Here is a 57,671-nt window from a genome sequence, read left to right on the forward strand (position 1 = left end):
GTCGGGTAGCGTCACACGCGCAAGTCGCAGTTCGGCATGAATTCACACCGCAAAGTTAAAGTGTCCTGATCCTGCAAAGTAAGAATGTCACTCTCCCAGCGTTTTGATGACGTGGGAGACTGCGGATGGGATTGATTGCGTTGAGCGAGCGCGATCTGCAGCGGATTGATCACCGGGGCTCGTCACTCCGGAAGACCAGCCTTGCGGAAGCCATCAACGAAATGTTCAAGCGTAGCAGCGTCGCGGAACGGCTCCGTCGCGGCCCAGTGGCGGATCGTGAAATGCGGGTTGCCGACGAGGAACAGTTCGACCTCTGCGCGCGCCTCGTCGAGGCGGCCCAGTTGGGCAAGGCTTGCCGCCAGGAAACGGCGCGAGCTTGTACGATAAGTCTCATCCCTGCGCAGTGTCTCGACGGCGGCCTCGTATTCGCCGGCCGCATAGTGCGCCTGGCCGAGCGCCAGATAGTACCAGCTTGGCGGAAACGGGTTCAGCCGAAACGCCTTGCGAATGTGCTCAAGGCCCTCCTCGACCCGCCCGGCCAGAACCGTGATGTCGGATAGTGCCGCCCAGGCGTCGGCCTCGTTCGGGTCGAGTTCTATCGCCTTGGTGAATTCCAAATCCGCCTCGGCGAAGCTGCGGTCATAGGCAAGCAGGTAAGCCAGAACCCAACGGCAGCCGGCATCGTTAGGATCGATCGCTACGGCCTTGCGCGCCAGTTCCAAAGCAGTGCTACGGGAAGATTCAGTTGGGCCGCCGGAATGCACCCATCCCATCCAGTGGTTTATGGCGAGCCAGCGATAGGCCTCGGCGTATTCCGGATCGAGCGAAACCGCGCGCGTGAGCATCAGATGCGCTTCCCGCGCCGTCTGCGGTGAATCATCCATCAACTTGCGCGCCCGCACGCAGAGATCGTAAGCCTCGAGGTTCTTGGGCCGATTGCGCGGCGGCGATCGTGCGCGCAGCCGGCCGAGCAATGCCTCCACGATCTTGTCGGTGACCTCGTCCTGAACGCCAAAGATGTCTTCCAGGCTGCGATCGAAGCGTTCCGCCCATAGATGCTCGCCACTCATCGCGTCGACCAACTGGGCGTTGATGCGCACGCGCCCTGCGGCGCGTCTTGCGCTCCCCTCCAGCAGGTAGCGAACGCCAAGCTCCTCAGCGATCCCGCGCACGTCCATCGCCTTTCCCTTGTAGGCGAAGGTCGAGTTGCGTGCGATGACGAACAGGCCGGAGCTCCTAGACAGGTCGGTGATCAGGTCTTCGGTCAACCCATCCGCGAAGGATTTCTGCTCGGGATCGTTGCTGAGATTCACAAAGGGCAGCACGGCGATCGATGGCTTGTCGGGCAGCGGCAAAGGTTTTCGCTTCGCACCGCCGAGCTGTTGGATGGCCCCCGTGAAGCGGTAGCCGACACGCGGAACCGTGGAGATCCATTCACCACCGTCGGCCGCCGGACCAAGCAGCTTCCGCAGCTGCGCGATCTGGACCGTGAGGTTGCCTTCCTCGACGGCCGTGCCCGGCCACGCCGCGTCCATCAACTCGGCCTTGCCGAGGATTTCGCCGGGCCGTTCGACGAGCGCCGCAAGCAGCTTTAGCCCGCGGTAGCCAACGGCAACGGGTTCATCGTTCCGAAGGAGCGTTCCCGCACCCGGATCAAGGACGAACGGACCAAAGGCAAAGCGCGATCCCTGCATAGGGCGCAGCTATAGCCCGTTTGGAAATATTTGAGAACTTTTTGGAAGGGCTTAAGTACGACGCCGTTGGTATTCCGCAGAATTCATCTTCTTTCAGGTCGAGGGTCCCCGGAGCCTCAAACCGATAGGAGGTTGCCATGAACACCACTCCCACCCTAGCGTCGGCCCCGCATCAGGCAGCGCCGCCGAGGACGCACGTCACGCCGGCCGACGTGTCGCGTCGGCACTACAGCCTGGCGACCCTGCGAAGCATTGTCGCGACCTGGCGCTGGCGGACACGCTTTCGCTGGGACCTTGAGCAACGGTTGAAGGACGACCCCCATTTGATCGACGATATCGGCCTGACGAGACCGCAGGTCGAGGCAGAGATCGCCAAGCCCTTCTGGCAAGTATCAAACCCTCTATGAGGCGAATGCTGCAATGACACCGGATCGCCAGTTGCCGCATGCCGCAGAGGTCTGCCGGCTCTTGCAGGGCACGACATCACCGCGAGAGGATCGCATCCCCTGGGCCGCGATGGCGGGCATCATCGCGACCGTCACGGTGTTCGCGCTCGCACAGGGGCTGACCTATCCGCTGCTCAGCTTCATCCTGGAGCGAAAGGGAACGACGCCCGGCCTGATCGGCTTGTCGGCAGCGATGACGCCGCTCGGTTTCATTGTATCCGCGCCGTTCATTCCGGCGCTGGCGCGGCACGTGGGCGGGGCGCGGCTTGCGATCCTGTGTTCGATGCTGGCCCCCCTCACCCTGATCGCGCTTGCCTTGACGCCGGACGTCTGGGTCTGGATGCCGCTGCGCTTGCTGCTCGGCTTCTGCGCCAATCCGCTCTACGTGATGAGCGAGACCTGGCTGATCTCGATCACCCCCGCGCCACGCCGGGGCCGCATCATGGGCCTCTATTCATCGGTCGTTTCGGGTGGCTTCGCCATCGGCCCGCTGTCGCTCGGCCTGGTTGGAACAGAGGGTTGGCCGCCCTTCCTGATCGGCATCGTGGCCTTCCTTCTCTGTGGCCTGATCGTGCTTGCGGTCGTGCCGCGCCTGCCGAAGATGCCGCATGAAGGCGAGACAACATCGGTCAGTGGCTTCTTCGTACTGGCGCCGCTGCTGTTGTTCGCGGTTTTCACTGCTGCCGGCTTCGAGCAGGTCCTGCTTTCCTTGTTCGCGGTCTATGGCGCCGCGCTCGGCAGCGCCGAGGAGCGCATCGCTTCGCTGATCACCTGTTTCATCACAGGCAATGCCGTGCTGCAGATTGTGCTCGGACGCGTGGCCGAACAGTTTGGCTCGACGCGGACCATGTTGGTCTGTGCCCTGGCTTCGCTGGTTGGCTGCCTGCTGCTGCCCTTGATCTTCAACGCGTGGCTCATCTGGCCGCTCGTTTTCGTCTGGGGCGGGGTCTCGTTCGGGATCTACACCATGTCGCTCATCCAACTCGGTGAGCGCTTCACCGGTCGAGCCTTGATCGCCGGCAACGCTGCCTTCGCGTTCGCATGGGGCGTCGGCGGCATCGTGGGCTCGCCCGCGACAGGACTGGCGATGCAACTGATCGGACATCAGGGGCTGCCATCATCCCTTGGCCTGCTGTGTTGTGCACTGGCGGTGTTTCTGATGGCGGAGAGAAGGTTCGATCCGGTTCGCCTCAGTGAGCCGTGTAGGCGCCGTCCACGAGATGATAGCTGCCGGTGATGAAACTCGCCTCATCGGACAAGAGAAAACAGACGAGCGCCGCCACCTCCTCCGGCGTCCCTCGCCGGCCCATCGGCTGCAGCGCCTCCAGCCGGCGGGTCTTCGCCAGCTCGGCATATTCCGACAGAAGCGGCGTTTCGATCCACCCGGGACCGACGGCGTTGATGCGGATGCCCATGCGCGCATATTCGATCGCTGCCGCCTTGGTAAGACCGACAACCCCATGCTTGGCTGCGGTATAGGCCGATGCGGTTGGCAAGCCGACGGAAGCGAGAATCGACGTCACGTTGACGATTGCGCCACCTCCCCGTCCCAGCATGGCTGCGATCGCGTATTTCATGCAATGGAAGGTGCCGGTCAGGTTCACGTCGATCACGCGCTCCCAGTTGTCGAGCGGATAGTCTCCGGTCGGCTTTCGGACGCCTTCGATGCCGGCGTTGTTGACGGCTAGGTCCAGGCCCCCGCATTCCCGGAGAGCGAAGTCGACCAATTGCTCGACAGCACCAGCGTCGGCGACATCGACCGTAAAATGGCGGGCCCGACCTCCCTTGCCGCGGATCTCGTCGACGATCCCCTCGGCGGCTTCTGGATTGAGATCGGCAACGACAACTTCCGCCCCCTCGCCGCTCAATTGCCGGGAGATGGCGGCGCCGATTCCCGAACCGCCGCCGGTAACGATGGCGATCTTGCCGTCGAAGCGCAGTTTCATGCTGTCGATCCTTCCTAGCTCTTCCCACTCCCAGTCGAGCAGACACGGGAGGTTGCCGCAAGGGTTTAATCTATCCCCGAAGCCGGCGGCCCGATGGCTCGATCGCGTCAGCCGTCATAACCGTTCGCGAGTCGACATCCGCGGGCCCAAGATTCGGGCGCCGAGAGGGACAACCCGACGCGAATCGGAGGGCCGATCCTCCGCGGCGACCCTTTGTAGCGTCTCGAATCGGGCCTGCACTCCCCTGATTCTGAACGTCAAATTCACCTCGTCGTGCCCGCCTGAGATGCGAGGCTTGGCACGGCGCCCGCAGCGGTGTTAAACACGCAGAACGGGGACTCACGAATTTTCTCAGCAGGTGAAGATGGACAAGAACCACGTTACGCGTCGCATGCTCGTGTTGGGTAGTCTGGCTCTCGTGGCCACCGGATGTAGTTCGATCGGGCGAACAATTGAAAGCCCCATCGCCTCCAGGACGCGTATCGATCCGCGCTACCGCAGGCAGGAAGTGGCCTATGACGGAGGCGAGGCACCGGGAACGATCGTCGTCAACACCGAAGAACGCTATCTCTACTATGTCCAAGGCGGCGGCTGGGCGGTTCGCTACGGCATCGGCGTTGGAGAGGAAGGGCGCACACTCAAGGGCAAGGCGACGATCGGCCGAAAGGCGGAGTGGCCGTCGTGGACACCCACCGAAAGCATGATGCGCCGCAAGCCTCACCTGCGCCAGTATGCGGGGGGCGTCTCAGGCGGATTACACAATCCGCTTGGTGCATCCGCTCTCTACCTCTATCGTGGCGGGAACGACACCATGTTCCGCCTGCACGGCACGAACGAACCATGGACGATCGGTCAGGCAGTATCGAGCGGTTGCATCCGCTTGACGAACGATGACATCGTTGATCTCTACAGTCGGACCCCCGTGGGGACCACGGTATTGATCATCTGATGGTATTTGCGCGCGTATTTGGTATAAATAATCAAGCCATGTGTGTTGAAGAACCCGTTGAACAGTTCCGGACCGACAAACCTGACGCCAACTGTGTCCTTCTTGCACTAGGCTAAGACGAGAATCGCCACTATTACTTGGAGTGTTGCCTTCGATAAACCATTCCGACTATTGAGGAAAGGACTTCTGAATGAGCAGAATTCTAATCGTTATGATCGCATTGCTTTCTGTCACCGGGCTGACCGCTTGTGACACGATTGGCAAGGGTAAAGGGAAGGCACCGCCGCCAGCTGCAGAGCCGGCAGTAGAGCCCGCTCCCGTTTATAAGTAGCAGCTGAATTTGCCCCGTGGGGAGGCTCGACAGATTCTCCCCACGGGGCGCCTTGAAGACCGAACACCTCAGGGCTGTCGGTCAAAGACGCCACTGATTGGCCCGAGCCGGCCCAAGTTCTGCTAAAATAGAGTATAGAGTTCGGCGACAGAGCGACGTGACGTGATGACATCTGCAGCAAGCCGTATCCTACCTGTAATCCTGCTCGCATTCGCGACGACAGCGTGCCAGACGCAAGACAAAAAACCCCAACCGGCCTATGTGTCGAGCAGCCAGAAAATTGGCGGGCCGGCCAAGCTGATATCCCAATCCCGAGAGCAAGGGTATTTCATCGAATTCCGCTCGCGCTATGCGCTGAGCTACGGCCACACCTATGCGGTTTTCGGCCGCACCAATGCGGCAGGGGCAATGATCAGCCCGGAAGTCGCGGGTCTGGCGCCGGCCACGAATGATGCCGCGCCCTATGTCCTTGGTCATTTCTTTCCCGTGCCGGCCGAGACCGGAGCGAGCGACGGCGACCTGGAAGAGGAATACAGGTCGGCCAGTTGGCGCATCATGCTGACCGAGGCAGAGTACAACGAGGTCGTCGCCTTCATACGAAAGCTGAAGGCTAAGTCGCGCGTCTGGCAGGCGTCGGTCTACAACTGCAATGCCTTCGTCGCTGAGATTGCGCGGTCCATGGGGTATAGCACTCCAGGCATCTGGCTAAGGCCGCAAGAATTCATTACAAGGCTCCGTGAGATGAATGGGGGCTAGCGCGATCGGCTCCAGCGCCGCGCGACTTTTCAGACGTGCAAAGGTGGCTGTAGCACTTTGAAACGCTGCATGTTTTTGTCCTTGAATCGGCTACGATTTAAGGAAACATGCAGTAGCCCTGCCCGCTTCGGCCAGCGGCATGATCGCGGATGAGCCGTGTTAGCTAGGATAAGCATGTCGATCGCTTCCATCGGGCAGATTATTTGGGTGCTTGGCATCGTCGCCTGGTACTTTATTCGCCGTCCCTACGAGCGCCGCGCCAAGCGCGTAGAGGTCGTCAGCAACCGCCGCACGGCTTCGGAGACGATCGGGCTGGCTGCGGCGTTGGCTGGCCTCGGAATCGTACCGGGATTTTATGTGGTAACCGGGATTCCCTCGGCAGCCGATTATCCGGCCAGCGCGTGGGCCGTGGCCATCGGAACCCTCGTCTTCGCTGCTGCGATGTGGGTGTTTCGCAGAACCCACAAGGAACTTGGCCGCAATTGGTCCATCACACTGGAGATCCGCGATCGGCATGAGCTGATCAGCGGCGGGCCTTATGCCCTCGTTCGCCACCCAATGTACACTTCGTTTCTGCTCATGGGTGTCGGGCAGGCCTTCCTGCTGTCGAACTGGGTCATGGGCTTCGCCGGACTGGTCGGTTTCGCGATCCTGTTTTTTCTGAGGGTGGACAAGGAGGAGCGCATGATGCTGGAAACATTCGGCCCGCAATACCGCGCCTACATGGAAAGAACCAAGCGGATCATTCCCTTTCTCTACTAGAGGTGTCCCGATGCGAGGCCGAGCTCTCAAGCTTTCGAGGCCGCGACGCCTCGTCGGCGATCTGATGCGGTTTTCGATTCGTGTGCCGCGGGTCACCGTGCAGCGACAGATGAATCTCGCTCCACTCCTTCAGGCCCGGATGTCCCAACAGAACAGACCGTCCTGGACTGTGCTGTTTCTCAAGGGGTACGCGCTTCTTTCTCTCGAAACCCCTGAACTCCGGCAGGCCTATGTCAAGCTGCCGAGACCTCAACTCTACGAATATCCGGGAAGCATTGCTTCCGTCGCTCACGAGCGCGAGCTTGGCGGCGAGCGGGCCGTGCTTCTGAGTTTGATCAAGACCCCCGAGCGCCGTTCTATCGCCGAACTCGCGGGCCTGATCGAGGCGGCACGGACGCGTCCCATCATGGAGGTGAAGGAGTTCCGCCGCGCCCTGAAGATCGCCCGGCTGCCGGCGCCGATCCGCTGGCTGCTCATGTGGCTGGGGCTCAATCTCGGTCGCCCGCGCGGCCGCCATTTCGGAACCTTCCAGTTGTCCGTCTATTCGGGGCTCGGCGCCGAATCGCTAAATCCGCTGACGCCCCTGACGACGATCTTCAACTATGGCCCGATCGACGGCCAGGGGACGGTAACCGTCCGAATCCATTATGATCACCGGGTCATGGATGGTGCCAATGTGGCGCGGGCGCTGGAGCGATTCGAAAGAATTCTGAATGGCGAAATCGCCGCCGAGGTGTCCGGTCAAACCGAAACCGTCGCCGTCGCGGGCGCTGTCCCCGGTGCCGCATGACGATGGACGTGCAGCTTCGGCCAGCCGTCGTCGTGGTGGGCGGCTCACGCGGAATCGGCAAGGCGATTGCCAGCGTCGCCGCCCGGGACGGCGCAAGCGTCGTGCTGGTGGCGCGCTCGCCGGACGGCCTCGCGGCCGCCGCCGCCGAAATGCCCAATGGCGGTGGCGAGGTGTTCACTTTCGCCTTGGATCTCCTGGCCGATGATGCGGCACGGCAGCTCGCATCGTTCCTGTCTGAACACGGCCTGTTCTGCGATGTCCTGGTCAACAGTGCCGGCTATGGTCTTCGAGGCAGCGCAACGGTGTTGCCTGTCGATGACCAGCTTGGCATCGTCGACCTCAACATACGGGCGCTGACCGATCTTACCCTTCGGTTCCTGCCGGGCATGGTGATGCGCGGCAGCGGCGGCGTCATCAATCTCGGTTCCGTAGCAAGCTTCACACCCGGCCCATACATGGCCCTCTATTATGCCAGCAAAGGCTTTGTCCGGTCGTTTTCAGAGGCACTCCACCAGGAACTGCACCGTACGGGCGTGACCGTGACCTGTGTCGCCCCGGGCCCGGTGTCGACCGAGTTCCTCGAGCGATCGGGCGCCAACAGGGCGGCACTTTTCAAAGTCCTGCCGAAAGTCGATTCTCAATACGTCGCCGAACGCGCCTGGAGTGGCTTCAGATCCGGCCGTCGGCTCATCATTCCCGGCATCTCGGCCAAGCTGGCAATTCTGATCACGTCCCTGATCCCTTCCGTGTTATTGCTGCCCTTGATCAGCCGCCTGCAGCGTCGGAGCAACGACCCCTGTCCTTGCGGATCCGGGAAGAAATACACGGCATGCCACGGTGCGCGCCAACGCAACGCCGAACGGGTGGTCTCCAAGCGCGACTAGATTGCGCCGAAGGCGGGCGCCCAGTCACGAGATTGTGACTGTTCGCGAGAGAGTTCAAAGATCTGGCGTAAATAACTGAAATATCAGCACCGCTCTTGATGATCGCCGCCCGCGATCACCCCATCAGCCGAAGGTGGTGCTTATCAACGCGGCCGCCGAGCATATGCTTGAATAACGAAAAGCTACTGCATGATTCCTTAAATCGGAATCGATTTAAGGACAAAATCATGCAGAATTTCATAGTGCTACAGCGACCTTAGCGCGTCCGATTGGACGCGCGGCGCTGAAATGGAGGCTCCCATGACCAGAGTGGTCTCCGTCGCTCTCTGTCTGCAGCTTGCGCTGGGCGCAGGACTAACGTTTGCAGACCCCGTTGATTCGGCCCAATCAATTATTCGAGCCCAGATCAGGGCTTTTCTCGAAGACGATGCGGAAACCGCCTATTCCTTCGCTTCCCCCGGGATTCGGGAGAAATTTCCGGACAAGCTGGTGTTCTTCGAGATGGTCAAGCAAAGCTACCAACACCTATATCGGCCGGGCAATTTCGCCTTCGGGCGATCGAAGCTGGTCGGCAAGGAAGTGATTCAGGAAGTGCTGATCGTCGGATCGGACGGCAAGGACTGGACAGCGATCTACGAGCTCGTCCCGCAGGCGGACGGGAGCTACAAGATCAATGGCGTAGTGATGGTGCAGACCGCACCCGGTCCGGCCCTCTGATCGTTTGTGCCGGCTTAAACCGGCGCAAGGTCGCCGCGCTCCCAGCCTTCCTGGGTCTCTGCCATGAAGTCTGCATAGCGCCCTTCCTCGATCGCCTTGCGGATTCCGGCCATCAGTTCCTGGTAATAGGCGAGATTGCTCCAGCTCAAAAGCATGCCGCCGAGCGATTCATTGGAACGGATCAGATGGTGCAGGTAGGCGCGCGAGTAATCCCGCGCCGCCGGGCACGAGGACTGTTCGTCGAGCGGCCGCGTATCTTCGGCATGGCGCGCATTGCGCAGATTGATCCGGCCGTAGCGCGTGAAGGCCAGTCCATGGCGACCGGAGCGGGTCGGCATGACGCAGTCGAACATGTCGATCCCGTGCGCGACCGACTTCAGGATATCGTCCGGCGTTCCGACGCCCATCAGGTAGCGCGGCTTCTCCGCGGGCAAGAGGGGGCAAGTCACGTCGAGCATGTCGAGCATCACCTCCTGCGGCTCGCCTACGGCAAGACCGCCGATCGCATAGCCCTTGAGGTCGAGCTCCTTCAGCGCCAGCGCGGAACGTTCGCGCAGCTTCGGCAGGTCGCCGCCCTGCACGATGCCGAACATTGCCTTGCCGGGCTGATCGCCGAAGGCGACCTTGCAGCGTTCCGCCCAGCGGATCGACATCTCCATTGCGCGCTCGATTTCGCCCGGCTCGGCCGGTAGCGCGACGCACTCGTCAAGCTGCATCTGTATGTCGCTGTCGAGCAGTCCCTGGATTTCGATCGAGCGTTCCGGCGACATATGATAGAGCGCGCCGTCGACATGGCTCTTGAAGGTCACGCCCTGTTCGTTGAGCTTGCGCAGGCTCGAGAGCGACATGACCTGAAAGCCGCCGCTGTCGGTCAGAATAGGTCTTTCCCAACGAATGAAGGTGTGCAGGCCGCCGAGCCGCGCAACACGTTCGGCGCCGGGACGCAGCATCAAATGGTAGGTGTTGCCGAGAATGATGTCGGCGCCGAGTTCACGTACCTGATCGAGATACATCGCCTTGACCGTGCCGACGGTTCCGACCGGCATGAAAGCCGGCGTCCGGATTGTCCCGCGCGGCATCGAAACCTCGCCGCGGCGCGCCTTGCCGTCGGTTGCAAGCAGCTTGAATTGAAACGTCTCGGTCATTGGTCTTTCCGGAAGAGCAGGCTTGCATCGCCATAGGAATAGAAGCGGTAGCCGGCGGCGATCGCATGGGCATAGGCGCCACGCATCGTTTCCAAACCGGCGAAGGCAGACACCAGCATGAACAAGGTCGATTTCGGCAGGTGAAAATTGGTCATCAACATATCGACGGCACGGAAGCGGTAGCCGGGAGTGATGAAGATCCCGGTCGGCCCCGACCAGGGATGGATCTTCCCGTCCTGCGTCGCGGCACTCTCGATCAGCCGAAGCGATGTCGTCCCAACGCAGACGATGCGTCCGCCGCGCGCCCGAACCGCGTTGAGCCTTTCGGCGGTCGCCGCGTCCACATGGCCGATTTCTTCGTGCATCACGTGATTGTCGGTGTCATCGGCCTTGACCGGCAGGAAGGTACCCGCCCCGACGTGCAGCGTGACGAAGTGGCGCTCGATACCGGCCTCGTCAAGCTCGGCAAACAGCCGATCGGTGAAGTGCAGGCCCGCCGTCGGAGCGGCGACGGCTCCTTCCTCGCGGGCGTAGACCGTCTGGTAGTCGGTCCGGTCGCGTGAATCCTCGGGGCGCTTGGAAGCGATGTAAGGTGGCAACGGAATGTGCCCCACTGACATGATCGCCTCGTCGAGCACCGGACCGGAAAGGTCGAAGCGAAGCGTGACCTCGCCTGCCTCGCCCTTATCTTCAACGGTTGCATCGAGCGAACCCAGCAGGCAGGCATTGCCGCCATGGCCGAAGCTGATCCGGTCGCCGGGCTTCAGCCGTCGCGCCGGCCGCGCAAACGCCTTCCAGCGGTCGGGGGCGACGCGCATGTGCAGCGTCAATGAGACCTGCGTGGCAACATCCTCGCCGCGTCGGCGAATGCCCTCGAGCTGGGCCGGGATGACCTTCGTATCGTTGAAGACAAGCGCGTCGCCGGGCCTGAGGAACGAAGGCAGATCGAGCACGCCGTGGTCGGAGAGAACGGGCTCCGCTTCAGGCCGCACCACGAGCATGCGGGCGCTGTCACGCGGGCTCGCGGGCCTCAGCGCAATGGAAGTCTCTGGCAGGTCGAAATCGAACAGGTCTACGCGCATAGAGGGGCCGAACAAAAGCAAACCCGCCCCGGTGGCTTAAGCGCGACCGGGGCGGGTCTGTGCATTAGCGCAAATCAGGCGTCCGCGGCAACCCGCATGGAGACGATCGAGTCGGGATCGCGCACCGGTTCGCCGCGCTTGATCTGGTCGATGACTTCCATGCCGTCGATGACCTGGCCCCAGACGGAGTACTGCTTATTGAGCCAGGGAGCGTCGGTAAAGCAGATGAAGAACTGGGAGTTCGCCGAATTCGGCATCTGGCTGCGGGCCATCGAGCAGGTACCGCGCACATGGGAAATCTCGGAGAACTCGGCCTTGAGGTCCGGCTTGGAGGAACCGCCCATGCCGGCGCGCGCCGGGTTGAAGTGCTCGCCGCCGGTCTTGCCGTACTGCACGTCGCCGGTCTGCGCCATGAAGTCCTCGATCACGCGATGGAAGACGACGCCATCATAGGCCCCCTCGCGCGACAATTCCTTGATGCGGGCGACATGGCCCGGAGCCACGTCCGGCCGAAGCTCGATCACCACCCTGCCCTTGGTGGTCTCCATGATGATCGTGTTTTCCGGATCCTTGATCTCGGCCATGGTTTTTCTCCTTCTGTCTGATCCTATTTGCCGACCTTGACGCTGATCATGCGGTCAGGGTCCGTGACGGCGCCGTTGTTGGCGTCGTCGCCAAGCTTGATCTTGTCGACATTCTCCATGCCTTCGACGACCTTGCCGACGACCGTGTATTGGCCGTTGAGGAAATCGCCCGGAGCGAACATGATAAAGAACTGCGAGTTGGCGCTGTCCGGGCTCTGCGAGCGCGCCATGCCGATGGTGCCGCGCTCGAAGGGAACATCCGAGAACTCTGCCTTGAGGTCCGGCTTCGAAGAACCACCCGTGCCGGCAGCCTCCGGCTGGAAGCCGTCTTTCATGTCGCCATACTGAACGTCGCCGGTCTGGGCCATGAAGCCTTTGATCACCCGATGGAAGGCGACGTTGTCGTATTCGCCGGCGGCGGCCAGTTCCTTGACCTGCTGCACATGCTTCGGCGCGATGTCCGGACGCAGCTCGATGACGACCGGGCCGTCCTTGAGCTCGATCGTCAGAAGGTTGTCGCTCGACTGCGCCTGGGCGCCTCCCGTGAAGGTGGCGAGCGCCAGGGCGCCTGCAAAAGCGAATTGGAGGATTTTCATGCGTTCTCCTTGCGTGGTGGAAGCTCAGGCTTGGTGCTTCGCCTGCAGCGCCTGAAAGACCGCCCTGGGAACAAAGGCGCTGACGTCGCCGCCCATGGCTGCGATCTGCCGGACCAATGTGGCCGTAATGGGCCGGGATGCTGTCCCCGCGGGCAGAAACAGTGTCTGGATATCGGGGGCCATTTGCCTGTTCATGCCGGCCATCTGCATCTCGTAGTCGAGATCCGTGCCGTCCCGCAGCCCACGCACCAGAAGGCTTGCGCCATGCTGACGGGCGGCATCGACGACCAGGTTGTCGAAGGCAACGACGGCGATGTCCCCCGCTCTTTCCGGCAGGAATTCGCCAAGCGAGCGGCGGATCAGACCTGCCCGCTCGTCGAAGGAAAACAGCGGCGTCTTGCCGGGATGAATGCCGATCGCGACGATCACCCTCGACGCTACGTTGAGCGCCTGAACGAGCACATCAAGATGACCGTTCGTCATCGGATCAAAGGAGCCGGGATAGAAAGCCGTGGTCATCGCGCCTGTTTCCGTTTGGTGAAGCCTTTTGTCACGGACCGCGGCCAACCGCAAGGGTGGCGCGATCCGCCTTGCCCTGTTCCACCGGAAACAGCAGCGACCGAAGGATGAATGCTAGATGAAGCCAATGTTCAAGATAGCTTCACACCGGAAGTTGTAGCCTGAAACAACAAGTGAATGGAACTTTTCCAAATGGCATGCCGTTGTAGCAGCTGAAAGGAGACGGACATGGGACTTGCTCTGTTTTCGATGGCGATGTTTTTCGCGATGATTTTTGCGACGATCCATGCGCTTCGCAACGAGGCCCGTGACCGCGTGACGGTCCTGTCGGCAGCAACAGATAGGCTGAGGAGAAAATGAGGGCGACAGCGACGGTAAGAATGTCGCCATCGCCTTGATATGAATGCCTCCAGGAAACTTCTGCCAGGAAGTTTCACAACAAGCGGTCTCATTTCTTCCCCTGATGAGACCGCTCATTATGAGCCGGACGGCATCCCCTGCCCGTCCGGCTATTCTTTTGCCCGGTTCGTGTATCGCTCGATTGCAAAGGCAATCACACGACAATGGGGCTGCGCATCGAATGGATGAGGCGGAAGAAGCGCCAGTTGAGCAGCAGGGCGGCCGCCGCCAGCCCCAGCACGAATCCAAACCAGACGCCGACGCCGCCGAACTCTAGCGGAAAGGCGAAGACCCAGGCGCAGACGAAGCCGATCGGCCAATAGGAAATCATCGCCAGGATCATCGGCACGGTCGTGTCCTTCAGGCCGCGCAGCATGCCGGCGGCGATCGCCTGGAGCCCATCGACCAATTGGAACGCGCCCGCAATGACAATCAGCGGACCGGCGAAGGCAAGCACTTCGGCGGCATCGGGCCGGGCGGTGTCGAGATAGAGGGTCGCGAGTTGGTAGGGAAGCAGCGCAAAGATCGTGCTGCCGATGGCCGCGAACCCGCAGCCGAGGGCGAGCACGGCGACGGCGGCGCGCCGGACGCCGACGAGATCGCCGCTGCCATAGGCGAGACCGACGCGCACCGTGCCCGCCTGGGCAAGGCCGAGCGGAATCATGAAGGCGATCGAAGCGAACTGGAGCGCAATGCCATGCGCCGCGAGCTCGATGGTGCCGATCGTCCCCATCAGCAGCGAAGCGACAGTGAAGAGGCTCACTTCCGCAAGGATCGTCAGCGAAATCGGAACGCCGAGATAGATGACCTCGCGGAAAGCCGGCCAGTCCGGGCGCCAGAAGCGCACGAACAGCTCATGCCGATCGAGTTCTGGCTGGCTGCGTATGTAGCCGATCGTCAGCGCTGCACCAAGCAGCGCCACGCCGAGAGCGGCGACCGCGGCACCGAATATGCCAAGCGCCGGAAAGCCGAAATGGCCGTAGATCAGCAGATAGCAGAGCACGGCGTTGAGAACCAGGGTCGCGAGTGTCACGTAAAGAATGATCCCGGCCCGCTCCAGGCCGCTGAGGAACGCCCGCAGCACCATGAAGATCAAGCTCGGAAAGATCGCCCATTGCGCGATATGGAGATACTCCGCTGCAAGAGCCGAGACCTCGGGCTTCTGGCCGGCGAAAAGCAGGATCGGCTCGGCCATCCAGAGGATCGGCGCGGTCATGAGGCCGTAGAGCAAGACCACCCACATGCCCATGCGCACGGAGCGGCGAACCGAAACTTGGTCGCCCCGACCCTGGGCCTGCGCGACCATGGGTACCACGGCATTTGCGAAGCCGCTGCCGAATATGAAGACGGTGAAAAAGAACTGTGTGGCAAGGATGATCGCCGCGAGCTGGACCGCCCCGAGCCTGCCGACCATCAGCACGTCGGTGGTATTGATGGCGAGCTGTGCGAGTTGCGCACCGATGAAGGGTACGCCGAGATAGACGCTGGCCCGGAAGTGGGTGCCCCACGAATTGTCGGTTTGTGCAGGCACAAGCTCTCGGTTCGCGGTCAGCATGGAATAATCCTCGCTCTGCGGCGCAATGGGCATCAAATTCTAGGAGTAAGCCGAATTACAGCACCACCGGGACGGGCGCCAGCGACAAGGCGGATCTGCTTAATTTTTCATCGGTCTATCAAGAAAATTGATCAATCCGCAGGCGCTTGCGATTGCGGCACAAACTGTTCCCGCGGACCGTTCACCGAAGTCGGCTCGGCATCCTGAAATGCACCGGCGTCGACGTGCCGCACCCGCAGCAGGAACACGGAAGGCTTGCGACGATCAGGCACGCCGCCACGGCATAAGGCGCGCCGGAGAACGAGTAACCGGCTGCAGGGCCTGTGAAGAGGGCAAAGATCTGTGTGAAGAGAAGCGGTCCGAGGATCGTCGTTATGCTCGAAATGCTGGTGAGAGCGCCTTGCAGTTCGCCTTGCGCCGAGGGCGGCACGTGGACCGACGCGATGCTGCGCAATGGCGGATCGGCGAGACTTTCGAGCGCCGTCGCGACGATTACCGCATAAACCATCCAGCCCTGCCAGGCAGCCGCGTAGCCGGCCATGCCAAGCGCCGTAAAGACGAGACCAAGCGTCGCCGTTCTTCGCTCACCCAATTGCGACACGACGCGCGGCAGGACGACCGCCATCACCAGCGCTCCGCCAACGCCAAAGATGCCGAGTGACAGTCCGATCTGCCCTTCGCTCCAGCCGTAGCGGTAGGACGAAACGAACGACCAGACCGCCGGATAGACGGCATGGGCGAGCCAATAGAGAAAGAAGACGAGACCCACCCAGCCGATGCCTGGATAGCTGCGCATCTGCTTCAGCGCGCCGAGCGGATTTGCCCGATGCCACTCGAAGCGGCGCCGATTTGCCGGATGAAGCGTCTCGGGCAGCATGAACAGGCCGATCGCGAAGTTGACGAAGGACAGCGCGGCGGCGCCGTAAAAGGGGACGCGCGGACCCAGTTCGCCGAGGAGACCGCCGATCACTGGACCGAGCGCGAATCCCGTGCCGAAGGCGATGCCGATCAACCCGAAGTTCCTGGCGCGGTTGCTATCGTCGCTGACGTCGGCGATGAAGGCGGAGGCAGTGCCAAAGCTCGCGCCGCTGATGCCGGCGAGAATGCGGCCGACAAACAGCATCCAATAGCTCGTCGCCAGCGCGCAGATCAGATTGTCGATCGCGAACGTCAAGACCGAGGCCAGCAGGATCGGCCGCCGTCCGAACCGGTCGCTCAAATTGCCGATCACCGGCGCAAAGAGAAACTGCATCCCCGAATAGACGAGCAGCAGCCAGCCGCCCTCGATAGCAGCCTCGCCGACATTCGCCCCGGTCAGTTCCTGAAGATAGCTCGGCAGCACGGGCACGATGATCGCGATGCCCATGATGTCGAGAAGCAGAATCAAGAAGACGAGGAACAGGCCGCGTCGCACGAATTTCTTGTCGAGCATGAAGCTCCCCTCCCCGCTGTCCGCCGCAGCGGAGACAGAACAAGAACGACGTCACCAAATAAGGTTTATCGCATCGTCTGGACCGAAACAATGCAAGAACATTTCAAAGGTTCTTATCGGAATAATCACAATCACGAATGAGTCTCCGTGCCGCGCCTGCGTTCATCGCGACGACTGTCGCTGCCGTGCCTTCAGGAAATCGACGAAGGCGCACAGCGGCGGCGGCATATGTCGCCGGCCCGCGTAATAGAGATAGGGTCCGGGGAAGCTGGTTACCCATTCTTCCAGAATAGGAACGAGGCGCCCGGCTTTGATTTCCGGCACCAGGAATTCTTCGAAGGTCCGGATAATTCCGAGCCCGTCAACGGCAGCGCTGATCTCGAGATCGATTGTATTGGCGAGCACTGTTGCCGGCGGCGCAACGGTGATTGCCGCCTCGCCCTCGCCGAATTCCCAGGGCAATGCGATGCCGTTCTGAAACCGATGGCGGATGGTGGCGTGATCGAGGATATCGCGCGGATGCCGCGGCACGCCGCGCCGGGCAAGATAGGTGGGTGCGGCCGCCGTTATGTAGCGCTGCACCCGCGGCCCGATCGGTATGGCGATCATGTCCTTTTCGAGTCGCTCCTCGTAACGCACACCCGCATCGAAACCGGCGGCCAGAACGTCGATGAATCCGTCGTCGGCGGTAACTTCCAGGGCGATCGCCGGATGAGCCTGGAGAAAGGGACCGACGATGGCGGGCAGGATTTCACGCGCAACGATTGTCGGCACGTTCAACCGCAAGGTTCCAGCCGGGTTGTCGCGTTCGCTGGCCGCTTGGTCGAGGGCGCCAGTGATCTCGCCGAGCGCTGGGGTCAACCGCTCGACGAGGCGCCTGCCGGCCTCCGTCACCGTGACGCTGCGCGTGGTGCGATTGAGCAGCCTGACGCCCAGCCTGGATTCGAGCCGCCGCAGCGCTTCGCTGAGTGCGGAGGCCGATACGCCCCGCTTCTTCGCGGCCGTGCGAAAACTGCGTTCGCGCGCCACAGCTGCGAAGGCGTCGAGATCGGCAAGGGGAAGGTCGTCCATTGTGCGATAATCCGTACAAGCTGTCGCGTGAATACCGGATTATCGCACAGAGCGACCAGGAGTAAACCTTGCAGCGACGAAACGGCCGCAAGGCCTCGCCAAGGAGAAGTGAGATGCAGATAGTTTCGCTAGGCACGTCCGGCCCAGAGGTCTCGGCGATTGGCCTCGGCTGCATGGGGATGTCGGGTATGTACGGTCCGGCCGATCGGGCAGAAAGCATTGCTACTATTCATGCTGCACTCGAAGCCGGCATCACGCTGCTCGATACGGGCGACTTCTACGGCATGGGGCACAACGAAATGCTGATCCGCGAGGCGCTCACGGGCGGGCGTCGCGACAAGGTGCAACTGAGCGTCAAGTTCGGTGCGCTGCGCGATGCGGCCGGCGGCTGGTCCGGTTACGATGGACGGCCGAAGGCGGTGCGGAATTTCCTCGCCTACAGCCTTCAACGCCTCGGCGTCGACCATATCGATATCTATCGCCCCTCCCGTCTCGACCCGGATGTGCCGATCGAAGAGACGATCGGAGCAATCGCGGACATGGTGAAGGCGGGTTACGTTCGCCATATCGGCCTGTCCGAGGTCGGAGCGGAGACGATCCGCCGCGCCGCCGCCGTCCATCCCATCAGCGACCTGCAGATCGAGTATTCGCTGATCTCGCGAGGAATTGAGGACCAGATCCTCCCGACGTGCCGAGAACTCGGGATAGGCATCACCGCCTATGGCGTGCTGTCGCGCGGCCTGATCAGCGGTCACTGGCAGAAAGACGCGGCCAAAAACGGCGATTTCCGAGCCATGAGCCCCCGCTTCCAGGATGGCAATCTCGAACAGAACCTCGCTTTGGTCGAAGCGTTGAGACGCATTGCGGCCGACAGGGGCGCGACGGTGGCGCAGATCGCCATTGCCTGGGTCGCCGCTCAGGGCAGAGATATCGTGCCGCTCGTCGGTGCCCGGCGGCGCGACCGTCTTTCCGAGGCGCTTGGCTCGCAGGCGGTTCGTCTGGATGCCGGGGATCTCGCCGCAATCGAGCGCGCCGTTCCGAAGGACGCTGCCGCCGGTGCGCGCTATCCCGAGGCACAGCTTGTCCATATGGATAGCGAACGGCGGGGATAACGGTGCATAACTGGCCGGGCTTGGCCCGGCCCGTCCGAAGTTTCAAACCGAACCGGAGAAGGTGTCACAGTCCGACATCCTGCCGCTGTCGAAGCCGCGCCTGAACCACTTCATCCGTTGCTCCGAGGTGCCGTGGTTGAAGCTCTCCGGCACGACATAGCCCTGCGTGCGTTTCTGCAGCGTGTCGTCACCGATCTGGGTCGCGGCATTGAGTGCCTCTTCGAGGTCGCCGCGCTCCAGCAAGCCCTTCTGTTCGGTGTATTTGCCCCAGATGCCGGCAAAGCAATCCGCCTGTAGCTCGACGCGGATCGACATCTGGTTCGCCTCGACCTCGCTCATGCGCTGACGCATCTGATTGAATTTCGGCAGGACACCGACCAGGTTCTGAACGTGGTGGCCCACCTCGTGTGCCAGGACATAGGCTTGGGCGAAATCGCCGGCCGCCTCGAACTTCTGTGCGAGCTCCTCGAAGAAGCTCATATCGAGATAGACCTTGCGGTCGCCCGGGCAATAGAAGGGGCCTGACGCCGCCTGGGCGAACCCGCAGGCCGACTGGACGGCACCGTTGAAGAGCACCAGCTTCGGCTCCTCGTATTGTTGGCCGCCGGCCTGGAAGATGCCGTTCCAGGTGTCTTCGGTTTCCGCAAGCACGGTCGCCATGAACGACTTCATTTCCTCTTCTTCGGCCGAGCCGCGCGGCGCCTCAGAACCATCACTCTGCTCGAAGCCGGGCATGTTCACCGGGCCACCCTCGAGCACCTGGAGCATGTCGATGCCCATGGCCCGGAGGATGAAATAGAGGATGACGAGGAAGATGATCGTGCCGAAGCTCAAGCCACCGCCGGCGCGACGCATGCCGCCCCCGCCGGTCGGGATGCGGAATCCTCCGCCGCGGCCGAAGGGGCCGCCTCCAAGGCCGCCGGGGCTTGCGCCCCGCTGATCCTCGACGTTGCTGGACTGGCGGCGACCCTTCCATTCCATGATCTGTCCTCCGGAGACGTCGCTTCCACCTTGGCGCGTTGAATAGTTATATGCCCGCACGACGATCCATGTAAAACGCAATCGTCACGGGGCGGTTTCATCTGACGGGTCATTTTCTGCGGTAACTCCGACCCCTGCGCGCCTGAGCGGCGGATGACGTCGCTTTGCTTTCGCGCTCCCATTCACGAGGAGCGGCACCAAGGTGCATGGAGCGCTGGTGACCGCGCCATCCGAACAGGCCGCGGACCGCAAGCGAATATCGGTGAGCGAGGCCGCTTTGACCGATGCTTCCGAATATCTTCGCTTTATTGTCGATTCCGGAATTTTCGGGGTTTCGCTGGCAAAGACATTTGCCTATAAGCCGCTTCTAGCCTGAAAACACCATTCATTGCGCACCCGGCCGGTGATCTCCCACCTCGGCCGGTTTTTCGCGCAACCAGAAAACGGATGAGAACCATGCCGAAGCGCCAAGATATCAAATCGATCCTCATCATCGGCGCGGGACCGATCGTGATCGGCCAGGCATGCGAGTTCGATTACTCCGGCACCCAGGCTTGCAAGGCGCTCAAGGAGGAAGGCTATCGCGTCATCCTCGTCAACTCCAACCCGGCGACGATCATGACCGATCCTGGGCTGGCGGACGCGACCTATGTCGAGCCGATCACGCCCGAAGTCGTCGCCAAGATCATCGCCAAGGAACGCCCCGATGCGCTGCTGCCGACCATGGGCGGCCAGACGGCATTGAACACGGCGCTCTCCCTGCGCCGGATGGGCGTTCTCGACCGCTACAATGTCGAGATGATCGGCGCCAAGCCCGAGGCGATCGACAAGGCCGAGGACCGCGCCCTTTTCCGCGAAGCGATGGCCAAGATCGGGCTCGAAACACCCGAGTCGCGGCTGGCGAACGCCACCGACATCAAGGACCTGGACCGCAAAGCCCATGAGGCGGAACGTGCCGCGCTCAAGGCGAAATTTTCCGGTAACGACCTCGACTCGGCCCTCGACGAGCTCGAGAACAAGTGGAACCTCGGCGAAGGCGACCGCAAGCAGCGCTATGTGAACCACGCCATGGCGATCGCCGCGCAGGCGCTCGACGATGTCGGCCTGCCGGCGATCATCCGGCCGTCCTTCACGCTGGGCGGCACGGGCGGTGGCATCGCCTACAATCGGTCGGAATTCTTCGAAATTGTCGGCAGCGGTCTCGATGCGTCGCCGACGACCGAAGTCCTGATCGAGGAGTCGGTGCTCGGCTGGAAGGAATATGAAATGGAAGTCGTCCGCGACAAGGCGGACAATTGCATCATCATCTGCTCGATCGAAAACATCGACCCGATGGGCGTGCATACGGGCGATTCGATCACCGTCGCGCCGGCGCTGACGCTGACCGACAAGGAATATCAGATCATGCGCAACGCCTCGATCGCGGTCTTGCGCGAGATCGGCGTCGAAACCGGCGGATCGAACGTGCAGTTCGCGGTCAATCCGGAAAACGGCCGCCTGGTTGTCATCGAGATGAACCCGCGCGTCTCGCGCTCTTCGGCGCTCGCTTCCAAGGCCACCGGTTTCCCGATTGCTAAGATCGCCGCCAAGCTTGCTATCGGCTATACGCTCGACGAACTGGAGAACGACATCACGGGAGGAGCCACGCCGGCCTCCTTCGAACCGTCGATCGACTATGTCGTCACCAAGATCCCGCGCTTTGCCTTCGAGAAGTTCCCCGGCGCCGAGCCGACGCTGACCACGGCAATGAAGTCGGTCGGCGAAGTCATGGCAATCGGCCGGACCTTTGCGGAATCGCTGCAGAAGGCGCTTCGGGGGCTCGAAACGGGACTGACCGGTCTCGACGAGATCGAAGTTCCGGATTTCGACGAGAACGGCGACGGCCGCAACGCCATCCGCGCCGCGATCGGCACGCCGACCCCCGACCGGCTGCGCATGGTCGCCCAGGCGCTGCGCCTCGGCATGACAGAGGCGGAAGTGCACGAGGCCTGCAAGATCGATCCCTGGTTCATTGCCCAGCTCAAGGCAATCGTCGACATGGAGACCCGCATCCGGGAGCACGGCCTGCCGCAGGATGCGGAAAACCTCAGAATGCTGAAAGCGATGGGCTTCTCGGATGCGCGGCTTGCGACGCTCACCGGCAAGCGCCCGAAGGAAGTGGCGGAATTGCGCAACGCGTTGAACGTCCGCCCGGTCTACAAGCGCATCGACACCTGTGCGGCCGAATTCGCCTCGCCGACCGCCTACATGTATTCCACTTATGAGACTCCGTTCGTCGGCGCGGCCCGCTCCGAGGCACAGGTCTCCGATCGCAAGAAGGTCGTCATTTTGGGTGGTGGCCCGAACCGGATCGGCCAGGGCATCGAGTTCGACTATTGCTGCTGCCACGCGGCCTTCGCGCTGAAGGATGCCGGCTACGAAGCGATCATGATCAACTGCAACCCGGAAACCGTTTCGACCGACTATGATACCTCCGACCGGCTCTATTTCGAGCCGCTGACGGCGGAAGACGTGATCGAGATCATGCGCGCTGAACAGGAAAACGGCACGCTGCACGGCGTCATCGTGCAGTTCGGCGGCCAGACGCCGCTGAAGCTTGCCGAGGCGCTCGAGAAGAACGGCATCCCGATCCTCGGCACGGCACCCGACGCGATCGATCTTGCCGAAGACCGCGACCGTTTCCAGAAGCTGCTGATGAAGCTCGACCTCAACCAACCGCGCAACGGCATCGCCTACTCCGTCGAGCAGGCGCGCCTCGTCGCCGCCGAAATCGGCTTCCCGCTGGTCGTGCGCCCGTCCTATGTCCTCGGCGGCCGCGCCATGCAGATCATCCATTCGGAAAGCATGCTGCAGACCTACCTGCTCGATACGGTTCCGGGACTTGTGCCGGAAGACATCAAGCAGCGCTATCCGAACGACAAGACCGGCCAGATCAACACGCTGCTCGGCAAGAATCCGCTGCTCTTCGACAGCTATCTGACCAATGCGATCGAGGTGGACGTCGATTGCCTCTGCGACGGCAAGGACGTCTTCGTTTGCGGTATCATGGAGCATATCGAGGAGGCCGGCATTCACTCCGGCGACTCGGCCTGCTCGCTGCCGGTACACTCGCTCGACAAGAACCTCGTCGACGAGCTCGAGCGCCAGACGGCGGCGCTCGCCAAGGCGCTGAACGTCGGCGGCCTGATGAACGTGCAGTTCGCCATCAAGGACGGCACGATCTACGTCCTCGAAGTCAACCCGCGCGCGTCCCGCACGGTTCCCTTCGTCGCCAAGACGATCGGCGCGCCGATTGCGAAGATCGCCGCCCGGGTGATGGCCGGGGAAAACCTGGACGATGCGATCGCCGCCTATGGCAAGAAGCCGGATCCGCGCAATCTCAAGCACATTGCCGTCAAGGAAGCCGTGTTCCCATTTGCACGCTTCCCGGGGGTCGACACCCTCCTCGGCCCGGAAATGCGCTCGACCGGTGAAGTGATCGGCCTCGATACGGATTATGCGCTGGCCTTCGCCAAGTCCCAACTCGGCGCCGGTGTCGACCTGCCGCGCGACGGAACGGTTTTCGTCTCGGTGCGTGACGAGGACAAGGTACGGGTGCTCCCGGCCATCCGCGTTCTCGCGGATATCGGCTTCAAGGTCGTGGCAACTGGCGGTACCGCCCGCTTCCTCGGCGAACACGGCATCACCGCCACCAAGATCAACAAGGTGCTCGAGGGGCGGCCGCACGTCGAGGACGCGATCCGCAACCGCCAGGTCCAGCTTGTCATCAACACCACGGACGGAAACAAGGCGATCTCCGACTCGAAGTCGCTCCGTCGTGCGACGCTGATGCAGAAGGTTCCCTACTACACGACCATGGCGGGGGCCGAGGCGGCGGCGCAGGCCATCAAGGCGCTGAAGGCCGGGAGCCTCGAGGTGCGTCCGCTGCAGAGTTATTTCGACGCTTGACGGAAAGACTTGGCGTCCCCGGAATTCGCGGGTACGCCACCGCACGCTCCTGAATACAAACTGAACGTCTGGTTCAGGCCTCATTCGGGTACGGCGTGGTTTTCTGGCCCCATGAGCAGCGAAGCCGACGTCAACCGGCAACGCGCAGGACTGGGGCAACGACGTGCGGCACTATTTCTTCGATCTCCACTGGGATGACGAAAGCTTCATCGACGAGGAGGGTATCGCCCATTTCGACGATGGTTCGGCGCTCTATTACGCCCGACGCATTGCCGACAAGATCGGCCGCGACGTCGACTATGGATCTCTGAAAGTGGAGGTGCGATCGAGCGAGGGCAGGTTGCTGGCGACCGTTGCGCCATCCGGAGGCCGCGGCTGCGAGCAATTTGCCTTGATTGATAGGCGCCGCCCGGGCCTGTTCCGCTATCAGCGAGAGAGCGCTGTTTCCGCCGGCGGGACTGCGGCCCTTATTTGAACTGCGCGGCGGGAGGCTCCTGCCGCGTCAAGCGCAGAGTTCGGATCGCGAAGAAGAGCGAAGCGGCGGCAATGACGCAGGCCAGTGCAAACACGATGAGCAGCGACGAGGACAAGGTTTGCTCGCTGACGTCCTCTTCGAAGCCGAAAGCGTTGGCGGTTACGCCGAAAAGAGCGGCGCCGATCGCGTAACCGGCCGATTGCAGCGTCGGCAGCAGCGCCGACGTCTTGTCGCGTTCCTCTCTGGTCGACACGTCCATCAGAAATTGGCTGAGTGTTCCCCAGCTGATCCCGAAGCCGCTCCCGATTGCAACCTGCCCGATGAACACCAGGCGGTGTTCGCCGCTGCCGACGGCGAGCGTCAGTCCGATGAGGCCGAGGCAAAGAATCAGCGGTCCCGTCCACATCAGCCGAATGCGCACCGCGTGCGAGGGCAGGCTGGCGACGAATATTGCGGTTGCACTCCAGGACATGGCCATCAACGCGCTGGAAAAGCCGGCGGCCGTCGGTCCGAAGCCCCACAGCTGCTGCATGGAATAGACGAGATAAACGGAGCCGGACGCCTGGGCGAGCGGCATCAACAGAACGACCCAGAGGCCGGTGCCGAGTGCGGTGCGGATCGAGAATGCTCCGAACGGCAGAATGGGATGTGGCGATCTGCGATCGGATCGGATCGCAACTATGAAAACGGCGATTGCCATCATCAGCAGAACCGCCATCCGATACCCGTTGCCGGCAGTATTGGAGAGCGAGATCAACAAGACGCCGGCGCCGAAAGCGAGTAGTCGCAGCAGCGGAATTGCGCCCGCGGCTCCCTTGCCGTCCTTCGGCTGGCCGACGATCGTGATGACGAGCGCCAGGAAGACTGCCACGGCCGGTATGTTGACAAAGAAAGCGGCGCGCCACGACCAGTATTCCGTCAGCAGTCCGGAGATGAGCGGGCCGGCAAAGGCGGCAGAGGCCCAGACGATCGCTTCCGCGCCGAAGACCTTGGGAACGAGGCGCGGCGGAAAAAGCTCGGGTATCAAGGCGTAGCAAACACCGGCAATAATGCCCTCGCCCAATCCCTGCAGCAGCCTGCCGGCAAGCACTTGCGGCATGCCGGTTGCCAGGGTCGCGATGACGGTGCCCGTGGCGAAAACAAGTGCCGCGGCGATAAGCGTATTGCGCGCACCGAATCTTGCTTTCTGATTGGCGGCCAAGGCGCCGCCGATAATGGCGAAGACAAGATAGAGCGTGAAGGCCCAGGACAACAGGGCGGCGCCACCGAATTCCTCGACCGCCGTCGGCAGGGCCGTCGAAATGAAGAACTCGTTGAAGGCAAAGAGCGCGACGCCAAGGCACAATGTCACGGTTGCAGCCAGATGCTCTCTCTTTAGCAACTCGCTCCAGCGGCCCTCACCGTCCCACTGCATCGTCACGCTGGAGGTCCTCGGATTCTCTTCGGCTACACTCATCGATTGGTTCCGATCGCTTGTTCATGGAACCGGACTGATACAACCTCAAGTGCTCTTGAGGTAAAGAGGGTTTCTCAGGTAACCCGCTTTTTTTTCGGAAAAGCTCGGGGCCGAACATGGCCCTGTCCAGGCCGTGAACCGGCGCGAAAAATCTGGCTTTCGCACTTCCGTTTCTGTTATAAGAACGGTTCGGATGTTTTCGGACGGTTCCGGTGCTTTGCTCCGGGGACCGTTTTCTTTTGCGTTGGCGCCGCCGAGAGGCGGCGCCGCGCGCTTGATAAAGGACAATGAAATGGTCGACAAAGTTCCGATGACCCAGGGTGGATTCGCCAATCTGCAGGAGGAGCTGCGCTGGCGCCAACAGGAAGAACGCCCGCGAATCATCGAGGCGATCGCCGAAGCACGTGCCCATGGGGACCTGTCGGAAAATGCCGAATACCATGCCGCCAAGGAGGCGCAGAGCCACAACGAGGGCCGTGTTTCCGAGCTCGAGGATCTGATCGCCCGGGCCGAGGTCATCGATCTTTCGAAGATGTCCGGCTCGAAGATCAAGTTCGGCGCGCGGGTCAAACTCGTCGACGAGGACACCGAGGAGGAAAAGACCTACCAGATCGTTGGTGACCAGGAAGCCGACGTCAAGGCCGGCCGAATCTCGATCTCCTCGCCGATCGCCCGCGCGCTGATCGGCAAGGAGGTTGGCGACTCGATCGAGGTGAACGCACCGGGCGGCTCCAAGGCCTACGAGATCCTCGCCGTTCAGTGGGGCTGATCGCCCGAGTCCGACAGCAGAAACATGGAAACGCGGCGGGGTAATTGGACCTCGCCCATCCCGTTCAGGGCGCGGCATTCGGTCCGCCCCCTCTTCCCCAAAGAATTGATGCTAGAGGCGCAAGGAGCGCGCGCACGTGGCCGATATCCGGGACATCGAGATTATTGCGCCCAATTTCAAGCGACGTCTCTCCGGTGTCACCTCGACGATCATCCAGCTTGTTCCCGTTCAGCGCAATCTTGGACAGAAGATCGCGGTGCTCGGACCTGGCCTCCCCACGAATTTGCCGTCGGTACGGTTTCGCGACCTGATCCACCTCTGGCGAACCCCGCCAGGCCGCCGCTGCCGCGTCTGGCATGCGCGCCGCAATGTCGAAATGCTGCCGGCTATACTCCTGCGTGATCTGCTGCGGATGAAGATCCGGGTCGTCTTCACCTCTGCCTCGCAGCGGCGGCATACCGGGTGGAGCAAGTTCCTGATCCGCCGGATGGACGCGGTGATCGCCACAAGCGCCAAGACCGCCGCCTATCTGGAGGTTCCGAGCACCGTAATCCTGCACGGAATCGATACGCATCGCTTCCGGCCCCCTATCGACAAGGCGACGGCGAAACGGGCGCTCGATCTCGATCCGTCGAGGAAATATGTCGGTTGCTTTGGCCGTGTTCGACATCAGAAGGGGACCGACCTCTTTGTCGACAGCATGATTGCCCTTTTGCCCGGTCGACCCGAATGGGGTGCGATCGTCGCCGGACGCGCCACCGGCCCTCACCTCGCCTTCGAGGCTGACTTGAAGGCTCGGGTCGCCAAAGCGGGACTGGCCGATCGCATATTATTCGTGGGCGAGCATACAAATATTCCCGATTGGTACAGGGCTCTCGATCTGTTCGTCGCACCGCAACGTTGGGAAGGTTTCGGCCTGACACCGCTCGAGGCGATGGCGAGCGGCGTGCCGGTCGTGGCAAGCGACGTCGGTGCCTTTTCCGAATTGATCTCAGAAGGGGCGGACGAATCCGGGCTGATCATTCCGGCCAATAGCCTCGAGGCGATGGTCGATGGTGCAGCCACATTCATGGATGATCTGCCGCGACTTGCCGCTGCCGGCGCGAATGGTCTGTCGCGCGCGTCCAGGGATTTCGCCATCGAGGGCGAAGCGCGGGCAATCGGCGCGATCTACGACAGGCTGATGCGCTAACCGGCGGGTTACCGCTTCGAGGCGAACAGCCTCAGATAGGCATCGGTGATCGCCTGCTTGGAGAACTGGCTGACCAGTGTCTCGTGTCCCCGTTCGGCGAGCGCGGCGCCCAAGCTGCGGTCGTTGGCGATTCGCTCGATCGCACGCGCGAAGCCATCGGCATCGCCGATGTCGACCATCAGACCGTTTTCGCTATCGCGCATGAACCATTGTGGGCCTTCGGAGCGACTTGAGACAACGGGGGTTCCCTGCGCCCAGGCCTCCAGGATCACATTGCCGAGCGGTTCGTGGCTCGAAGCCATGACGAACATGTCGGCGGCCGCCAGGAACGGCCTCGTGTCCTTTTGCCAACCGGCGAAGCGGAGCCGCTCGCTGACGCCGAGATCTGTCGCGAGCTTATGGAGGCTATCGCTTTCCTCGCCATCGCCTAGCAGCCAGAGGTAAACGCCGGGCACTTTGGCGACTGCCTCGATCAGCGTGTGGAAACCTTTCCGTTCCACAAAACGGCCCATCGACATGACGACCGGCGCGTCCTCCGGCGTGTCGAGCGTCGTCCGGCTGATCGGTTCCATACGCTCGGTGCTGGTGAAGTTGGAGATAACCTGAATGTCCCGCTTCCACCCGAGCTTGCGGACATGTTCGGCAATACCCGGCGTATTGCAGACGATGCAGTCCGTGTTGCGAAAATAGTCGAGGCGTGGCGGGTAATCGCCAAGGCGGGAAATCTTGATGCATCCCTTGTAGGCCGGCATCAGTTGGCTGGCGCGCGGTGCCCACGCCATCAGTGCGTCTGGCCTGTCGCGCCGCGCCATGTGCATCACCTTGCGTGGCAGAAGTAGCCGATCCAGCGACAGGTTCCGGAAATGGCTTTCCGTCATCTTGGTCGCACCTTCGATTTCGGAGCGCCACTGTCGGTCGGGCCGGATGACCGAGGTCTGCTCGACGCCGCGTTCGGCAAGGGCGTTGACGAGATGGACGAAAAAGCGTTCAGCGCCGCCATCCTTGCCGAAGTGGAAGTGCATGACCTTCATCGCTGCGCCGCACCCTTTGCGAAGAGCTCGAGATAGGCGTCGGTAATCGCCCTCTCGGAAAAGCGGGTCTGCAGCGTTTCGAGCCCGCCGGCGCTCAGTTTTTCCCGCAATCCCGGATCGCCGAGCAGCCGGCGGATCGCGCTTGCAAGGCCCTCGTCGTCGCCGCAGTCCACCATCAGGGCATCGCGCTCATGGGTCATCACCCAGGAAGGTCCTTCGGCTCGCGCCGCAATGGTCGGCTTGCCGGCTCCCCAGCCCTCGAAGCACACATTGCCGAGAGGCTCATGCGACGAATTGATCGCGAAGGCGTCACCGGCGGCGAGGTAACCATAGGCATTGGTCTGCCACCCGGGAAAGCGGACACGATCGCGTATGCCCAGTTGGTCGGTCAACCGCTCCAACTCTTCCCGCTCGGGCCCGTCTCCGAGCAGCCAAAGATGGGCACCGTCGACCTTCTGGATGGCGCGAAGCAGCCCGTCGAAGCCCTTGCGCTTGACGAAACGCCCCATGCCGACGACCACGAAGGCTTCGGCGGGCGTTTGCATCTCAACGCGCGCGATCGGCGCGACGGGTGTCGCACGGGTGAAATTCGCGATCACCTCGACGCCACGGCGCCAGCCGAATTCGCGCACCTTGGCGGCGATGTCCGGCGTGATGCAGACCAATGTCTCGACATTGGTGTAATAGCCAAGGTGCTCCGGATAGTCACCGAGACGGGAAATGCGGAAGGCATCCTTGTAGGGAGGCATGAAGCGGCTGGCGCGCAGTTGCCAGGCCATGATGACATCGGGCCGGAATTCCCTGAGGATACGTGACATCCGCCACTGCAGGAAGAATCGCGACAACGAGACCCGCCGGAAGACGCCCTCGTAGACCTGCGCGCTGCCCTCGATTTCGCCGCGCCAGCTGCGTTCGGGGCGGATCAGCACGCGCTGCTCGACGCCCCTGTCATGCAAGGCGTTGACCAGGTTCACGAAGAAACGTTCTGCGCCACCTTCCTTGCCGAAGTGAATGTGCATGACTTTCATAGGTCACCTTTTCCGGGCATTAGCGGGAAAGCGCGTCGTCGACATTTGGCCGGGCTTTCAGCGCATGGCGCTGATAAACCTTGGCCGCGGTCAGGAACGCATAGACCGACCCGGTCATCGCTTCGATGAAGCCCGGAAAGCCACAGCGCCACAGGCCGTTGCGGAAATAGAGCCGGTAGAAATAGAGCGGTGGGCCAAACAGCATCTTGTATGGCCGCACCGCCCTGCCCTCGGCAAACTGCTGATCCGCTTTGAGCGTCGAATACTTGTTTTCCTTGAGGATTTGTTCGTCGATGATCAGTGGCCGATAGTGCAGCAGGCTGCCGGAGCGGGCCGCGTCGACCTTGCCGTCCGGGACGATCCCTTCATGCACCTTCTGGCCTAGATCGTAGCGGCCGCGGCCGTTGCGGATCAGCCGAAGATTGCGCCGTTCCTGCACCTTTTCGGGCGTGTAACCGTAGCCGATCAGATAAGGTCGGCGCGCCACCCTCCAGCCGACGACTTCGGCCGGGGCGTTCAGGAGCGAAGCCAGCAAGGCCTTCAGCGCTTCATCGAACCGCTCGTCCGCATCGATATTGAAGCACCAGGGCTGGCCGCACTGCTCGAGCGCGAATTGCTTCTGCCCGGCATAGCCGCGCCATGGCTCATACATGAACCGGATTGGCCAGCCCTTATCGAGATAGGACTGCACCAGCGCCGCCGTCCCGTCGGTCGAGCCGGAATCAACGATGACAATCTCGGCGCATTGCTCGAGGCTCTCGATGCAATTGCCGAGATAGGCCACCTCGTTCAAGCAGATGATGAAAGCGGAAAGCGGGAGCTTTGGCGTCATGAGATCTTCTGACCGGCCGCCTGCGTGGCGCGAAAGGGCTCTTTGACTGACAACGGTGATGCTAGATCTCCACCTGGCAGGCGTCCTTCACTTGGCGGATCGTCAGCATCGTCCGTACCGTATCGACATTGTCGGTCGCAGTGAGCTCTTCAATAACGAAATCCTGAAAGGCCGCAAGGTTCTCGGCGACGCACTGAAGCAGAAAGTCGGATTCCCCCGAGACCATCCAGGCCTCCCGGACGAGCGGCCACGAGGCGGTGCGGGCAGCAAAGGCCTTGAGGTTGGCGTCCGACTGATGCTTGAGCCCAACCATGCAGAAGGCGACGAGATCGTAGCCGAGCGCGGAGGCATTCAGAAGCGCGCGGTAGCCGCGGATGACGCCGGCTTCCTCGAGTTTGCGAACGCGGCGCAGGCAAGGCGGCGCCGAGATGCCCACGCGTTCGGCCAATTCCACATTCGTCATGCGGCCATTGCCCTGCAACTCGCGCAGGATTTTCATGTCGATTGCATCGAGGTCGACGCGTAGGACCATCTTGCCAACATCCCCGTTTCCATGGACCTCGGTTCACGAGGTTCCTCTTGTTCGCCGCCAGCCGGTCTCGCCGGGGCGATATTTGTCATGCTGTGGGTAGCACGTAACTGTATCCCTGAACGAGAGTGCCGCGACTTGCGTGCACAAAAACCTTTCTGCCACCGCCGGCGGCCGCGCGACTTCGCCGTTTTCAGGCATCGGATTGGCTGCTTTCCAGCAAAAGCGATGCAAAAATGCCCGATCTGGTGTCAATTTCATGGTGCGGCCGCAAGCACTTGTGTGTATCAGCAGCAGTGCCCTTGAAAGAGCGCGCTGTGAATACCTAAACTAAGGCGATATTTTCGACCCGAGCCAGACATCGACCACCAGTCCGTCCGGCAAATTAAGGACCAAAGCATGACCGCCCGCCACACAAAAGTGCTGATCATCGGCTCCGGCCCTGCCGGCTACACGGCAGCGATTTATACGGCGCGTGCAATGCTTTCGCCCGTGCTCATTGCCGGCATGGAGCAAGGCGGCCAGTTGATGATCACCACGGATGTGGAGAACTATCCGGGCTATGCCGATCCGGTCCAGGGCCCCTGGATGATGGAGCAGATGCTGAAGCAGGCGATCCATGTCGGCACAGAGATCGTCAACGACATCGTCACCGATGTCGATCTTTCCGTGCGGCCGTTCCGTATCAAGACGGACAGCGGCACGGAATGGACGACCGACGCGCTGATCATCGCGACCGGCGCCAAGGCCAAGTGGCTCGGCATAGAGACCGAGCCGACTTTCATGGGGTTCGGCGTTTCCGCCTGCGCCACCTGCGACGGTTTCTTCTATCGCAACAAGGAGGTCATCGTCGTCGGCGGCGGCAACTCGGCCGTCGAGGAGGCACTCTATCTCTCGAACCTGGCCAAGGCGGTCACCGTCGTTCACCGCCGGGATGCATTCCGATCCGAAAAAATCCTGCAGGAACGCCTGTTCGCCAAATCGAACGTCAAGGTCGTCTGGGATCATGAGGTCGTCGAATATCTCGGTGCACCCGCAAAGCCGCCGATGCCCGCCTCGGTCAACGGCGTGAAGCTTCGCAATACCAAGACCGGCGCTATTTCCGAAATGGCGACCGATGGCGTCTTCGTGGCCATTGGTCATGCGCCGGCCGTGGAACTCTTCAAGGGCAAGCTGCGCCAGAAGCCGAACGGCTATCTCTGGACGGCGCCGGACTCGACCGCGACCGATGTTGCCGGGGTGTTTGCTGCCGGCGACGTGACGGACGACATCTATCGCCAAGCGGTCACCGCCGCCGGCATGGGCTGCATGGCAGCGCTCGAGGCGGAGAAATATCTGGCGGGTCATATGCCCGTCGCAATTGCAGCCGAATAGAAGCTGCAAAACGGGGCTGACGCCCCGCGTGGGAACAGACGCATCGGTGACGCGCGGAGGACTTGCCCTGTTCCTCCGAACGGTCCTTCATGGGGGATTTCATGTCGCTAGACTGGGACAAACTGCGCATATTTCATGCGGCGGCGGAGGCCGGCTCGTTCACGCATGCGGCTGACAAACTCCATCTCTCGCAATCCGCCATCAGCCGCCAGGTCAGTGCGCTCGAGCAGGATGTCGGCATCAAGCTGTTTCATCGCCATGCGCGCGGGTTGATTCTGACCGAACAGGGCGAAATGCTCTATCGGACGGCGCACGAAGTGCTGATGAAGCTCGAGAGCGTCAAGGCGCAGCTCAGCGAGACGACCGACAAGCCGGCGGCAAGCTGCGCATCACCACGACCGTCGGCCTCGGCCAGGGCTGGCTGACCGACAAGATCCAGGAATTCATGGCGCTCTACCCGGATGTCCAGGTGCAGCTCATTCTCGACAATGAAGAGCTCGACGTGAACATGCGGCATGCCGACTGTGCCATCCGCCTGCGCCAGCCGCAGCAGTCGGACCTGATCCAGCGCAAGCTGTTTACGGTGCACATGCACATCTATGCGGCACCCTCCTATATCAACAAGCATGGCGAGCCACAGTCGATCCAGGACATCGACAACCACCGCATCATCACCTTCGGCGAACCGGCACCCAACTATCTGCTTGACGTCAACTGGCTGGAGATCGCCGGTCGGGATCCGGACGATCCGCGCGTCTCGCACTTGCAGATCAACAGCCAGACCTCGATCAAGCGCGCCTGCCTGCTTGGTATCGGCATTGCCATGCTCCCCGACTACATCGTCGGCCGGGATCCCGGTCTGATGCAGCTGCCGATCAGTGCCGACATCCCCTCTTTCGATACCTATTTCTGCTATCCGGACGAAATGAAGAACGCCGCGAAGCTGAAGGTCTTCCGCGACTATATTGTTGCCAAGGCCCGCAACTGGAATTTTTGACGCCCGTCGCGATTGCCCGATTAATGGGCAATTGCCAATTCCGCCGTTACCTCATTGTTTTTCTTGAAGCTTTTTCGCTATGGCGAAACGCCCGGGCAACGCGATCCTATTGTGCGATGCAAAAATATGCAGGAATGCGCAGACGGCATGGCTGGCATGCATATTAAATGATTGCCCCTCGCCCAAAAAAACAGCATACCAAATCCAGCTGATGCATCTTTGGTGGCTTCTCCTCCCAGTGCCACCGCAGCAGCTGTTCCCCTCTGGAGGTTCTAATTACCTTCACAACTACAAGGGCCCAAGTTTTCTTGCGGCCCTCTTTTTTTGCCCGCAAACACGCACAGCCTTCAGTTGCGAAAATCTACCGCGGAGCCATTGAACGGGCGCGCGGCGTTCCCCATATAGCTTTTAGTTGGTGCATCTGGCGGCTTCCTCCTCCCCGGCCGTCGCATCAGCTGTTCCCCTCTGGAGGTTTCCAACCTTCACAACTGACAGGGCCCAAGTTCGCTTGTGGCCCTCTTTTTTTGTGCCGCGCCGGCATTGGTTGCATGCTGCCGGTTGCCGCATCTGCCCTGTTTCTCGTCGACAGCGAAAATGCTATTCATGATCCCTCGTTCATCGCCGAGGAGCCGTATGGTCAAACCGAGCAGAGCGGGCAGATGCCACATCTGGGGCAACCGAATGGGACGTCTGGCGCGCACTGCCGGGGCTACGCTGCTGTTCACAATGGCCCTTGCCGGTATCGGCAACGCCCGAACCGACGCTCCAGTCGCGCGCAAATGCGTCTACTCCGGTGTTTCCACGGCGAAGCCGCCGGTTTCCCTCTGCATCAGCCGAGAGAATTTCGCCCGGGACGTATGCGGCATCATCGAGCATTATGCCGAGGCGAACGGCCTGCCTGCCCCCTTCTTCGCACGGCTGATCTGGCGCGAAAGCCTCTTCCAGCCGGACGCCGTCAGCCCCAAGGGTGCCGAAGGGATCGCCCAGTTCATGCCCGGAACGGCGAAGCTACGTGGCCTGTCCAACAGCTTCGACGCCGTGGCCGCCCTCGGCAAGTCGGCCGAGTATCTGAGCGAGCTCAAGCTGCGCTACGGCAATCTCGGTTTCGCAGCTGCCGCCTACAATGCCGGCGAGGCCGGGCTGGAGCGGTTTCTGGAGATCGATTGGCTGCCCTACGAGACGCGCGACTACGTCCTGGCGATCACTGCCCACGCCGTGGAAGACTGGCGCGACAACCCGCCCAAATCGCTCGACCTCGCGCTCGACAAAAACAAGAACTTCCTGGATGGCTGCGTTGCGCTCGCCAACTCCCGGCAACTGCGCGATATCGTCATCGTCGATGAGGCCCCCTGGGCACCTTGGGGCGTCCAATTGGCAGCACACTATCGGAAATCCGTGGCGCACCGCCTGTTCCTCAATTCTGTCAAGCGCCTGCCGGCGCCAATCAGCCGCGAAAAGGCGCTTGTGGTGCGGGAACGCAATGGCAGTTTCGGTGGCAGAATACGCTATGCCGCCCGCATCGGCCGTGAGACCCGTGCGGAGGCGGACAAACTCTGCGCCACCATTCGCCGCAGCGGCGGAGCCTGCATCGTCTTCAAGAACTGACTTGCCACAGCGGCGCCATCCGGTCTTGACTTGCGCGCCCACAAAAAAGCCCGCCGATCGGCGGGCTCCTTGTTTGCTTATCGCTACCTCGGTCACTCCTCGGCGTCGGCTGGCGGTTCGGCCACAATGGCGTCGCCAGCCGTGACGATCTCCTCGATCTCGTCCTCGCCGTCCGGTTCGCTGATCCGTTCCACCGAGACGACCTTTTCGTCCTTGGCGGTGGAGAAGATCGTGACGCCCTTGGTGGCGCGGCTCGCCAGCCGAATGCCGTCGACCGGTACGCGGATGAGCTGGCCACCATCGGAAACCAGCATGATCTGGTCGTTGTGCTCGACCGGGAAGGCTGCGACGAGCTCGCCGATTTCCGCCGTCTTCGAGGTGTCCGTGGCGCGAATGCCCTTGCCGCCGCGGCCCGACGTGCGGAAGTCGTAGGAGGACGAGCGCTTGCCGAAACCTCGTTCAGAGAGCGTCAGGACGAATTGCTCGCGCTCTTTGAGTTCCTCATAGCGCTCATTGGAGAGTTCGCCACCGTTGGTGACCTCCTCGCCGACAAGCACGATCTCCTCGTCTTCGCCGGTTGCGGCGCGGCGTTCGGCTGCCGATCGTCTCAGATAGGCTGCACGCTCCCACGGTTCGGCTTCGACGTGGGCGAGGATCGCCATGGAGATGATCCGGTCGCCATCGCCGAGCGAAATGCCGCGCACGCCGATCGAATTGCGGCCCGCAAAGACGCGCACGTCGGAGACCGGGAAGCGGATGCACTGGCCGACCGCGGTCGTCAGCACCACGTCGTCGAATTCCGTGCAGGTCTCGACCGAGAGAATCTCGTCGCCCTCCTCGTCGAGCTTCATCGCGATCTTGCCGTTGCGGTTGACCTGGACGAAGTCGGAGAGCTTGTTGCGGCGCACCGTGCCGCGCGTCGTCGAGAACATCACGTCCAGGTTCTCCCAGGTCGTTTCGTCCTCGGGAAGCGGCATGATCGTCGTGATGCGTTCGCCGGGTTCCAGCGGCAGCATGTTGATCAGCGCCTTGCCGCGCGATTGCGGCGTGCCGATCGGCAATCGCCAGACCTTCTCCTTGTAGACGATGCCGCGCGAGGAGAAGAACAGAACCGGCGTATGGGTGTTGGCGACGAATAGCCGGGTAACGAAATCCTCGTCCCGTGTCGACATGCCGGAGCGGCCCTTGCCGCCGCGCCGCTGGGCCCGGTAGGTGGTCAGCGGTACGCGCTTGATGTAGCCGAGGTGGGAAACAGTGACCACCATGTCTTCCTGGGCGATCAGGTCCTCGTCGTCCATATCCGGACCGCCCTCGGCGATCTCGGTGCGGCGCGGCGTGCCGAACTCGTCGCGGACCGCCGCGAGCTCGTCCTTGACGATCTGCATGATGCGCAGCCGCGAGGAAAGGATTTCCAGATAGTCGCGGATCTCCTCGCCGATCTTGTTGAGTTCGTCGCCGATTTCATCGCGGCCGAGCGCGGTCAGGCGCTGCAGGCGCAGGTCGAGGATGGCGCGTGCCTGCTCTTCCGAGAGGTTGTAGGTGCCATCCTCGTTGATCCGGTGGCGCGGATCGTCGATCAGCCGGATCAGCGCATCGACGTCATGGGCCGGCCAGCGGCGCTCCATCAACTGCTCGCGCGCTGTCTGCGGATCGGGCGCATGGCGAATGAGCTTGATCACCTCGTCGATATTGGCGACGGCGATGGCAAGGCCGACCAAGACGTGGGCCCGGTCGCGGGCCTTGCGCAGCAGGTATTTCGTTCTCCGGCTAACGACTTCCTCGCGGAAGGAAACGAAAGCGCGCAACATGTCGAGCAGCGTCAGCTGCTCGGGCTTGCCGCCGTTGAGCGCCACCATGTTGCAGCCGAAGGAGGTCTGCAGCGGCGTATAGCGATAGAGCTGGTTGAGGATGACCTCGGCGTTGGCATCGCGCTTGAGCTCGATGACGACGCGATAGCCCTGCCGGTCAGACTCATCGCGCAGGTCGGAGATACCCTCGATGCGCTTGTCGCGCACCAGTTCGGCCATCTTCTCGATCATCGTCGCCTTGTTCACCTGATAGGGAATCTCGGTGATGATGATCTGCTCGCGATCGCCGCGCATCGGCTCGATATGGGCGCGGCCGCGCATGATCACGGAGCCCCTGCCCGTCTCATAGGCCTGGCGAATGCCGGCGCGACCGAGGATCAGCGCGCCGGTCGGGAAGTCTGGCCCCGGAATGATCTGCATCAGCTCCGGCAATTCGATCGCCGGATCGTCGATCAGCGCGATGCAGCCATTGATGACTTCGCTCAGATTGTGCGGCGGGATGTTGGTCGCCATGCCGACGGCGATGCCGCCCGCGCCGTTGACGAGCAGGTTCGGGAACTTCGCCGGAACGACCACCGGCTCCTGCAGCGTGCCGTCGTAGTTTTCGCGGAAATCGACCGTTTCCTTGTCGAGGTCGTCGAGCAGCGAATGGGCCGCCTTCTGCAGCCGGCACTCGGTATAGCGCTCGGCCGCCGGCGGATCGCCATCGACGGACCCGAAATTGCCCTGGCCGTCGATCAGCGGCAGCCGGAGCGACCAGTCCTGCGCCATGCGCGCCAGCGCATCGTAGATCGCCATGTTGCCGTGCGGATGGTATTTACCCATCACGTCACCGGTAACACGGGCGCATTTGACGTATTTCTTGTTCCAATCGATGCCGAGCTCGCTCATCCCGTAGAGGATGCGGCGGTGAACGGGTTTCAAGCCGTCGCGCACATCGGGAAGCGCACGGGAAACGATGACGCTCATGGCGTAATCGAGATAGGACCGCTGCATTTCCTCGATGATGGAAATCGGCTCGATGCCTGGCGGAGTTTTTCCGCCGCCGGGAGTGCTTTGTTCAGTCAATGTCGATCACGATCTTTGTTCAGAATCAGTCAGTTCTTATAGCCGAATGCCGCTTCAAGCGCCAATTTTGGCCAATGGTTTTGAACAGTCTTTTGCCGGTGTAACGGGCTTTTCTAGGGCACGCCTGCGCCAATCGGGAGGACTTCCCCAACAGGCGCCGGATCTGCTGGCATGCTCCCGCGTCAACCGGGTTTAAGCCATCGCGCAGCACTTGGCTAGCGCCCCTTTCCAAGCACGCATGGCTTGCCTAACAATGTGGCCCTGCCACCGGGAATACCGGGGCCAATCCGGAGGGGGAACGGATGTTCGATTTGGATCTGTTGATCAACGCGTTGACGACGCTGCTCGTCACACTCGATCCGCCTGGCCTTGCGCCGATCTTCCTGAGCCTCACGGTCGGATTGAGCCGGCAGGAGCGCTTCCAGGTTGCCACCCGCGGCTCGTTGATCGCCTTCTTCATTCTCGCTGCCTTTGCCCTCTTCGGCGACGGCATTCTTGGACTGCTGGGCATCTCGATCGGAGCCTTCCGCATCGCCGGCGGGCTGCTGCTCTTCTGGATCTCCTTCGAGATGATCTTCGAACGGCGCCAGGAGAGAAAAGAAAAGACCGGAGAAACGGCGGTGACCAAGGATCACATTCACAACATCGCCGTCTTCCCCCTCGCCCTGCCGCTGATCGCGGGTCCCGGGGCGATCTCGGCAACCATTCTTCTCGGCAGTTCCCTTCCCTCGGTCATCGGTCGCGCGCAACTTCTCATCGTCATCGCCGCGTCGATGGCACTGCTCTTTCTGGCACTTGTGATCGCTGATCGGATCGACCGCTTTCTCGGCGTTACCGGTCGGGCGATCCTGACCCGCCTCCTCGGCGTCATCCTTGCGGCGCTGGCCGTGCAGTTCGTCGTCGATGGCGTGCGCTCGGCATTTCAAGTCTAGCCCGAGAAAACGCAACGGCCCGCTCAGAGGCGGGCCGAATGTTTTTGCGGGTTTAATCCTGCCGATTAGAACGGGATGTCGTCGTCCAGATCGCGCGATAGGTTGCCGCCCTGGTTCGACTGGCCGCCGGAACGTCCGCCACCGGCGGATTGCCGCGGCTGATCGTAGTCTTCATAACCGCCACCGCCGAAATCGCTGCCGCCGCGAGCTGCGCCGCCGCCTTCGCCGCGGCCGTCGAGCATCGTCAGCGTCGAATTGAAGCCCTGCAGCACGACTTCGGTCGTATAGCGATCATTGCCGGTCTGGTCCTGCCATTTGCGTGTCTGCAATTGGCCTTCGATGTAGAGCTTGGCGCCCTTCTTCACATATTGCTCCACCACCTTGCAGAGACCTTCGTTGAAGACGACGACATTGTGCCATTCCGTCTTTTCACGGCGCTCGCCGCTGTTGCGGTCGCGCCAGGTCTCGGAAGTGGCGATCCTGAGGTTGGCGATCGGCCGGCCGTCCTGCGTGCGCCGGATTTCCGGGTCGGCCCCGACATTCCCGATCAAGATCACCTTGTTGACGCTACCAGCCATATCGCTTTTCCCGTGTTTCCGCCGAACCGCCGGCCCGGCTTTCAAATATCTCAAGAGCGCGCATCTTAGCGGCCAGCCGCCGCCGATACGCCCCGCATCCTACATAATCCACAGCTCATTTGGCAGGCCGCGGCTTATGTTTGTTCTTTTTTTGTTCTAATATTCCCCTATTATCCTGTCAACCGAATCGCAATTGAGCCGCCTCTTTGCCGATTGCGCCTCGACATGGGCGTTCTCGTCATTACATAGGAGGCTTTCAACCGACATGCAAAACTGGCTTCCGATGAGCGAACTCAAGACCCTCTCCATTCGCGGCGCGCGCGAGCATAACCTCAAGGGCATTGACCTCGACCTGCCGCGCAACAAGTTGATCGTGATGACCGGCCTCTCGGGCTCCGGCAAGTCCTCGCTCGCCTTCGACACCATCTATGCGGAAGGTCAGCGCCGCTATGTCGAAAGCCTGTCGGCCTATGCCCGGCAGTTCCTGGAGATGATGCAGAAGCCGGATGTCGACCAGATCGACGGGCTGTCGCCGGCGATCTCGATCGAACAGAAGACGACGTCGCGCAACCCGCGCTCGACGGTCGGCACGGTCACCGAAATCTACGATTATCTGCGCCTGCTTTTCGCACGCGTCGGCGTTCCCTATTCGCCGGCGACGGGCCTGCCGATCGAGAGCCAGACGGTCAGCCAGATGGTCGATCGCGTCCTGGAATTCGGCGAAGGGACGCGGCTTTACGTTCTCGCGCCGCTCGTGCGCGGCCGTAAGGGCGAGTACAAGAAAGAACTCGCCGAGCTGATGAAGAAGGGCTTCCAGCGCGTCAAGGTCGATGGCCAGTTCTATGAAATCGCCGATGTGCCGGCGCTCGACAAGAAATACAAGCACGACATCGATGTCGTCGTCGACCGCGTCGTCGTGCGGCCCGACCTTGCCACCCGGCTTGCGGACAGCCTGGAAACCAGCCTGACGCTTGCCGACGGTCTGGCGATCGCCGAATTCGCCGACAAGCCGCTGCCGCCGGAAGAGACGGCCGCCGGCGGCTCGGCCAACAAATCGCTCAATGAGACGCATGAGCGCATGCTGTTCTCGGAGAAATTCGCCTGCCCGGTCTCCGGCTTTACCATTTCGGAAATCGAACCGCGGCTATTCTCCTTCAACAACCCCTTCGGCGCCTGTTCGACCTGCGACGGTCTCGGCAGCCAGCAGAAGATCGACGAGGCGCTGATCATTCCCGAGCCGAACCGGACCTTGCGGGACGGTGCCATTGCGCCGTGGGCAAAATCGACCTCGCCCTATTACAACCAGACGCTCGAGGCACTCGGCAAGGTCTTCGACTTCAAGCTCGGCAATCGCTGGAGCGAACTCTCCGAGGCGGCACAGAAGGCGATCCTGCACGGGACGGAAGAGAAGATCACCTTCCATTATCAGGACGGCGCGCGGTCCTATAACACGACGAAGACCTTCGAAGGCATCGTGCCCAATCTCGAGCGGCGCTGGAAGGAGACCGACAGTGCCTGGGCACGCGAGGAGATCGAGCGCTTCATGTCGGCGGCGCCCTGCCCCGCCTGCGCCGGTTACCGGCTGAAACCGGAGGCGCTGGCCGTCAAGATCGACAAGTCGCATATCGGCGAGCTCACCGACATGTCGATCCGTGCTGCCCGCGACTGGTTCGAAACGCTTCCCGAAAGGCTCAGCGCCAAGCAGAACGAAATCGCCGTGCGCATCCTCAAGGAAATCCGCGAGCGGTTGCGCTTCCTGAACGACGTCGGGCTCGAATATCTGAGCCTGTCGCGCAATTCCGGCACGCTTTCGGGCGGCGAGAGCCAGCGGATCCGGCTCGCATCGCAGATCGGCTCGGGCTTGACCGGCGTGCTCTATGTGCTCGACGAGCCGTCGATCGGCCTTCACCAGCGCGACAATGCCCGCCTGCTCGAGACGCTTCGGCATCTGCGCGACATCGGCAACACGGTGATTGTCGTCGAGCATGACGAGGATGCGATCCTGACCGCGGATCATGTGGTCGACATCGGCCCGGCCGCCGGCATTCACGGTGGCGAGATCGTCGCCGAGGGCACGCCGCCGGATATCATGGCCAATCCCAAGTCGCTGACCGGCAAGTATCTGTCCGGCGAATTGTCCGTTGCCGTTCCCGGCGAACGGAGGAAACCGAAAAAGAAGAAGGAAATCACCGTCGTAGGCGCGCGGGCTAACAATCTGAAGAATGTGACGGCATCGATCCCGCTGGGCGTCTTCACCGCCGTCACGGGCGTTTCGGGCGGCGGCAAGTCGACCTTCCTGATCGAGACGCTCTACAAGGCGGCCGCCCGCCGCGTCATGGGGGCGCGGGAAAACCCCGCCGACCACGACCGGATCGATGGCTTCGAGCATATCGACAAGGTGATCGACATCGACCAGTCGCCGATCGGCCGGACGCCGCGCTCCAACCCGGCCACCTATACCGGCGCCTTCACGCCGATTCGCGACTGGTTCGCCGGACTGCCGGAGGCGAAGACCCGCGGCTACCAGCCGGGCCGCTTCTCCTTCAACGTCAAGGGCGGACGCTGCGAGGCCTGCCAGGGCGACGGCGTGATCAAAATCGAAATGCATTTCCTGCCGGATGTCTACGTCACCTGCGACGTCTGCCATGGCAAGCGCTACAATCGCGAAACGCTCGACGTGCACTTCAAGGGCAAGTCGATCGCCGACGTTCTCGACATGACGGTCGAGGAAGGTGTCGAATTCTTCTCGGCCGTTCCCGCGGTGCGCGACAAGCTGGTGACGCTGAACCAGGTTGGGCTCGGCTATATCAAAATCGGCCAGCAGGCGAACACGCTGTCGGGCGGCGAAGCGCAGCGCGTCAAGCTCGCCAAGGAACTGTCGAAGCGCTCGACCGGACGCACGCTCTATATCCTCGACGAACCGACGACCGGCTTGCATTTCCATGACGTAGCCAAGCTTCTTGAAGTGCTGCATGAGCTCGTCAACCAGGGCAACTCGGTCGTCGTGATCGAGCACAATCTCGAAGTCATCAAGACGGCCGACTGGGTCATCGACTTTGGCCCGGAAGGCGGCGACGGCGGCGGTGAGGTCATCGCGAAAGGAACGCCGGAAGACGTGGTCAAGGAACCCCGCTCCTATACCGGTCAGTTCCTGAAGGAGCTCCTGGAGCGCCGGACGGTGAGGAAAGTGGTCGCGGCCGAGTAATCGGGTGGCGGTTCGTTTTAGGATCGAGCAAGGTTTGCGTGTCGCCTGCATCTGGACCGTGACCGATAAATGAGACGGGAAGCACGGGCGCGCTTTGGGTCGCGAGGAGAAAATGATGGCAGAAGCAGGAAAGATCCGTGTCGGCATCGGCGGCTGGAATTTCGAGCCCTGGGAAAGCAGCTTCTATCCCTCCGACCTTCCGAAGAAGCGGCAGCTCGAATTCGCTGGCAAGGAACTGCGCGCCATCGAGGTCAACGGCACCTATTACAGCTCACAGAAGCCGGCGACCTTCGCCAAATGGGCCTCTGAGGTGCCGGATGGCTTCATATTCTCCCTGAAGGCAAGCCGCTTCGTGACGAATCGCAGGGTGCTGGCGGAGGCCGGCGAATCGATGGAGCGATTCCTGACGCAAGGCCTGACGGAACTCGGCGACCGGCTTGGTCCCATCCTGTGGCAGTTCGCCCCGACCAAGAAATTCGATCCGGAAGACTTCGAGGGCTTCCTGAAGCTGCTGCCGGAAAAGCAGGACGGCTTGAAGCTCCGGCACGTCGTCGAAGTCCGCCATCCTTCCTTCCAAGTGCCGGAGTTCGTCGGGCTCCTGGATAAACACAAAGTGGCGGCGGTTCTCGCCGAGCACGAGGATTATCCGATGATTGCCGACGTCACCGCGGATTTTGTCTATGCGCGGCTGCAGAAGGGCAGCGACGACGTCAAGACCTGCTATCCGCCGGCCGGCCTCGACCTCTGGGCCGAAAGGCTCAAGACCTTTGCCGCCGGCGGCGAGCCGGATGGCTTGGAAAAGAGCGCGCCGGACCGAAAGGCGGAGAAGACGCCGCGCGACGTCTTTGCCTTTTTCATCAGCTCGGGCAAGGTCAATGCGCCGAACGGCGCCCGGGAATTGCAAGAGCGGGTTGGCTAACGCGCGAAATGCGCCGGTTTCGCGTAGGTGTGCGCAGCAATTCGAGGGGCGGTATCGGGCTTCAGATCCCGGCCTCGCAGCCACCACATGTAGTCGTTCGAATCACAAAATCGAGCGCTTCACATTCCGGCGCGTTTCGCAATTGTCAGTAGAATTTCGGAATGCCCGTACCTGTTTTTTTACCCGTGAAAACTCTGATTTTCTGTCCGTCGTTGCCGCCTGTTGCAAGACAGCCACCCGAAGCCCCTGATTTTCAACGGATTGGTCGATGTCCCCGTTTTCCACAGTCGATCCACACAAGATATAGCGCTCAAAATTCCGTCACAAACCACCCCTTGACGCCCCAAGGCGATTCACGGTTAATGGGTTGCACGTTGCGACGGCGGCGGACCGGGAAATGAAGAGACCGGTTCATCCCCCAAATCGTCGGTTCTGGCATGTGGCTGAAGCGGATGACCCCGCGTGGCCGCGGCAGGAATTTTGCGCGATTTTTTGGGTCGCCGAAACGACATTCAGGCTGGCGTAAAGAACCTGTTAATACTATATTTAGTGTTTGCAGCCAGCATCACCACAAGATACTGGAGACCCGGGTTTGGGTTTCCTCTAGCGAACGGAAGCTGAAGCTGGCTGCGGGAGACCTCACGGCCTGGCGGGGTTAACTGCGCCCTGGCGCATGACAACAAAGGACGGGACAATGAAGATCGAACGTCGGTTCACGAAGGCAGGGCAATCGGCCTACGCCGAGATAGAATTCCGCAAGGCGACGAGCGAGATCAAGAACCCGGACGGGTCGATCGTCTTCCGCCTGGCGGATATCGACGTGCCGGCGCAATTCTCCCAGGTTGCCGCCGACATTCTCGCGCAGAAATATTTCCGCAAGGCAGGCGTGCCGGCCAAGCTGAAGCGCGTCGAGGAGAACGACGTGCCCTCCTTCCTGTGGCGCTCGGTTCCCGACACCGAAGCACTGAAGGCGCTGCCGAAGGAGGAACAATACGGTTCCGAAACCGACGCCCGGCAGGTTTTCGATCGGCTGGCCGGCACCTGGGCCTACTGGGGCTGGAAGGGCGGCTATTTCGAAACGGAAGAGGACGCCAGCGCCTTCCGCGACGAGCTTGCCTATATGCTCGCCACCCAGCGCGTCGCGCCGAACTCGCCACAATGGTTCAACACCGGCCTGCACTGGGCCTATGGCATTGACGGTCCCGGCCAGGGTCATTTCTATGTCGACCCTTTCACTGGGAAGCTGACGAAGTCGAAGTCGGCCTACGAGCACCCGCAGCCGCATGCCTGCTTCATCCAGTCGGTCGGCGACGACCTCGTCAACGAGGGCGGCATCATGGATCTGTGGGTGCGCGAGGCGCGCCTCTTCAAATACGGCTCGGGTACCGGCTCCAACTTCTCGCATCTGCGCGCCGAGGGTGAAAAGCTCTCGGGCGGCGGCAAGTCCTCCGGCCTGATGAGCTTCCTGAAGATCGGCGACCGCGCCGCCGGCGCCATCAAGTCGGGCGGCACGACGCGCCGCGCCGCCAAGATGGTTGTTGTCGACATCGACCATCCGGATATCGAGGAATACATCAACTGGAAGGTCAAGGAAGAGCAGAAGGTCGCGGCTCTCGTCACCGGCTCGAAAATCGTCGCCAAGCACCTGAAGGCGATCATGAAAGCCTGCGTCAATTGCGACGGCAGCGACGATGCCTGCTTCGACCCGAAGCAGAACCCGGCGCTGAAGCGCGAGATCCGCGCCGCCAAGCAGGCGCTGGTGCCGGAAAACTACGTCAAGCGCGTCATCCAGTTCGCCCGCCAGGGCTACAAGGACATTCAGTTCAAGACCTATGACACGGACTGGGATTCAGAGGCCTACCTCACTGTTTCCGGCCAGAACTCCAACAATTCCGTCTCGATCAAGGACGACTTCCTGCGCGCTGTCGAGGCGGATGGCGATTGGCACCTGACGGCCCGCAAGGACGGCCGCGTCATGAAGACGCTGAAGGCCCGCGATCTCTGGGAGTCGATCTCCTATGCGGCCTGGGCGTCAGCCGATCCGGGCCTGCACTTCAACACGACGATGAACGACTGGCACACCTGCCCGGCGGCAGGCCCGATCCGCGCCTCGAACCCGTGCTCGGAATACATGTTCCTCGACGACACGGCCTGCAACCTCGCATCCTTGAACCTGATGCAATTCAAGGATGCCGCCACCAAGCGGATCAACATTGCCGACTACGAGCATGCGGTCCGTCTATGGACTGTCGTTCTCGAAGTCTCGGTGATGATGGCGCAGTTCCCGTCGCGCGAGATCGCCGAACTCTCCTATGAATACCGCACGCTCGGCCTCGGCTACGCCAATATCGGCGGCCTGCTGATGTCGACCGGCATTCCCTATGACTCGGCCGAAGGCCGTGCCATCGCCGGTGCGCTGACCGCGATCATGACCGGCGTTGCCTATGCGACTTCGGCGGAGATCTCGGCCAAGCTCGGCCCCTTCCCCGGCTTTGCGCCGAACCGCGACAACATGCTGCGCGTCATGCGCAACCACCGCCTGGCAGCCCATGGCGAAACCGCCGGCTATGAGGGCTTGTCGGTCAACCCGGTCGCCCTCATCCACGCCGATTGCCCGGACCAGGACCTGATCGCCCATGCCCAGAGCGCCTGGGACAAGGCCGTCGAACTTGGCGAGAAGCACGGCTATCGCAACGCCCAGGCGACCGTGATCGCGCCGACCGGCACGATCGGCCTCGTCATGGATTGCGACACCACCGGCATCGAGCCCGATTTCGCGCTGGTGAAATTCAAGAAGCTGGCCGGCGGCGGCTACTTCAAGATCATCAACCGGGCCGTCCCGGAGGCGCTGCGCACGCTTGGCTATTCGGAAAGCCAGATCGCCGAGATCGAGGCCTATGCCGTCGGACACGGCAACCTCAACCAGGCGCCGGCTATCAACCCGACAACGCTTAAGGCCAAGGGCTTTACCGACGAGAAGGTCGATGCCGTCAATGCGGCGCTGAAGTCCGCCTTCGACATCAAGTTCGTCTTCAACCAATGGACACTCGGTGCCGACTTCCTCAAGGGCACGCTGAAGGTCAGCGACGAGCAGCTCGCCGCGATGGACTTCAACCTGCTCGAACACCTGGGCTTCTCCAGGAAGGACATCGAAGCCGCCAACATTCACGTCTGCGGTGCGATGACGCTCGAAGGCGCGCCGTTCCTGAGGGCCGAGCACCTGCCGGTCTTCGATTGCGCCAATCCCTGCGGCAAGATCGGTAAGCGCTACCTTTCGGTCGAAAGCCATATCCGCATGATGGCGGCTGCCCAGCCGTTCATCTCGGGCGCGATCTCCAAGACGATCAACATGCCGAACGAGGCGACCGTCGAGGATTGCAAAAACGCCTACATGCTCTCCTGGAAGCTGGCGCTGAAGGCCAACGCCCTCTATCGCGATGGCTCCAAGCTGTCGCAGCCGCTGAACGCCTCGCTGATCGAGGACGAGGAGGACGAGGAGGCGATCGAGGAACTGCTGCAGGCGCCGACGGCCGCTCAGGCCGTCGCCGTCACCGAGAAGATCGTCGAGCGCGTCATCGAAAAGGTCATCCGCGCCCGTGAAAAGCTGCCGAACCGCCGTCAGGGCTATACCCAGAAGGCGATCGTCGGCGGCCACAAGGTCTACTTGCGCACCGGCGAGTTCGGCGACGGCCGCCTCGGCGAGATTTTCATCGACATGCACAAGGAAGGCGCCGCCTTCCGGGCGATGATGAACAACTTCGCCATCGCCATCTCGCTCGGCCTGCAATATGGCGTGCCGCTCGAGGAATATGTGGAGGCCTTCACCTTCACCAAATTCGAGCCGGCCGGCATGGTCCAGGGCAATGACGCGATCAAGAACGCCACGTCGATCCTCGACTACGTGTTCCGCGAACTCGCCGTTTCCTATCTCGGCCGCCACGACCTCGCCCATGTCGACACCTCCGACTTCAGCAACACGGCGCTCGGCCGCGGCATCCAGGAAGGCAAGACCAACCTCGTCTCGACCGGCTGGACGCGCGGCTACAAGCCGACGGTCGTCGGCGGCACGGGCGACCGCTCGGAGCCGAAGGGGGCCTCGACCGGCGCTCCGGCCCGCGCCTCGGGCGGCGCCACGGTGACCTCGATCGCCGGCAATGCCGTCCGCAAACTCGAGCCGGCAACCGCTGCTGCAACCTCGGAAGTCGTCGCCTTCAAGCGCGACTATGAGGAGCGCGCCGCCGAGCTTGCCGAGGAGATCGCGGACGAAGTCGAACAGGAAGTAACCGCTCTGTTCTCCGACAGGGCCGCAGCGGAAGCCGCCTCTGCCAAGAGCGACGCCAAGAAGGTCGAAGCGGAACGCCGCGCCCGCTCCATCATGCAGGGCTACACCGGCAACATGTGCTCCGAGTGCCAGAACTTCACGATGGTGCGGAACGGTACGTGCGAGAAGTGCGACACGTGTGGTGCTACGAGCGGGTGCAGCTGAGTATGGATTTAGCTGCTGCTGCTGCAGCAGTTGAGAAACCAATCTTAGAATTGCACACGTCCGGGCAGGCAACTGCCCGGAAAGATCGAAGGCAACAATTCAGAAACTACCGCCACCAGCCGTTGTGGGGGAGAGCGACAATGTTGGAGGCAAGGGAATCTCGGACCGAACGGCACGTAGATCCGATGGACTGACATTTGCGGATGCCGCAATTTGCTCTCGCTAGACGAATCAAGAATCGGAGATTCCATGCCCCTCAAACGTCTGATCGCAGCCGCATTGGCGGTCGTGGCCCTGTCAGGATGCGCCAGCACTGGCGGTGCCGGCAATACAACTTACGCTCAATGGTACGGACCAAACCCCGTTCCCGACTTCAGCGCCGCGAGTCCGGGCGGCGTGCGCATGGCCTACTAACCGCCGAGCTTCATCGGACACCCGCGTGGTGTCTGGTGATCGCCGGTTCAGCCGACACCTCCAGACAGTCGGGATTGAAACGTGCCCGCTCCCATCCTCGACATCATTCCCGATAACCCCGACCCTGACGATGTCCGCGCCATCGTTGCGACGCTCGACGCCTACAACAATGCCAATAGCGGCATGGCCGACCTGCCCGGTTTTGCCGTCATCATCCGTGATCCGCAAACGCGCGCCGCCGTCGGCGGGCTCTATGCGACGGATGGCTATGGATGGGCGTTCATCAGATATCTCGCCGTCCCGGACCAATATCGCGGCCAGGGCCTCGGGCGGCGACTGATGGAGGAGGCGGAAAAGCTCGCCAGAGCACGGGGCTATATCGGCCTGTGGCTGGACACATTCGAATTCCAGGCCCGTCCCTTCTACGAGAAGCTCGGCTTCGAGCTCTTCGGCGAACTCGAGGGCGGACAGGGCGCCATTCCCCGCTATTTCCTGAAAAAGCGCTTTTAAGCAGTTTGCACGAAACGCTGCCCGGATTGATCCCTTGAAATCCGGCCGACCGTCCCCATTTATCCGTCATCACCCGTATCGAGGACCGTGCGCCGGCAATTTTGTCGAGCGCCTTCGCGTCTTCCGGGGTTCAAAGGGCGCTCCCCGAAAGGGTCGAGCGCCCTTTGTGTTTTATCGCCGGCTGCCGCGTCGATGCGAAGGGGACCCGTTTGGTAGTCCCGTCACCGCGGCGGGACGATGCCCTGGTAATACTCGCCTTCTCCGCCGACGTGGACGGTCTGCGAGCATGCCGTGAGCGTTGCGAGTACGAGCAACAATAGGATCCTGCGCATGGATCTCGGCCCCTTTCCTAAAGGATTGACGGCCATTGATATTCCGGCCTTCGCGAAGGATCAATTCCCTTCTCTGTGCTCTCTACAACGTAGCGTGTCGGTCGGCCAAGGACTTGCCGACGGCGGGCCGTCTGCTCTTTGTTACCTGTCGCAGATTCTGGACGACCTTCTAGAACTGCGTCGGCGGCACGATGCCCGTGTAGTAGTCCCCCGATCCGGGCGTATAGGGGTTGCTGGAAACGGAGGTTCTTCCCGTTTGCGAGCACCCAGCGAGAGTAGAAAATACAATCAGCAGCAGCAGCAGCAGCACAGCACGCATGGTCCCGTCCTTCCTGACCGAGTTCCCCTATGCTCCTTCAGCGGCGCGGATCTGCGCCGGTTCTCTTCATCAAGCTGTGATTGTACATCTCGCTCAACCGGCGGGATAGACCACCGAAAGAGGACGGTCGTCTCGCCAAGACATGCGCACAGCCCATTGGACTACTTGCCCTTTCCACCTCTGCTGCCCGGTTCTTTGAGCCCCATTCGCCGGGTCGCCGAGCCCGGAAAACGCTCGGATTCAAATAAAATCCGACCGCCTTGCTTCACCGGCCCGCAAATCAAAGTGTGGCAGAGAAAAAGGAGGAATGTATTCAGGGCGAACAGTGTGACACAGGTCGTTACCGTTTCCGCGACGACGGCAGCTTACGCGGCAGAGGCCGTCAAGCCGTCCGCGCGTGTGCGCGGCGACGGTCCGGCCGATGAAGCCATTACGTTGCTCTCGGCACGGCCGCAGGAGCCGTCTGCCCTTGCGCCGGCGATTTCCAGGACGAAGGGTGCCCTTCCCCTGGCGCTGATGCTGATCAGCGCTGAACAGCGCCCGCCGCAGGAGAGTGAGGCGGAGACTTTGCGCCGTTACCTCGAATTCATGCAGGAGGAGCAAAGCGACGATCGCGGGGGCGATCAGCAGGACGAAGCGCTCGCCGATGAAGGCGAGAGCGGCGACGAAATTGCAGCCATGCTCGACGAGTTCATCCAAGGAGCATGATTGGAGCGGGTCCAACCAGACCCACTCCATACAGTAAACGGCTTACTTGTGCTTGTGGCCGGCGGCTTCACCGCCGGCAGAGCCGACCGGCAGGACATAGTCGAGCTTTCCGGCCTTCTCGAAGGTGAGCGTGACGGGCACAGTGTCGCCCTCGGCGAACGGCTTCTGCACCTCCATGAACATCAGATGCAAGCCGCCGCTCTTCAATTCCACGGTCTCGCCCGCCGGAATGACGATGCCGTCGCCGAGCTTGCGCATCTTCATGACATCGTTTTCCATCGCCATTTCATGTATTTCGACGCGGCCGGCCGCGGGGCTTTCGACCGCGATCAGTCGGTCGTCGGCACTCCCGGTATTCTTGACGGCAAAGCCGCCACCGCCGACCTTTGCGCCCGGCAGCATCGCCTTCGCCGCACCGCCCGAGATTTCGAGATCGCCGACCTCGACGGGACCGGTCGCGGCCTGATGCGTGCCATGCCCCCCATGGGCATGCTCTTCGCTTGCAGGTGTCACGGTGATGGTCGGTGCCGGATGTTCGAGCGCATGGGCGTCCTCTCCAGGGGCCGGAACCTCATCCCAGACGACCTTTGCATCGGAGCCGCAAAGCTGCGTGGTCGGGAAGGCAAGTACCGTTTCCTTGTCGAAGCCCGAGACTTTGCCGCGGATGACGAAGGTGTCGTAAAATTCGTCCGATAGATTGCCGCCCTTCCAGCGGATTTCAACCGGACCGGAGGAAACCTTGGTTCCGTGATTGTCATAGGTCTTCTGGTAGTCGCCCTTGATGATTTCCAGCTCCCAGCCGGGCTTCGGCTGCGGCTTGGCAAAGACGAAGCCTTCCGGCAACTTCACCTGCACCTCGGTGGTCGGCTTGCCGTCGCAGCCATGCGGAACCTGCAGGATTGCCTTGAAGGTCTCTTCGCTCGGCGTGTTATCGAGCTCAAAGGTTGCATGCGCATGGGCCATGCCGGCGGCAGCGAGCGTCAGGCCGGCGGTAAGCAGGGTAATTCTGGTCTTGGTCATGTCGTAATCTCCGGACCACGCACCGTAAGACACGGGCTTCGTGGTCAATGCCGCCAAGCGGCGCGATGAACTTCGAGTCTTGGAGAGCGTTACGACAGGATTGGCGGCCCGCGCGGCGGCGGCAAAAGCCGCAAGGGCGCCGGCGCGACCTGAATTTCGGTCAAAGGCTGCTCGGCGCGCCAGTTGCCGGCGTCGGCCGGCACACTTGCCTGCGGCGGTTCAGGGACGAGCACAGACGCTGCAAGCCGGCAGACTTCACAAATCGGCGCAATTGCAGGCGATTTTTCGCCCTGGTGGTCGACACCGTCGGTGCCGAAGCAGATTTCCGCGTAGCTGCCGTCGGGTAGACGATATTCGGCTGCAAGCGCCGCGTCTGCCCGCAGAGCAAGAGAGGGTTTGTGGGCAAAGGAGAGCAGAACGAGCGCAATGGCGGCAAGCAGCCGCACCGCAATCCGCCATCTGTCCCGTTGCCCGATCATCATCGCCTCTTTGTCGTCTCTTCGTTAGCCACAACCGACGGCAAATGCAAAGGCCGATTTGCCGCAGGCCCACAGGAGAGCGGCGATGAAGCCATGGCGACAAAAATATGTTCCATCGCGACATTCGCCCTTGCCAAAATCCGGCCTTCGCCGTTATCTGGAGACGATCTTGTTGGGAGAAACCGGTTCGATCCGGTGCCGAAGGAGCAACCGCCCCGGAAACTCTCAGGCCAAAGGACCAGCAAGGTGCCGGTAGGACTCTGGAGAGAAGCGGTTACGCTCGCCGAAGGGATAACAATCTCAGGCAAACGGACAGAGGGGGCTCGAATTTGTCGGCGTTTGACGCCGGTAGTGTGAGCCGGCGCGCCATGCGCCAGACCTGGAGGCCGGACTTGGAAAGTAACTCCCGCTTGATTCATACGCCTTTGCATGCCCTGCACCTTTCGCTCGGTGCCCGCATGGTGCCGTTCGCCGGCTATGAAATGCCGGTTCAATACGCAGACGGCGTGCTCAAGGAACATCTGCACACGCGGGCCGCCGCAGGCCTCTTCGACGTGTCGCACATGGGGCAGATCATCATCCGCCCGAAATCCGGCCGGATCGGCGATGCCGCCCTGGCGCTCGAAAGGCTCGTGCCGGTCGATGTGTTGAGCCTTGCCGAAGGACGCCAGCGCTACGGGCTTTTCACCAATCCGGACGGCGGCATTCTCGACGACCTGATGATTACCAATCGCGGCGACCATCTCTTCCTCGTCGTCAACGCCGCCTGCAAGGACGCCGACTACGCGCACCTGAAGGAAGGGCTTGGCGACAGCTGCGATGTCACGCTGCTCGACGACCGCGCGCTCATCGCGCTTCAGGGCCCCCACGCCGAAGCGGTGCTTTGCGAGCTTTGGGCGGATGTCGCCTCGATGCGCTTCATGGATGTGGCGGAGGCGGACCTCCACGACGTCGGCTGCATCATTTCCCGCTCCGGCTATACGGGCGAGGATGGATTCGAAATTTCCATTCCCACCGCGTCGGCGGTGGACGTGACGCAGCGCCTGCTCGAGCATCCGGACGTGCTGGCGATCGGTCTCGGCGCACGTGATTCGCTTCGCCTCGAGGCGGGTCTCTGTCTTTATGGCAACGATATCGACACCGGAACGACGCCGGTCGAAGCGGCGCTCGAATGGGCCATCCAGAAGAGCCGCCGTGCCGGCGGCGAGCGCGCCGGCGGCTTCCCCGGCGCCGAACGCATCCTCGCGGAATTTGCAGGCGGAACCAGCCGCCGTCGCGTCGGCCTGAGGCCGGAAGGACGAGCGCCTGTCCGTGGCGGCGCCAAGCTTTTCGCCGATGCGGACGGCACGGCGCCGATCGGCTCCGTGACCTCCGGCGGCTTCGGACCGAGCGTCGATTGCCCGGTTGCCATGGGTTACGTCGAAACCGCCCATGCCGGGAACGGCACACAGATTTTTGCGGAAGTGCGTGGCAAATACCTGCCCGTCACGGTTTCCGCCCTTCCCTTCGTCAAACAGACTTACAAACGCTGATCAGGAGAGAGCGCGCATGCTGAAATTTACCGAGGAACACGAGTGGCTGAAGGTCGAGGGCGGCGTTGCGACAGTCGGCATCACCGAACACGCAGCCGGCCAGCTCGGCGATCTGGTCTTCGTGGAACTGCCGGAAACCGGCGCGACCTTCTCCAAGGGCGATTCGGCTGCCACCGTCGAATCGGTGAAGGCCGCTTCCGACGTCTATTGTCCGCTCGACGGTGAGATCGTCGAGATCAATCAGGCGATCGTCGACGACCCGTCGCTCGTCAACAGCGATCCGCAGGGGGCTGCCTGGTTCTTCAAACTGAAGCTTGCCGATCCGCGCTCCGCCGATGGTCTTCTCGACGAAGCAGCCTACAAGGAGCTTGTCGGCTGATGAGCATGCCCAAGGACTTCACCTTTACCGACTACAAGCCCTACGATTTCGCCAATCGACGCCATATCGGCCCCTCGCCGACCGAAATGGAAGAGATGCTGAAGACCGTCGGCTATCCGAGCCTCGATGCGCTCATCGACGACACCGTTCCGGCTTCCATCCGCCAGAAGACGCCGCTTTCCTGGGGCGCGCCGATGACCGAGCGAGAAGCGCTCGACAAGCTGCGCGAAACCGCCAATCGCAACGAAAAGCTCGTTTCGCTGATCGGCCAGGGCTATTACGGCACGATCACGCCCCCGGTTATCCAGCGCAACATCCTGGAAAATCCGGCCTGGTACACGGCCTATACGCCCTACCAGCCGGAAATCAGCCAGGGTCGGCTCGAAGCGTTGCTCAACTACCAGACGATGGTCTGCGACCTGACCGGGCTTGATGTCGCGAATGCCTCGCTGCTCGACGAGGCGACGGCCGCGGCCGAAGCGATGGCGATGGCGGAACGCGTCGCCAAGTCCAAGGCGAAGGCCTTCTTCGTCGACGAGAATTGCCATCCGCAGACAATCGCGCTTTTGAAGACCCGCGCCGAGCCGCTCGGCTGGCAGCTCGTCATCGGCGACCCCTCGGATCTGGATGCCGCCGGCGTCTTCGGCGCGATCTTCCAGTATCCGGGCACCTACGGTCATGTCCGCGATTTCTCCGAACTGATCGCCAGGCTGCACGAACAGGGTGCGATCGCGGCCGTCGCCGCCGATCCGCTGGCGCTTGCCCTGTTGAAATCCCCGGGAGAAATGGGCGCCGACATTGCCATCGGTTCGACGCAGCGTTTCGGCGTTCCGGTCGGCCATGGCGGGCCGCATGCCGCCTATATGGCGGTGAAGGATGCCCATAAGCGTTCCATGCCCGGACGGCTTGTCGGCGTCTCCGTGGACGCACGCGGCAACCGGGCCTACCGCCTTTCGCTGCAGACGCGCGAACAGCACATCCGCCGCGAAAAGGCGACGTCGAACATCTGCACCGCGCAGGTGCTGCTTGCCGTGATGGCGTCGATGTATGCCGTCTTCCATGGACCCAAAGGCATCAAGGCGATTGCGCAGAGCGTCCACCAGAAGACGGTGCGCCTGGCGATGGGTCTGGAAAAGCTTGGCTATACGGTGGAGCCGGATGTGTTTTTCGACACGATCACGGTCGATGTCGGCAAGCTGCAGGGCATCATCCTGAAGACCGCGGTCGCCGAGGAGGTGAACCTTCGCAAGATCGGCAATACCAAGATCGGCATCAGCCTCGACGAACGCTCCCGCCCGGTCACGCTTGAGGCCGTCTGGCGCGCCTTCGGCGGCGACTTCAAGGTCGAGGAGTTCGAGCCGGACTACCGGCTGCCGGAGGCGCTCTTGCGCACCAGCGACTATCTCACCCATCCGATCTTCCACATGAACCGCGCCGAAAGCGAGATGACGCGCTACATTCGCCGCCTCGCCGACCGCGATCTGGCGCTCGACCGGGCGATGATCCCGCTTGGCTCCTGCACGATGAAGCTCAATGCGACGGCGGAGATGCTGCCGATCACCTGGCCGGAATTTTCGGAGATCCATCCCTTCGTGCCGGTGGACCAGGCGCGCGGCTACCAGCATCTGATCGAGGATCTGTCGGAAAAGCTCTGCGCCATCACCGGCTATGACGCGATCTCGATGCAGCCGAATTCGGGTGCGCAGGGCGAATATGCCGGCCTCCTGGTAATCCGCGCCTATCATATCGCCAACGGCAACGCCCATCGCGACGTCTGCCTGATTCCGACATCGGCGCACGGAACCAATCCGGCCTCGGCGCACATGGCGGGAATGAAGGTGGTCGTCGTCAAGGTGAGCGACATCGGCGAGATCGACATGGACGATTTTCGCGCCAAGGCGGAGCAATATGCCGACACGCTCTCCTGCTGCATGATCACCTATCCCTCGACGCATGGCGTGTTCGAGGAGAACGTGCGCGAGGTCTGCGAGATCGTCCACAAGCATGGCGGCCAGGTCTACCTGGATGGCGCCAACATGAACGCCATGGTCGGACTTTCCCGCCCGGGCGACATCGGCTCTGACGTCAGCCACCTGAATCTACACAAGACCTTCTGCATCCCGCATGGCGGCGGTGGCCCCGGCATGGGACCGATCGGCGTCAAGGCGCATCTGGCCCCCTTCCTGCCTGGCCACCCGGAAACGGAAAATCATGACGGCGCGGTTTCCGCGGCTCCCTTCGGCTCGGCCTCGATCCTGCCGATCTCCTGGAGCTACTGCCTGATGATGGGCGGCGAAGGCCTGACGCAGGCAACCAAGGTCGCGATCCTCAACGCCAACTATATCGCCGCGCGGCTGAAGGGTGCCTATGACGTGCTCTACAAGTCGACCAAGGGACGCGTCGCGCATGAGTGCATCATCGATACGCGGCCGCTCGCCGAAAGCGCCGGCGTGACGGTCGACGATATCGCCAAGCGGTTGATCGACTGTGGCTTCCACGCACCGACGATGAGCTGGCCGGTGGCCGGCACGCTGATGATCGAGCCGACGGAATCGGAAACCAAGGCCGAAATCGACCGCTTCTGCGATGCGATGCTGGCAATCCGCGAGGAAGCCCGCGCCATCGAGGAGGGCCGGATGGACAAGGTCAACAATCCGCTGAAGAACGCGCCGCACACGGTGGAAGACCTCGTCGGCGACTGGAACAGGCCCTATTCGCGCGAACAGGCCTGCTTCCCGCCGGGCGCCTTCCGCGTCGACAAGTACTGGTCACCGGTCAACCGCGTCGACAATGTCTATGGCGACCGCAATCTCATCTGCACCTGCCCGCCGATCGAAAGCTACGCAGAAGCAGCCGAGTGAAGTACGGGCGTGTCTTAGGCACGCCCCACGCATGCTGCTGAAAGTCATGACCTCCACCAGAGGTGGAGGTTTGAAACGCTGCGCTTGAACCGCTAGAAGCGGTTTTGCTATAAGTTAGTAGCTACGGTTAAAGAGGTCGGCAAAGTCGGAAGCTTTGTCGGCCTTTTCTTGATTACGGATATATCGTCTGACGACCTGCTCATCATAGCCGAGACGAAGTACCCACGGGCCCAAAAGTGATAGCCTTTGTAGCGTCGCTTGCGGGCATATTTGTTGGCCACGTAAAGGGCTGTCTTGCCCTTCAGGAAGCCGACAATGTGCGACACCGAGTACTTCGGCGGGATCGAGATCAGCATATGCACATGGTCGGGCATAAGGTGCCCTTCCTCGATCCGGCAATCCTTTTGCAGAGCAAGCCTATGCAAAAGGTCACCCAATTCACGCCGTACGTCACCGTAAAGCCGTTTCGTTCGGTACTTACTTGAAAAGACCACATGGTATTTGCAGTCCCACGTCGCGTGTGATTGCGATCGTTCATCCATAAAACCTCCGTTCTATGTCTCGGCCAGCCTAGCGGTCCAAGCACGGAGGTCTCTCAATCAAGATGTAGAACTCGTCCAGTCCTCCACCGGAGGTGGAGGTTTACTTTGCTTACAATGCAAAAGGCCCGGCGAAAGCCGGGCCTTTGCTGTTAGAGCCGTGCAAAATTAATTCGCGCGAACGACCGCGTTGCCCTCGGCCGCAAGTGCCGCCAGGTCGGCGGGCTTCAGCTCGACCGATTCGCCACAGCCGCAGGCAGACGTCTGATTCGGGTTCTTGAAGGTGAAGCCCGAACGCAAGGCTGTGACTTCGAAATCCATCTGGGTGCCGAGCAGATAGAGCACGGCCTCGGGAGCCACCCAGACCTTGGCCCCTTGATGTTCGATCAGATCGTCCTTGGCATTCGCTTCGGTCACGAGGTCGACGGCATATTCCATGCCGGCGCAGCCGCCCTTCTTGATGCTGACCCGAATGCCCTTTGCATCGCCGCCGGCATTCTCGACGATCGACTGCACGCGGCCGGCGGCGGCATCGGTCAGACTCATTACGGCAAAGCCCATCGGCTCCATCTCCTTCTTGTCACCGGGTTCAAGG

At 61.8% G+C, this 57,671-nt stretch carries 49 protein-coding genes, 2 pseudogenes and 1 riboswitch; of the genes and pseudogenes, 28 read left to right on the forward strand and 23 right to left on the reverse strand.

Annotated elements, in window-relative coordinates:
• Nucleotides 1-182 precede the first annotated feature (182 nt).
• Entirely contained in the window at nt 183-1,694 is a 1,512-nt protein-coding gene (locus N181_RS09575) for a winged helix-turn-helix domain-containing tetratricopeptide repeat protein (RefSeq protein ID WP_037397693.1), read from the reverse strand.
• A gap of 137 nt (nt 1,695-1,831) precedes the next feature.
• Here N181_RS09575 and N181_RS09580 point away from each other — a divergent pair, with 137 nt between their 5' ends.
• Complete coding sequence (locus N181_RS09580; protein WP_234818572.1) at nt 1,832-2,101, forward strand: DUF1127 domain-containing protein; 270 nt, start codon at nt 1,832-1,834, stop codon at nt 2,099-2,101.
• Nucleotides 2,102-2,114: 13 nt separating this feature from the next.
• Nucleotides 2,115-3,377, forward strand: coding sequence for an MFS transporter (locus N181_RS09585; protein WP_050984092.1), 1,263 nt, complete (start codon nt 2,115-2,117; stop codon nt 3,375-3,377).
• Here the strand turns inward: N181_RS09585 and N181_RS09590 are convergent.
• Entirely contained in the window at nt 3,331-4,086 is a 756-nt protein-coding gene (locus N181_RS09590; RefSeq protein ID WP_037397690.1) for an SDR family NAD(P)-dependent oxidoreductase, read from the reverse strand. The two genes, N181_RS09585 and N181_RS09590, sit on opposite strands and share 47 nt — an antisense overlap.
• A 364-nt stretch (nt 4,087-4,450) precedes the next feature.
• On the opposite strand from N181_RS09590, the gene N181_RS09595 reads away from it, so the two are divergent.
• The 7 genes from N181_RS09595 (at nt 4,451) to N181_RS09620 (ending at nt 9,275) form a co-directional block, all read left to right on the forward strand.
• A complete protein-coding gene (locus N181_RS09595; RefSeq protein ID WP_037397687.1) occupies nt 4,451-5,035 on the forward strand; it encodes a L,D-transpeptidase in 585 nt (194 codons plus the stop codon).
• Nucleotides 5,036-5,225: 190 nt separating this feature from the next.
• Nucleotides 5,226-5,366: a hypothetical protein gene (locus N181_RS34720; RefSeq protein ID WP_018239837.1), complete on the forward strand. Its 141-nt coding sequence runs from the start codon at nt 5,226-5,228 to the stop codon at nt 5,364-5,366.
• Between the two features lie 165 nt (nt 5,367-5,531).
• Nucleotides 5,532-6,122, forward strand: a complete 591-nt coding sequence (locus tag N181_RS09600) for a hypothetical protein (protein WP_037397684.1) — start codon at nt 5,532-5,534, stop codon at nt 6,120-6,122.
• Nucleotides 6,123-6,296: 174 nt separating this feature from the next.
• A complete protein-coding gene (locus tag N181_RS09605; RefSeq protein ID WP_014328453.1) occupies nt 6,297-6,884 on the forward strand; it encodes a protein-S-isoprenylcysteine O-methyltransferase in 588 nt (195 codons plus the stop codon).
• 10 nt (nt 6,885-6,894) lie between these two features.
• Nucleotides 6,895-7,674 (forward strand): hypothetical protein, encoded by a 780-nt coding sequence (locus tag N181_RS09610; RefSeq protein ID WP_037397681.1) that lies wholly within the window; start codon nt 6,895-6,897, stop codon nt 7,672-7,674.
• Nucleotides 7,671-8,558, forward strand: coding sequence for an SDR family NAD(P)-dependent oxidoreductase (locus tag N181_RS09615; protein ID WP_037397679.1), 888 nt, complete (start codon nt 7,671-7,673; stop codon nt 8,556-8,558). Before N181_RS09610 ends, N181_RS09615 begins: the two co-directional genes overlap by 4 nt.
• A 300-nt stretch (nt 8,559-8,858) precedes the next feature.
• Nucleotides 8,859-9,275 carry a DUF4864 domain-containing protein gene (locus tag N181_RS09620; protein ID WP_014328450.1) on the forward strand — a complete coding sequence of 139 codons (417 nt, stop codon included), beginning with the start codon at nt 8,859-8,861 and terminating at the stop codon, nt 9,273-9,275.
• A gap of 14 nt (nt 9,276-9,289) precedes the next feature.
• Here the strand turns inward: N181_RS09620 and tgt are convergent, their stop codons facing one another.
• From tgt to coaD, 5 genes are all read right to left on the reverse strand, one after another.
• Nucleotides 9,290-10,420, reverse strand: coding sequence for a tRNA guanosine(34) transglycosylase Tgt (tgt, locus tag N181_RS09625; RefSeq protein ID WP_014328449.1), 1,131 nt, complete (start codon nt 10,418-10,420; stop codon nt 9,290-9,292).
• Nucleotides 10,417-11,502 (reverse strand): tRNA preQ1(34) S-adenosylmethionine ribosyltransferase-isomerase QueA, encoded by a 1,086-nt coding sequence (gene queA / locus N181_RS09630; protein ID WP_037397677.1) that lies wholly within the window; start codon nt 11,500-11,502, stop codon nt 10,417-10,419. Before queA ends, tgt begins: the two co-directional genes overlap by 4 nt.
• Before the next feature lie 74 nt (nt 11,503-11,576).
• Complete coding sequence (locus tag N181_RS09635) at nt 11,577-12,086, reverse strand: peptidylprolyl isomerase (RefSeq protein WP_014328447.1); 510 nt, start codon at nt 12,084-12,086, stop codon at nt 11,577-11,579.
• A 23-nt stretch (nt 12,087-12,109) separates the two neighbouring features.
• A complete protein-coding gene (locus N181_RS09640) occupies nt 12,110-12,682 on the reverse strand; it encodes a peptidylprolyl isomerase (RefSeq protein ID WP_014328446.1) in 573 nt (190 codons plus the stop codon).
• A gap of 24 nt (nt 12,683-12,706) precedes the next feature.
• On the reverse strand, nt 12,707-13,201 hold the full coding sequence (gene coaD / locus N181_RS09645) for a pantetheine-phosphate adenylyltransferase (RefSeq protein ID WP_037433700.1): 495 nt from the start codon (nt 13,199-13,201) through the stop codon (nt 12,707-12,709).
• Nucleotides 13,202-13,429: 228 nt separating this feature from the next.
• On the opposite strand from coaD, the gene N181_RS35200 reads away from it, so the two are divergent.
• Nucleotides 13,430-13,561 (forward strand): hypothetical protein, encoded by a 132-nt coding sequence (locus tag N181_RS35200; RefSeq protein WP_037397670.1) that lies wholly within the window; start codon nt 13,430-13,432, stop codon nt 13,559-13,561.
• 193 nt (nt 13,562-13,754) lie between these two features.
• On the opposite strand, the gene N181_RS09650 is transcribed toward N181_RS35200, so the two are convergent.
• The 3 genes from N181_RS09650 to N181_RS09660 all read right to left on the reverse strand — a co-directional run bounded on the left by N181_RS09650 (nt 13,755) and on the right by N181_RS09660 (nt 17,658).
• A complete protein-coding gene (locus N181_RS09650; RefSeq protein WP_037397667.1) occupies nt 13,755-15,155 on the reverse strand; it encodes an MATE family efflux transporter in 1,401 nt (466 codons plus the stop codon).
• A gap of 181 nt (nt 15,156-15,336) precedes the next feature.
• Nucleotides 15,337-16,587 (reverse strand): TCR/Tet family MFS transporter, encoded by a 1,251-nt coding sequence (locus N181_RS09655; RefSeq protein WP_141322066.1) that lies wholly within the window; start codon nt 16,585-16,587, stop codon nt 15,337-15,339.
• 162 nt (nt 16,588-16,749) lie between these two features.
• Nucleotides 16,750-17,658 carry a LysR family transcriptional regulator gene (locus tag N181_RS09660; protein ID WP_037397661.1) on the reverse strand — a complete coding sequence of 303 codons (909 nt, stop codon included), beginning with the start codon at nt 17,656-17,658 and terminating at the stop codon, nt 16,750-16,752.
• A 113-nt stretch (nt 17,659-17,771) separates the two neighbouring features.
• Here N181_RS09660 and N181_RS09665 point away from each other — a divergent pair, with 113 nt between their 5' ends.
• Nucleotides 17,772-18,770, forward strand: a complete 999-nt coding sequence (locus tag N181_RS09665; protein WP_014328439.1) for an aldo/keto reductase — start codon at nt 17,772-17,774, stop codon at nt 18,768-18,770.
• Between the two features lie 42 nt (nt 18,771-18,812).
• Here the strand turns inward: N181_RS09665 and ypfJ are convergent, their stop codons facing one another.
• Nucleotides 18,813-19,751: a KPN_02809 family neutral zinc metallopeptidase gene (gene ypfJ / locus N181_RS09670; protein ID WP_037397656.1), complete on the reverse strand. Its 939-nt coding sequence runs from the start codon at nt 19,749-19,751 to the stop codon at nt 18,813-18,815.
• A gap of 456 nt (nt 19,752-20,207) precedes the next feature.
• Between ypfJ and carB the strand changes: the two genes are divergently transcribed.
• Entirely contained in the window at nt 20,208-23,699 is a 3,492-nt protein-coding gene (carB, locus tag N181_RS09675; RefSeq protein WP_037397653.1) for a carbamoyl-phosphate synthase large subunit, read from the forward strand.
• A gap of 163 nt (nt 23,700-23,862) precedes the next feature.
• The gene (locus N181_RS09680; RefSeq protein ID WP_037397649.1) at nt 23,863-24,174 is read left to right on the forward strand and encodes a DUF6894 family protein; all 312 of its coding nucleotides are present in this window, start codon (nt 23,863-23,865) and stop codon (nt 24,172-24,174) included.
• Here the strand turns inward: N181_RS09680 and N181_RS09685 are convergent.
• Nucleotides 24,167-25,630, reverse strand: coding sequence for an MFS transporter (locus tag N181_RS09685; RefSeq protein ID WP_037397646.1), 1,464 nt, complete (start codon nt 25,628-25,630; stop codon nt 24,167-24,169). The genes N181_RS09680 and N181_RS09685 overlap by 8 nt on opposite strands.
• Nucleotides 25,631-25,922: 292 nt before the next feature.
• Here N181_RS09685 and greA point away from each other — a divergent pair, with 292 nt between their 5' ends.
• Together greA and N181_RS09695 are read left to right on the forward strand one after the other, a co-directional pair.
• Nucleotides 25,923-26,399 (forward strand): transcription elongation factor GreA, encoded by a 477-nt coding sequence (gene greA, locus N181_RS09690; RefSeq protein WP_014764680.1) that lies wholly within the window; start codon nt 25,923-25,925, stop codon nt 26,397-26,399.
• A 136-nt stretch (nt 26,400-26,535) separates the two neighbouring features.
• Complete coding sequence (locus N181_RS09695) at nt 26,536-27,591, forward strand: glycosyltransferase family 4 protein (protein ID WP_037397643.1); 1,056 nt, start codon at nt 26,536-26,538, stop codon at nt 27,589-27,591.
• Nucleotides 27,592-27,599: 8 nt separating this feature from the next.
• Here N181_RS09695 and N181_RS09700 read toward each other — a convergent pair whose 3' ends face one another.
• From N181_RS09700 to N181_RS09715, 4 genes are all read right to left on the reverse strand, one after another.
• Entirely contained in the window at nt 27,600-28,622 is a 1,023-nt protein-coding gene (locus N181_RS09700) for a glycosyltransferase (protein WP_037397641.1), read from the reverse strand.
• Entirely contained in the window at nt 28,619-29,650 is a 1,032-nt protein-coding gene (locus N181_RS09705; protein WP_037397639.1) for a glycosyltransferase, read from the reverse strand. The genes N181_RS09700 and N181_RS09705 overlap by 4 nt, the downstream gene beginning before the upstream one ends.
• A gap of 19 nt (nt 29,651-29,669) precedes the next feature.
• Nucleotides 29,670-30,482 (reverse strand): glycosyltransferase family 2 protein, encoded by an 813-nt coding sequence (locus tag N181_RS09710; protein ID WP_037397636.1) that lies wholly within the window; start codon nt 30,480-30,482, stop codon nt 29,670-29,672.
• 61 nt (nt 30,483-30,543) lie between these two features.
• Entirely contained in the window at nt 30,544-31,014 is a 471-nt protein-coding gene (locus N181_RS09715) for an Lrp/AsnC family transcriptional regulator (protein WP_012708105.1), read from the reverse strand.
• 396 nt (nt 31,015-31,410) lie between these two features.
• Between N181_RS09715 and trxB the strand changes: the two genes are divergently transcribed.
• From trxB to N181_RS09730, 3 genes and pseudogenes are all read left to right on the forward strand, one after another.
• Nucleotides 31,411-32,385 carry a thioredoxin-disulfide reductase gene (gene trxB, locus N181_RS09720; protein WP_014328428.1) on the forward strand — a complete coding sequence of 325 codons (975 nt, stop codon included), beginning with the start codon at nt 31,411-31,413 and terminating at the stop codon, nt 32,383-32,385.
• Between the two features lie 101 nt (nt 32,386-32,486).
• Nucleotides 32,487-33,382: pseudogene (locus N181_RS09725) on the forward strand (LysR family transcriptional regulator VtlR).
• A gap of 681 nt (nt 33,383-34,063) precedes the next feature.
• Nucleotides 34,064-34,987, forward strand: a complete 924-nt coding sequence (locus tag N181_RS09730; RefSeq protein ID WP_080577626.1) for a transglycosylase SLT domain-containing protein — start codon at nt 34,064-34,066, stop codon at nt 34,985-34,987.
• Nucleotides 34,988-35,079: 92 nt separating this feature from the next.
• Here the strand turns inward: N181_RS09730 and gyrA are convergent, their stop codons facing one another.
• The gene (gene gyrA / locus N181_RS09735; protein WP_037436050.1) at nt 35,080-37,863 is read right to left on the reverse strand and encodes a DNA gyrase subunit A; all 2,784 of its coding nucleotides are present in this window, start codon (nt 37,861-37,863) and stop codon (nt 35,080-35,082) included.
• A gap of 302 nt (nt 37,864-38,165) precedes the next feature.
• Here gyrA and N181_RS09740 point away from each other — a divergent pair, with 302 nt between their 5' ends.
• A complete protein-coding gene (locus N181_RS09740; protein WP_014328424.1) occupies nt 38,166-38,795 on the forward strand; it encodes a MarC family protein in 630 nt (209 codons plus the stop codon).
• Nucleotides 38,796-38,860: 65 nt separating this feature from the next.
• Here the strand turns inward: N181_RS09740 and N181_RS09745 are convergent, their stop codons facing one another.
• Complete coding sequence (locus tag N181_RS09745; RefSeq protein WP_014328423.1) at nt 38,861-39,373, reverse strand: single-stranded DNA-binding protein; 513 nt, start codon at nt 39,371-39,373, stop codon at nt 38,861-38,863.
• A gap of 283 nt (nt 39,374-39,656) precedes the next feature.
• Here N181_RS09745 and uvrA point away from each other — a divergent pair, with 283 nt between their 5' ends.
• The 5 genes from uvrA to N181_RS09765 all read left to right on the forward strand — a co-directional run bounded on the left by uvrA (nt 39,657) and on the right by N181_RS09765 (nt 48,907).
• Entirely contained in the window at nt 39,657-42,578 is a 2,922-nt protein-coding gene (uvrA, locus tag N181_RS09750; RefSeq protein ID WP_037397705.1) for an excinuclease ABC subunit UvrA, read from the forward strand.
• A 115-nt stretch (nt 42,579-42,693) separates the two neighbouring features.
• Complete coding sequence (locus N181_RS09755) at nt 42,694-43,497, forward strand: DUF72 domain-containing protein (RefSeq protein WP_037397626.1); 804 nt, start codon at nt 42,694-42,696, stop codon at nt 43,495-43,497.
• A gap of 694 nt (nt 43,498-44,191) precedes the next feature.
• Entirely contained in the window at nt 44,192-47,983 is a 3,792-nt protein-coding gene (locus N181_RS09760) for a vitamin B12-dependent ribonucleotide reductase (protein WP_037397623.1), read from the forward strand.
• A 249-nt stretch (nt 47,984-48,232) separates the two neighbouring features.
• Nucleotides 48,233-48,397 (forward strand): hypothetical protein, encoded by a 165-nt coding sequence (locus tag N181_RS34005; RefSeq protein ID WP_014328419.1) that lies wholly within the window; start codon nt 48,233-48,235, stop codon nt 48,395-48,397.
• Between the two features lie 81 nt (nt 48,398-48,478).
• Nucleotides 48,479-48,907, forward strand: a complete 429-nt coding sequence (locus tag N181_RS09765; RefSeq protein WP_037393017.1) for a GNAT family N-acetyltransferase — start codon at nt 48,479-48,481, stop codon at nt 48,905-48,907.
• A gap of 501 nt (nt 48,908-49,408) precedes the next feature.
• Here the strand turns inward: N181_RS09765 and N181_RS33040 are convergent.
• Nucleotides 49,409-49,558, reverse strand: coding sequence for a hypothetical protein (locus N181_RS33040; protein ID WP_153452019.1), 150 nt, complete (start codon nt 49,556-49,558; stop codon nt 49,409-49,411).
• Between the two features lie 327 nt (nt 49,559-49,885).
• Between N181_RS33040 and N181_RS33705 the strand changes: the two genes are divergently transcribed.
• Entirely contained in the window at nt 49,886-50,266 is a 381-nt protein-coding gene (locus N181_RS33705; RefSeq protein ID WP_014328417.1) for a hypothetical protein, read from the forward strand.
• Between the two features lie 42 nt (nt 50,267-50,308).
• Here the strand turns inward: N181_RS33705 and N181_RS09775 are convergent, their stop codons facing one another.
• Together N181_RS09775 and N181_RS09780 are read right to left on the reverse strand one after the other, a co-directional pair.
• Nucleotides 50,309-51,286, reverse strand: a complete 978-nt coding sequence (locus N181_RS09775) for a DUF1775 domain-containing protein (RefSeq protein WP_037393015.1) — start codon at nt 51,284-51,286, stop codon at nt 50,309-50,311.
• Between the two features lie 89 nt (nt 51,287-51,375).
• Nucleotides 51,376-51,765 carry a hypothetical protein gene (locus tag N181_RS09780; RefSeq protein ID WP_037393061.1) on the reverse strand — a complete coding sequence of 130 codons (390 nt, stop codon included), beginning with the start codon at nt 51,763-51,765 and terminating at the stop codon, nt 51,376-51,378.
• 163 nt (nt 51,766-51,928) lie between these two features.
• A riboswitch (glycine riboswitch) is annotated at nt 51,929-52,016 on the forward strand.
• A gap of 141 nt (nt 52,017-52,157) precedes the next feature.
• Between N181_RS09780 and gcvT the strand changes: the two genes are divergently transcribed.
• The 3 genes from gcvT to gcvP are packed head-to-tail and all read left to right on the forward strand — an operon-like array spanning nt 52,158 to nt 56,537.
• A complete protein-coding gene (gene gcvT, locus N181_RS09785) occupies nt 52,158-53,297 on the forward strand; it encodes a glycine cleavage system aminomethyltransferase GcvT (RefSeq protein ID WP_037393059.1) in 1,140 nt (379 codons plus the stop codon).
• 16 nt (nt 53,298-53,313) lie between these two features.
• The gene (gene gcvH, locus N181_RS09790) at nt 53,314-53,676 is read left to right on the forward strand and encodes a glycine cleavage system protein GcvH (protein ID WP_037393013.1); all 363 of its coding nucleotides are present in this window, start codon (nt 53,314-53,316) and stop codon (nt 53,674-53,676) included.
• Nucleotides 53,676-56,537, forward strand: a complete 2,862-nt coding sequence (gene gcvP / locus N181_RS09795) for an aminomethyl-transferring glycine dehydrogenase (protein WP_037393011.1) — start codon at nt 53,676-53,678, stop codon at nt 56,535-56,537. Before gcvH ends, gcvP begins: the two co-directional genes overlap by 1 nt.
• A 114-nt stretch (nt 56,538-56,651) precedes the next feature.
• Here the strand turns inward: gcvP and tnpA are convergent.
• Nucleotides 56,652-57,079: pseudogene (gene tnpA / locus N181_RS09800) on the reverse strand (IS200/IS605 family transposase).
• 165 nt (nt 57,080-57,244) lie between these two features.
• Nucleotides 57,245-57,637, reverse strand: a complete 393-nt coding sequence (gene sufA / locus N181_RS09805) for a Fe-S cluster assembly scaffold SufA (RefSeq protein WP_037393057.1) — start codon at nt 57,635-57,637, stop codon at nt 57,245-57,247.
• Nucleotides 57,638-57,671 lie beyond the last annotated feature (34 nt).

It is taken from the genome of Sinorhizobium fredii USDA 205 (assembly GCF_001461695.1).
Taxonomy (GTDB): Bacteria; Pseudomonadota; Alphaproteobacteria; order Rhizobiales; family Rhizobiaceae; genus Sinorhizobium; species Sinorhizobium fredii.

Excerpts from the sequence above, each read along its gene's own strand:
- N181_RS09575 (WP_037397693.1), bottom strand. The coding sequence starts at position 1,694 with ATGCAGGGATCGCGCTTTGCCTTTGGTCCGTTCGTCCTTGATCCGGGT.
- N181_RS09580 (WP_234818572.1), top strand. The coding sequence starts at position 1,832 with ATGAACACCACTCCCACCCTAGCGTCGGCCCCGCATCAGGCAGCGCCG.
- N181_RS09585 (WP_050984092.1), top strand. The coding sequence starts at position 2,115 with ATGACACCGGATCGCCAGTTGCCGCATGCCGCAGAGGTCTGCCGGCTC.
- N181_RS09590 (WP_037397690.1), bottom strand. The coding sequence starts at position 4,086 with ATGAAACTGCGCTTCGACGGCAAGATCGCCATCGTTACCGGCGGCGGT.
- N181_RS09595 (WP_037397687.1), top strand. The coding sequence starts at position 4,451 with ATGGACAAGAACCACGTTACGCGTCGCATGCTCGTGTTGGGTAGTCTG.
- N181_RS34720 (WP_018239837.1), top strand. The coding sequence starts at position 5,226 with ATGAGCAGAATTCTAATCGTTATGATCGCATTGCTTTCTGTCACCGGG.
- N181_RS09600 (WP_037397684.1), top strand. The coding sequence starts at position 5,532 with ATGACATCTGCAGCAAGCCGTATCCTACCTGTAATCCTGCTCGCATTC.
- N181_RS09605 (WP_014328453.1), top strand. The coding sequence starts at position 6,297 with ATGTCGATCGCTTCCATCGGGCAGATTATTTGGGTGCTTGGCATCGTC.
- N181_RS09610 (WP_037397681.1), top strand. The coding sequence starts at position 6,895 with ATGCGAGGCCGAGCTCTCAAGCTTTCGAGGCCGCGACGCCTCGTCGGC.
- N181_RS09615 (WP_037397679.1), top strand. The coding sequence starts at position 7,671 with ATGACGATGGACGTGCAGCTTCGGCCAGCCGTCGTCGTGGTGGGCGGC.
- N181_RS09620 (WP_014328450.1), top strand. The coding sequence starts at position 8,859 with ATGACCAGAGTGGTCTCCGTCGCTCTCTGTCTGCAGCTTGCGCTGGGC.
- tgt (WP_014328449.1), bottom strand. The coding sequence starts at position 10,420 with ATGACCGAGACGTTTCAATTCAAGCTGCTTGCAACCGACGGCAAGGCG.
- queA (WP_037397677.1), bottom strand. The coding sequence starts at position 11,502 with ATGCGCGTAGACCTGTTCGATTTCGACCTGCCAGAGACTTCCATTGCG.
- N181_RS09635 (WP_014328447.1), bottom strand. The coding sequence starts at position 12,086 with ATGGCCGAGATCAAGGATCCGGAAAACACGATCATCATGGAGACCACC.
- N181_RS09640 (WP_014328446.1), bottom strand. The coding sequence starts at position 12,682 with ATGAAAATCCTCCAATTCGCTTTTGCAGGCGCCCTGGCGCTCGCCACC.
- coaD (WP_037433700.1), bottom strand. The coding sequence starts at position 13,201 with ATGACCACGGCTTTCTATCCCGGCTCCTTTGATCCGATGACGAACGGT.
- N181_RS35200 (WP_037397670.1), top strand. The coding sequence starts at position 13,430 with ATGGGACTTGCTCTGTTTTCGATGGCGATGTTTTTCGCGATGATTTTT.
- N181_RS09650 (WP_037397667.1), bottom strand. The coding sequence starts at position 15,155 with ATGCTGACCGCGAACCGAGAGCTTGTGCCTGCACAAACCGACAATTCG.
- N181_RS09655 (WP_141322066.1), bottom strand. The coding sequence starts at position 16,587 with ATGCTCGACAAGAAATTCGTGCGACGCGGCCTGTTCCTCGTCTTCTTG.
- N181_RS09660 (WP_037397661.1), bottom strand. The coding sequence starts at position 17,658 with ATGGACGACCTTCCCCTTGCCGATCTCGACGCCTTCGCAGCTGTGGCG.
- N181_RS09665 (WP_014328439.1), top strand. The coding sequence starts at position 17,772 with ATGCAGATAGTTTCGCTAGGCACGTCCGGCCCAGAGGTCTCGGCGATT.
- ypfJ (WP_037397656.1), bottom strand. The coding sequence starts at position 19,751 with ATGGAATGGAAGGGTCGCCGCCAGTCCAGCAACGTCGAGGATCAGCGG.
- carB (WP_037397653.1), top strand. The coding sequence starts at position 20,208 with ATGCCGAAGCGCCAAGATATCAAATCGATCCTCATCATCGGCGCGGGA.
- N181_RS09685 (WP_037397646.1), bottom strand. The coding sequence starts at position 25,630 with ATGAGTGTAGCCGAAGAGAATCCGAGGACCTCCAGCGTGACGATGCAG.
- greA (WP_014764680.1), top strand. The coding sequence starts at position 25,923 with ATGGTCGACAAAGTTCCGATGACCCAGGGTGGATTCGCCAATCTGCAG.
- N181_RS09700 (WP_037397641.1), bottom strand. The coding sequence starts at position 28,622 with ATGAAGGTCATGCACTTCCACTTCGGCAAGGATGGCGGCGCTGAACGC.
- N181_RS09705 (WP_037397639.1), bottom strand. The coding sequence starts at position 29,650 with ATGAAAGTCATGCACATTCACTTCGGCAAGGAAGGTGGCGCAGAACGT.
- N181_RS09710 (WP_037397636.1), bottom strand. The coding sequence starts at position 30,482 with ATGACGCCAAAGCTCCCGCTTTCCGCTTTCATCATCTGCTTGAACGAG.
- N181_RS09715 (WP_012708105.1), bottom strand. The coding sequence starts at position 31,014 with ATGGTCCTACGCGTCGACCTCGATGCAATCGACATGAAAATCCTGCGC.
- trxB (WP_014328428.1), top strand. The coding sequence starts at position 31,411 with ATGACCGCCCGCCACACAAAAGTGCTGATCATCGGCTCCGGCCCTGCC.
- N181_RS09730 (WP_080577626.1), top strand. The coding sequence starts at position 34,064 with ATGGGACGTCTGGCGCGCACTGCCGGGGCTACGCTGCTGTTCACAATG.
- N181_RS09740 (WP_014328424.1), top strand. The coding sequence starts at position 38,166 with ATGTTCGATTTGGATCTGTTGATCAACGCGTTGACGACGCTGCTCGTC.
- N181_RS09745 (WP_014328423.1), bottom strand. The coding sequence starts at position 39,373 with ATGGCTGGTAGCGTCAACAAGGTGATCTTGATCGGGAATGTCGGGGCC.
- uvrA (WP_037397705.1), top strand. The coding sequence starts at position 39,657 with ATGAGCGAACTCAAGACCCTCTCCATTCGCGGCGCGCGCGAGCATAAC.
- N181_RS09755 (WP_037397626.1), top strand. The coding sequence starts at position 42,694 with ATGGCAGAAGCAGGAAAGATCCGTGTCGGCATCGGCGGCTGGAATTTC.
- N181_RS09760 (WP_037397623.1), top strand. The coding sequence starts at position 44,192 with ATGAAGATCGAACGTCGGTTCACGAAGGCAGGGCAATCGGCCTACGCC.
- N181_RS34005 (WP_014328419.1), top strand. The coding sequence starts at position 48,233 with ATGCCCCTCAAACGTCTGATCGCAGCCGCATTGGCGGTCGTGGCCCTG.
- N181_RS33040 (WP_153452019.1), bottom strand. The coding sequence starts at position 49,558 with ATGCGTGCTGTGCTGCTGCTGCTGCTGCTGATTGTATTTTCTACTCTC.
- N181_RS09775 (WP_037393015.1), bottom strand. The coding sequence starts at position 51,286 with ATGACCAAGACCAGAATTACCCTGCTTACCGCCGGCCTGACGCTCGCT.
- N181_RS09780 (WP_037393061.1), bottom strand. The coding sequence starts at position 51,765 with ATGATCGGGCAACGGGACAGATGGCGGATTGCGGTGCGGCTGCTTGCC.
- gcvH (WP_037393013.1), top strand. The coding sequence starts at position 53,314 with ATGCTGAAATTTACCGAGGAACACGAGTGGCTGAAGGTCGAGGGCGGC.
- gcvP (WP_037393011.1), top strand. The coding sequence starts at position 53,676 with ATGAGCATGCCCAAGGACTTCACCTTTACCGACTACAAGCCCTACGAT.
- sufA (WP_037393057.1), bottom strand. The coding sequence starts at position 57,637 with ATGGGCTTTGCCGTAATGAGTCTGACCGATGCCGCCGCCGGCCGCGTG.